The organism is Microvirga terrae (assembly GCF_013307435.2).
Lineage (GTDB): Bacteria > Pseudomonadota > Alphaproteobacteria > Rhizobiales > Beijerinckiaceae > Microvirga > Microvirga terrae.
This window is the reverse complement of the sequence record NZ_CP102845.1, coordinates 4,208,620-4,264,975: the sequence shown is the minus strand read 5'-3', so window position 1 is coordinate 4,264,975 and position 56,356 is coordinate 4,208,620. Positions and strand designations below refer to the sequence as shown.

At 67.2% G+C, this 56,356-nt stretch carries 51 protein-coding genes (2 of these 51 running past the window's edge); 21 read left to right on the top strand and 30 right to left on the bottom strand.

What is annotated here, in order from left to right; all coding sequences use genetic code 11:
• A protein-coding gene (locus HPT29_RS20065) for an ABC transporter ATP-binding protein/permease (protein ID WP_173945413.1) crosses the window boundary here: on the top strand, nt 1–214 show its end. Its footprint begins 1,883 nt before the window's first position; 214 of the gene's 2,097 nt are visible here — the last part of the coding sequence; its start codon lies beyond the left edge, outside the window; its stop codon occupies nt 212–214.
• A 177-nt stretch (nt 215–391) separates the two neighbouring features.
• Here the strand turns inward: HPT29_RS20065 and HPT29_RS20060 are convergent, their stop codons facing one another.
• The 7 genes from HPT29_RS20060 to HPT29_RS20030 form a co-directional block, all read right to left on the bottom strand.
• Nucleotides 392–874, bottom strand: a complete 483-nt coding sequence (locus HPT29_RS20060) for an META domain-containing protein (RefSeq protein WP_173945412.1) — start codon at nt 872–874, stop codon at nt 392–394.
• 102 nt (nt 875–976) lie between these two features.
• Entirely contained in the window at nt 977–1,951 is a 975-nt protein-coding gene (gene hisG / locus HPT29_RS20055) for an ATP phosphoribosyltransferase (protein WP_173945411.1), read from the bottom strand.
• Nucleotides 1,951–3,045 (bottom strand): ATP phosphoribosyltransferase regulatory subunit, encoded by a 1,095-nt coding sequence (locus tag HPT29_RS20050; RefSeq protein WP_173945410.1) that lies wholly within the window; start codon nt 3,043–3,045, stop codon nt 1,951–1,953. Before HPT29_RS20050 ends, hisG begins: the two co-directional genes overlap by 1 nt.
• A gap of 186 nt (nt 3,046–3,231) precedes the next feature.
• The gene (locus HPT29_RS20045) at nt 3,232–3,675 is read right to left on the bottom strand and encodes a hypothetical protein (RefSeq protein WP_173945409.1); all 444 of its coding nucleotides are present in this window, start codon (nt 3,673–3,675) and stop codon (nt 3,232–3,234) included.
• A gap of 70 nt (nt 3,676–3,745) precedes the next feature.
• A complete protein-coding gene (gene hisS / locus HPT29_RS20040) occupies nt 3,746–5,230 on the bottom strand; it encodes a histidine--tRNA ligase (protein ID WP_173945408.1) in 1,485 nt (494 codons plus the stop codon).
• 891 nt (nt 5,231–6,121) lie between these two features.
• Nucleotides 6,122–7,471, bottom strand: coding sequence for an omega-aminotransferase AptA (gene aptA / locus HPT29_RS20035; protein WP_210272236.1), 1,350 nt, complete (start codon nt 7,469–7,471; stop codon nt 6,122–6,124).
• A 103-nt stretch (nt 7,472–7,574) separates the two neighbouring features.
• Complete coding sequence (locus HPT29_RS20030) at nt 7,575–7,796, bottom strand: heavy-metal-associated domain-containing protein (protein ID WP_173948807.1); 222 nt, start codon at nt 7,794–7,796, stop codon at nt 7,575–7,577.
• Nucleotides 7,797–7,974: 178 nt separating this feature from the next.
• Here HPT29_RS20030 and HPT29_RS20025 point away from each other — a divergent pair, with 178 nt between their 5' ends.
• The 3 genes from HPT29_RS20025 (at nt 7,975) to HPT29_RS20015 (ending at nt 11,471) form a co-directional block, all read left to right on the top strand.
• Nucleotides 7,975–9,228: an EAL domain-containing protein gene (locus HPT29_RS20025; RefSeq protein ID WP_173948808.1), complete on the top strand. Its 1,254-nt coding sequence runs from the start codon at nt 7,975–7,977 to the stop codon at nt 9,226–9,228.
• A gap of 181 nt (nt 9,229–9,409) precedes the next feature.
• Entirely contained in the window at nt 9,410–10,285 is an 876-nt protein-coding gene (locus HPT29_RS20020; RefSeq protein WP_173948809.1) for a TIGR01459 family HAD-type hydrolase, read from the top strand.
• Between the two features lie 241 nt (nt 10,286–10,526).
• Nucleotides 10,527–11,471, top strand: a complete 945-nt coding sequence (locus HPT29_RS20015; protein ID WP_173948810.1) for a bifunctional riboflavin kinase/FAD synthetase — start codon at nt 10,527–10,529, stop codon at nt 11,469–11,471.
• A gap of 20 nt (nt 11,472–11,491) precedes the next feature.
• Here HPT29_RS20015 and HPT29_RS20010 read toward each other — a convergent pair whose 3' ends face one another.
• Genes HPT29_RS20010 through HPT29_RS20000 form a run of 3 tightly spaced genes read right to left on the bottom strand, consistent with a single transcriptional unit; the run spans nt 11,492 to nt 14,299 of the window.
• Nucleotides 11,492–12,661 (bottom strand): DUF3095 domain-containing protein, encoded by a 1,170-nt coding sequence (locus tag HPT29_RS20010; protein ID WP_173948811.1) that lies wholly within the window; start codon nt 12,659–12,661, stop codon nt 11,492–11,494.
• Nucleotides 12,662–12,669: 8 nt separating this feature from the next.
• A complete protein-coding gene (gene msrB, locus HPT29_RS20005; protein WP_173948812.1) occupies nt 12,670–13,173 on the bottom strand; it encodes a peptide-methionine (R)-S-oxide reductase MsrB in 504 nt (167 codons plus the stop codon).
• Nucleotides 13,174–13,204: 31 nt separating this feature from the next.
• On the bottom strand, nt 13,205–14,299 hold the full coding sequence (locus HPT29_RS20000; RefSeq protein WP_173948898.1) for a catalase family protein: 1,095 nt from the start codon (nt 14,297–14,299) through the stop codon (nt 13,205–13,207).
• A gap of 330 nt (nt 14,300–14,629) precedes the next feature.
• On the opposite strand from HPT29_RS20000, the gene ileS reads away from it, so the two are divergent.
• The 8 genes from ileS (at nt 14,630) to HPT29_RS19960 (ending at nt 26,495) form a co-directional block, all read left to right on the top strand.
• On the top strand, nt 14,630–17,578 hold the full coding sequence (gene ileS / locus HPT29_RS19995; protein WP_173948813.1) for an isoleucine--tRNA ligase: 2,949 nt from the start codon (nt 14,630–14,632) through the stop codon (nt 17,576–17,578).
• Between the two features lie 167 nt (nt 17,579–17,745).
• Nucleotides 17,746–18,210: a signal peptidase II gene (gene lspA / locus HPT29_RS19990; RefSeq protein ID WP_247654672.1), complete on the top strand. Its 465-nt coding sequence runs from the start codon at nt 17,746–17,748 to the stop codon at nt 18,208–18,210.
• Nucleotides 18,211–18,297: 87 nt separating this feature from the next.
• The gene (locus tag HPT29_RS19985) at nt 18,298–18,936 is read left to right on the top strand and encodes a hypothetical protein (RefSeq protein ID WP_173948814.1); all 639 of its coding nucleotides are present in this window, start codon (nt 18,298–18,300) and stop codon (nt 18,934–18,936) included.
• Nucleotides 18,937–19,148: 212 nt separating this feature from the next.
• Nucleotides 19,149–20,480 (top strand): M16 family metallopeptidase, encoded by a 1,332-nt coding sequence (locus HPT29_RS19980; protein WP_173948815.1) that lies wholly within the window; start codon nt 19,149–19,151, stop codon nt 20,478–20,480.
• Nucleotides 20,481–20,512: 32 nt separating this feature from the next.
• Complete coding sequence (locus tag HPT29_RS19975; RefSeq protein WP_173948816.1) at nt 20,513–21,790, top strand: M16 family metallopeptidase; 1,278 nt, start codon at nt 20,513–20,515, stop codon at nt 21,788–21,790.
• Nucleotides 21,791–21,957: 167 nt separating this feature from the next.
• Nucleotides 21,958–23,274: a phosphoglucose isomerase-related protein gene (locus HPT29_RS19970; protein ID WP_173948817.1), complete on the top strand. Its 1,317-nt coding sequence runs from the start codon at nt 21,958–21,960 to the stop codon at nt 23,272–23,274.
• Between the two features lie 299 nt (nt 23,275–23,573).
• A complete protein-coding gene (gene mutL, locus HPT29_RS19965; protein WP_173948818.1) occupies nt 23,574–25,424 on the top strand; it encodes a DNA mismatch repair endonuclease MutL in 1,851 nt (616 codons plus the stop codon).
• A 216-nt stretch (nt 25,425–25,640) separates the two neighbouring features.
• Nucleotides 25,641–26,495, top strand: a complete 855-nt coding sequence (locus tag HPT29_RS19960) for a transporter substrate-binding domain-containing protein (RefSeq protein ID WP_173948819.1) — start codon at nt 25,641–25,643, stop codon at nt 26,493–26,495.
• A 32-nt stretch (nt 26,496–26,527) separates the two neighbouring features.
• Here the strand turns inward: HPT29_RS19960 and HPT29_RS19955 are convergent, their stop codons facing one another.
• The 5 genes from HPT29_RS19955 to HPT29_RS19935 all read right to left on the bottom strand — a co-directional run bounded on the left by HPT29_RS19955 (nt 26,528) and on the right by HPT29_RS19935 (nt 32,102).
• Nucleotides 26,528–26,932: a PilZ domain-containing protein gene (locus HPT29_RS19955; protein ID WP_173948820.1), complete on the bottom strand. Its 405-nt coding sequence runs from the start codon at nt 26,930–26,932 to the stop codon at nt 26,528–26,530.
• 243 nt (nt 26,933–27,175) lie between these two features.
• A complete protein-coding gene (mgrA, locus tag HPT29_RS19950) occupies nt 27,176–28,219 on the bottom strand; it encodes an L-glyceraldehyde 3-phosphate reductase (protein ID WP_173948821.1) in 1,044 nt (347 codons plus the stop codon).
• 76 nt (nt 28,220–28,295) lie between these two features.
• Nucleotides 28,296–29,339 (bottom strand): zinc-dependent alcohol dehydrogenase family protein, encoded by a 1,044-nt coding sequence (locus HPT29_RS19945; protein WP_173948822.1) that lies wholly within the window; start codon nt 29,337–29,339, stop codon nt 28,296–28,298.
• 92 nt (nt 29,340–29,431) lie between these two features.
• Nucleotides 29,432–29,989, bottom strand: a complete 558-nt coding sequence (rsmD, locus tag HPT29_RS19940; RefSeq protein WP_173948823.1) for a 16S rRNA (guanine(966)-N(2))-methyltransferase RsmD — start codon at nt 29,987–29,989, stop codon at nt 29,432–29,434.
• Nucleotides 29,990–30,002: 13 nt separating this feature from the next.
• Complete coding sequence (locus HPT29_RS19935) at nt 30,003–32,102, bottom strand: pseudouridine synthase (protein ID WP_173948824.1); 2,100 nt, start codon at nt 32,100–32,102, stop codon at nt 30,003–30,005.
• 105 nt (nt 32,103–32,207) lie between these two features.
• Between HPT29_RS19935 and HPT29_RS19930 the strand changes: the two genes are divergently transcribed.
• On the top strand, nt 32,208–32,636 hold the full coding sequence (locus tag HPT29_RS19930) for a nucleoside deaminase (RefSeq protein WP_173948900.1): 429 nt from the start codon (nt 32,208–32,210) through the stop codon (nt 32,634–32,636).
• A 96-nt stretch (nt 32,637–32,732) separates the two neighbouring features.
• Here the strand turns inward: HPT29_RS19930 and HPT29_RS19925 are convergent, their stop codons facing one another.
• Entirely contained in the window at nt 32,733–33,641 is a 909-nt protein-coding gene (locus HPT29_RS19925; RefSeq protein ID WP_173948825.1) for an alpha/beta fold hydrolase, read from the bottom strand.
• A gap of 151 nt (nt 33,642–33,792) precedes the next feature.
• Nucleotides 33,793–35,070 (bottom strand): phosphoribosylamine--glycine ligase, encoded by a 1,278-nt coding sequence (gene purD, locus HPT29_RS19920; protein WP_173948826.1) that lies wholly within the window; start codon nt 35,068–35,070, stop codon nt 33,793–33,795.
• Nucleotides 35,071–35,258: 188 nt separating this feature from the next.
• On the opposite strand from purD, the gene xseA reads away from it, so the two are divergent.
• Nucleotides 35,259–36,833: an exodeoxyribonuclease VII large subunit gene (xseA, locus tag HPT29_RS19915; protein ID WP_173948827.1), complete on the top strand. Its 1,575-nt coding sequence runs from the start codon at nt 35,259–35,261 to the stop codon at nt 36,831–36,833.
• A 70-nt stretch (nt 36,834–36,903) separates the two neighbouring features.
• The gene (locus HPT29_RS19910) at nt 36,904–37,125 is read left to right on the top strand and encodes a DUF2093 domain-containing protein (protein WP_173948828.1); all 222 of its coding nucleotides are present in this window, start codon (nt 36,904–36,906) and stop codon (nt 37,123–37,125) included.
• A gap of 9 nt (nt 37,126–37,134) precedes the next feature.
• On the opposite strand, the gene lpxK is transcribed toward HPT29_RS19910, so the two are convergent.
• The 7 genes from lpxK to HPT29_RS19875 form a co-directional block, all read right to left on the bottom strand.
• Complete coding sequence (gene lpxK / locus HPT29_RS19905; RefSeq protein ID WP_173948829.1) at nt 37,135–38,148, bottom strand: tetraacyldisaccharide 4'-kinase; 1,014 nt, start codon at nt 38,146–38,148, stop codon at nt 37,135–37,137.
• Nucleotides 38,148–39,437, bottom strand: coding sequence for a 3-deoxy-D-manno-octulosonic acid transferase (locus tag HPT29_RS19900; protein ID WP_173948830.1), 1,290 nt, complete (start codon nt 39,435–39,437; stop codon nt 38,148–38,150). The genes lpxK and HPT29_RS19900 overlap by 1 nt, the downstream gene beginning before the upstream one ends.
• Nucleotides 39,434–40,168: a lysophospholipid acyltransferase family protein gene (locus HPT29_RS19895; RefSeq protein WP_173948831.1), complete on the bottom strand. Its 735-nt coding sequence runs from the start codon at nt 40,166–40,168 to the stop codon at nt 39,434–39,436. The genes HPT29_RS19900 and HPT29_RS19895 overlap by 4 nt, the downstream gene beginning before the upstream one ends.
• 14 nt (nt 40,169–40,182) lie before the next feature.
• Complete coding sequence (locus HPT29_RS19890; protein ID WP_173948832.1) at nt 40,183–40,416, bottom strand: DUF4170 domain-containing protein; 234 nt, start codon at nt 40,414–40,416, stop codon at nt 40,183–40,185.
• 60 nt (nt 40,417–40,476) lie between these two features.
• Nucleotides 40,477–41,280: an inositol monophosphatase family protein gene (locus tag HPT29_RS19885; RefSeq protein WP_173948833.1), complete on the bottom strand. Its 804-nt coding sequence runs from the start codon at nt 41,278–41,280 to the stop codon at nt 40,477–40,479.
• Between the two features lie 82 nt (nt 41,281–41,362).
• Nucleotides 41,363–42,292 (bottom strand): 4-hydroxybenzoate octaprenyltransferase, encoded by a 930-nt coding sequence (ubiA, locus tag HPT29_RS19880; protein WP_173948834.1) that lies wholly within the window; start codon nt 42,290–42,292, stop codon nt 41,363–41,365.
• Nucleotides 42,293–42,309: 17 nt separating this feature from the next.
• Nucleotides 42,310–42,786 (bottom strand): hypothetical protein, encoded by a 477-nt coding sequence (locus HPT29_RS19875; RefSeq protein ID WP_173948835.1) that lies wholly within the window; start codon nt 42,784–42,786, stop codon nt 42,310–42,312.
• Between the two features lie 204 nt (nt 42,787–42,990).
• Between HPT29_RS19875 and HPT29_RS19870 the strand changes: the two genes are divergently transcribed.
• The 4 genes from HPT29_RS19870 (at nt 42,991) to HPT29_RS19855 (ending at nt 49,244) form a co-directional block, all read left to right on the top strand.
• Nucleotides 42,991–43,737: a 16S rRNA (uracil(1498)-N(3))-methyltransferase gene (locus tag HPT29_RS19870; protein ID WP_173948836.1), complete on the top strand. Its 747-nt coding sequence runs from the start codon at nt 42,991–42,993 to the stop codon at nt 43,735–43,737.
• A 175-nt stretch (nt 43,738–43,912) separates the two neighbouring features.
• A complete protein-coding gene (locus HPT29_RS19865; protein ID WP_173948837.1) occupies nt 43,913–45,052 on the top strand; it encodes a carboxylate-amine ligase in 1,140 nt (379 codons plus the stop codon).
• A gap of 176 nt (nt 45,053–45,228) precedes the next feature.
• Nucleotides 45,229–46,599: a glutamate--cysteine ligase gene (locus tag HPT29_RS19860; RefSeq protein WP_173948838.1), complete on the top strand. Its 1,371-nt coding sequence runs from the start codon at nt 45,229–45,231 to the stop codon at nt 46,597–46,599.
• A gap of 215 nt (nt 46,600–46,814) precedes the next feature.
• The gene (locus tag HPT29_RS19855; protein ID WP_173948839.1) at nt 46,815–49,244 is read left to right on the top strand and encodes a hypothetical protein; all 2,430 of its coding nucleotides are present in this window, start codon (nt 46,815–46,817) and stop codon (nt 49,242–49,244) included.
• 249 nt (nt 49,245–49,493) lie between these two features.
• On the opposite strand, the gene HPT29_RS19850 is transcribed toward HPT29_RS19855, so the two are convergent.
• The 4 genes from HPT29_RS19850 to ilvD all read right to left on the bottom strand — a co-directional run bounded on the left by HPT29_RS19850 (nt 49,494) and on the right by ilvD (nt 53,741).
• Entirely contained in the window at nt 49,494–50,987 is a 1,494-nt protein-coding gene (locus HPT29_RS19850) for a sensor domain-containing diguanylate cyclase (protein ID WP_173948840.1), read from the bottom strand.
• Nucleotides 50,988–51,012: 25 nt separating this feature from the next.
• Complete coding sequence (gene sugE / locus HPT29_RS19845; RefSeq protein WP_173948841.1) at nt 51,013–51,330, bottom strand: quaternary ammonium compound efflux SMR transporter SugE; 318 nt, start codon at nt 51,328–51,330, stop codon at nt 51,013–51,015.
• A 138-nt stretch (nt 51,331–51,468) separates the two neighbouring features.
• Nucleotides 51,469–51,768 carry a hypothetical protein gene (locus HPT29_RS19840; protein WP_173948842.1) on the bottom strand — a complete coding sequence of 100 codons (300 nt, stop codon included), beginning with the start codon at nt 51,766–51,768 and terminating at the stop codon, nt 51,469–51,471.
• A 143-nt stretch (nt 51,769–51,911) separates the two neighbouring features.
• Nucleotides 51,912–53,741, bottom strand: a complete 1,830-nt coding sequence (gene ilvD / locus HPT29_RS19835) for a dihydroxy-acid dehydratase (RefSeq protein ID WP_173948843.1) — start codon at nt 53,739–53,741, stop codon at nt 51,912–51,914.
• 410 nt (nt 53,742–54,151) lie between these two features.
• On the opposite strand from ilvD, the gene HPT29_RS19830 reads away from it, so the two are divergent.
• Nucleotides 54,152–54,388, top strand: coding sequence for a hypothetical protein (locus HPT29_RS19830; RefSeq protein WP_173948844.1), 237 nt, complete (start codon nt 54,152–54,154; stop codon nt 54,386–54,388).
• On the opposite strand, the gene HPT29_RS19825 is transcribed toward HPT29_RS19830, so the two are convergent.
• Nucleotides 54,385–54,822, bottom strand: a complete 438-nt coding sequence (locus HPT29_RS19825) for a YqaA family protein (protein ID WP_173948845.1) — start codon at nt 54,820–54,822, stop codon at nt 54,385–54,387. The two genes, HPT29_RS19830 and HPT29_RS19825, sit on opposite strands and share 4 nt — an antisense overlap.
• Nucleotides 54,823–54,996: 174 nt before the next feature.
• Nucleotides 54,997–55,467, bottom strand: coding sequence for an aminoacyl-tRNA deacylase (locus HPT29_RS19820; RefSeq protein WP_173948846.1), 471 nt, complete (start codon nt 55,465–55,467; stop codon nt 54,997–54,999).
• Nucleotides 55,468–55,914: 447 nt separating this feature from the next.
• Here HPT29_RS19820 and HPT29_RS19815 point away from each other — a divergent pair, with 447 nt between their 5' ends.
• Nucleotides 55,915–56,356, top strand: the start of a protein-coding gene (locus HPT29_RS19815; RefSeq protein WP_173948847.1) for a BaiN/RdsA family NAD(P)/FAD-dependent oxidoreductase. 737 nt of this gene lie beyond the right edge of the window; the window shows 442 of its 1,179 coding nt (coding positions 1–442); the start codon lies at nt 55,915–55,917; its stop codon lies beyond the right edge, outside the window.

Genomic DNA, 56,356 nt, shown 5'->3' with positions numbered 1-56,356 from the left:
GCTGTTCCTCGACGAGGCGACCGCCGCGCTCGACGAGCCCACGGAGGGCGAGATCTACCGGATCATCAAGGACAAGCTGCCGAACACGACGGTGGTGTCCATCGGCCATCGCTCCACGCTGGCCGCCTATCACGATCGCCGGATCGACATGAAGAAGTCGGATGGCGGCCTCTCGACTCCGGTCGATCTGCGCCAGGCCGAACCTGCGGAATAGACCCTCTCCGTCATCACCGGCGCTGTGCCGGTGATCCCGAACGGAGAAGCGCCGCGCTTCACAGGATCGGGATGGCCGGGACAGGCCCGGCCATGGCGCCGTCGGTGGCATTCCCGGCGAGCAAAACGAAAAAGGCCGGCGCGACGCCGGCCTTTTTCATTCTCGCCCGGCAACAGGTTAGAGCGAGCGCTCCAGGACCAGCTGGCCGCCGTTCTGGGTCTGGATGATCAGGTTGCGGCCCTGGATGTCCCACTTGCCGGAGGAGCGGAGCGCTACCAGGAAGGCCTGCTCGATCGCCATGGTGGTTTTGTCGCAGCTCTTCTTCGTCAGGGCGAAGGGCCCGACGGCCAGTCCCTGCTCGCGCAGGGGATAGGCCGCCGTCGCATAGGTGTTGCAGCCGCTGAAGCCTGTGGCCCGAAGCTGGTCGTCGAGCTTGAAGCTCGGACGCTCTCCAGTGAACGGCTTGCCGTTCAGGCTGACGGCCACCCAGGAGGAGTTCAGGGGGAAGATCTTGCCGCCGTCTCCCGGCTGCGGGACCTTGGGATCCACTTGGCGCGTCGGGCCGACCGGCCGGCCAAGGGTCGTCCCTGCCGACTGGGCATGAGCTCCCGAGACGGCGGCGAGAGCCACCACGAATGTCGCAAGTCGAAGTGCGTTCATCGGAACCTCTTCACGCAAAAAACGCCCGGACCATAGGAGGCCTTGAGCCCCGAGGCAACGCCCAAGGTGATGTTGTCCTATCCATACGTGAGGAAACACGCCTCAGCCAATTCGCCGCAGGAGGCGCTCGGTAAGAGCGTTGGTCGGACGGAACAGATAGTCGAACGCCCGAACCGAGATGTCCTGCGCGCCGATGCCCTGGAGGGCCGCCACGATCTCGAACACCGTCGCGGCCCGGCAATGCAGCACGACCTCGCGGCCGAGAGCGTTGCCATAGGGGAGGGACGCTCCGTGGTTCTTGGTCAGCGCCACGAGCGCTGCGCTTCGGGCCGGGTCGAGCGCCGCCCGCACCTCGCGGCTCGTCCTGGCCTCTTCCTCGGCGGCGATGCGCGTCAGCACGGCCGTGGCCGCGGCTCGGGCCCGGTCCGTCCAGGGGGCGCGGGTCGCGGCCACCAGATTGGCCTCCGAGCGCAGCATCACGCCGTCGTCCAGGATTTTGAGGGCATTGGCGGCCAGCGTCGCGCCGGTCGTGGTGATGTCGACGATCAGCTCCGCGGAGCCCGCGCCCGGCGCGCCCTCGGTGGCGCCGAGGCTCTCGACGATCCGGTAGTCCGCCACGCCCTTCTCGGCGAAGAAGCGGCGGGTGAGGTTCACGTATTTGGTCGCCACCCGCATCTTGTCGCCGTGGCGCGCGCGTAGATCGGCCGCCACCTCGTCGAGGTCGGCCATGGTGCGCACGTCGATCCAGGCCTGCGGGACGGCGACGACCACGTTGGCATGGCCGAAGCCGAGCGGGGTGAGCAATTCGACCGCCTCGTCCGCGTCGGCGATCTGCTCGCGGATCAGATCCTCGCCGGTGATGCCGAGATGGGCGGTGCCGCTGGCGAGCTGGCTCACGATCTCGGACGCCGACAGGAACGCGACCTCGACGTCCGGAACGCCCGCGAGCGTGCCGCGGTAGTCGCGCGCCCCGCGGGATTGGGTGAAGACGAGGCCGGCGCGGGCGAAGAACGCGGCGGCGTTCTCCTGCAGTCGTCCCTTGGAGGGAACGGCCAGGATGAGAGGCGAGTCGGTCATCAGGGTGTTCCCACGATACGGTCGAGCCAGAACGAGCAGCCCACCGCCGGGATCGGGGCTTCGGCTCCCAGATGTTCGAGCAGGCGGTCGTAGCGGCCACCGCCCACCACGGGCTTGCCGTCGCCGCGGCGCGGATCCTGCACTTCGAAGATGAACCCCGTGTAGTAATCGAGATTGCGCGCGAAGGTCGCGGAAAAGGAGAAGGCGCTCACGTCGAGCCCGCGCGCGGCCATGAAGCCGGTGCGCTCCTCGAAGGTCGCGAGCGCGCCGTTGAGATCGAGGCCTGCCTCTCTGGCGAGGCTCCTGACCGCATGAGCCGCGTGGTCCGGATCGCCCGCAACGGCGAGATAGCGCTCCAGGATCTGCCGCGCCTCCTCGGCCAGGCCGGTCCGGTTCGCGGCGCGGGCCAGGAAGCGCTCGGCGATCTCGCCCGCGCTGCGCCCGCCGACCCGGGCGATCCCGGCGATCGACAGGATGTCCTCCACGAAGGACTTGGCCGCTTGGGGAGCCTGCCCCTCGATGGCCGCGAGCAGCCCCGCATGCTCCTGGGCCCCCGGTCCGTCGGGCTCGCCGAGGCTCGCCAGCCCCTGTCCCGACACGATGGCGCGGATCACTCGGCGCTTGGCGGCCGGCGCGACCCCCAGGGCATCGATCAGCGCATGCAGAAGCCCCATGTCGCCCAGCTTGACCACGGGGGCGGGGCCGCCGAACTGCTTGAGCCCGTCCAGGGCCAGGGCGAGGATTTCCGCATCGACGGCCGAGACATCCGTCCGGCCGATGGATTCGAGCCCCGCCTGCAGGAACTCGCCGCTTTCACCCGACCGCATCCGGAAGACCGGGCCGCCATAGGAATAGCCGGAGGGCTGGGCGCCATGGTGGAAGAGGTGCTGAAGGCAGACCGGGATCGTGTATTCGGGCCGCAGACATAGTTCCGCCCCCGAGGCGTCCTGCGTCACGAACATGCGGCGCCGGATATCCTCGCCGGACAAGTCGATGAACACGTCCGCCGGCTGCAGCACCGGCGGCTCGATCCGCGCATAGCCTTCGCGCTCGAAGAGCGCGATCAGCGCGACAATGGCATCCGTCTCCGTCACTCGCTTCGCCCAATCCTTGTGTCGGCAAGCTCTCTAGCAATGCCGCGCCGGGAAGGCGATTGTTTTCGACGGGAAGGGTGAATGCTCAGGTGAAGATCCCAATGCGAAGTAGGCTTCTCTCCAACCAACAGGAATGGCCGGCACAGGGCCGGCCATGACGGGATGAGGTCCGCGGCGGCCCAGGGCTTACTGCTTCCCGGCGGTGTCGGTCTTCGCCTTGGTGGTCCGGCTCTTGCTGGTGCCGCTGGAGCGCTGGACGTATTTGACCTTCTTGGGCTCCTGCTCGTCCCCTTCGTCGCCGACGAGGCTGGCGGGCAGGAAGTGGCGGGCGGCCTCCGTGACCACGCCCGCGACGGCCCCTGCCGCCGTCTGGGTCAGGTCGACGCCCTGCGAGCCGGCATCGGCCACGGCGGCGCCGGCCTTCTTGGCCGTGCGGGTCTTGGTCAGGGCGGCGGCAGCGGCGCCGGCGGCGGCGATCAGAGCGTCGGCCAGAATCTCGCGGCCGAGATTCGTATTGATCAGATCCATGAGGCCGGACTTCTTGGCCGTCTTTGCCAGTTTCGCACCGGCGCTCTTGTCTGAACCCTTCTTCGCTTTCGCGGTGTTCTTCTTGTCCTTGTTCTTCGGCATCTTCATCTCCTGATGGTCAAGCTTGGGAGACAACCCCTATGAAACCACAGGGGTTCCCGAAAGGCCAAGCTTATCCGAAGTGGCGGTCGAGAACCTCGCGCACCGCCCTGACGAGATCCGCCTCGGGCACGGAGAACTGGGCCGGACGGGCCGCCTTCCACTCCTCGTTCGACGCGATGGCCTGGGCCGCCTTGGCGCCTTCGATGAGATCCTTGATCTCGACCTCGCCGCGCTCGCGCTCGTTGGAGCCCTGGATCACCACGCAGGGGCTCTGGCGCCGGTCGGCATATTTCATCTGCGCCTTCATGCCCGAGGAGCCGAGATAAAGCTCGGCCCGGATACCTGCCTGGCGCAGGGTCGAGACCATGCGCTGGTAGGCGGCGACCTGGTCCCGGTCCATGACGAGCACCACGACCGGTCCCGGCTTCTCGGCCCCGGACACGATGGGGCTCCCGACCATCTGCAGGGCCGAGAGGAGGCGGGAGACCCCGATGGAGAAGCCGGTCGCCGGCACCGGCTCGGAGCGGAAGCGGCCCACGAGGCCGTCATAGCGCCCGCCGCCGCCGACCGATCCGAAGCGCACGGGGCGCCCGTCCTCGTCCTGGACCTGGAAGGTCAGCTCGGCCTCGTAGACCGGGCCCGTATAGTATTCCAGGCCGCGTACCACCGAGGGGTCGATCGTCACCCGGTCCTCGTAGCCGGACGAGGCGACCAGGGCGGCGATCTCCGCCAGCTCGTTCGCGCCTTCCAAGCCGCGGTCCGAGGTGCCGACGACCCTGCGCAGGTTCTCGACCGTGGTCGCGTTGTCGGCACCCTTGGCGTCCGTGAACGCGAGCACGCGGGCGATGGCGTCTGGGTCGAGTCCCGCGCCTTTCGTGAAGTCGCCGCTCTCGTCCCGGCGGCCGGCGCCGAGGAGCTGACCCACGCCTTCCGGGCCGAGACGGTCGAGCTTGTCGATGGCGCGCAGCACCGTCAGGCGCTGGCCCGCCTTGTCCTCGCCGCCGAGGCCGATGGCCTCGAGCACGCCGTCGAGAACCTTGCGGTTGTTGATCTTGATGATGAAGTCGCCCCGGTTGAGCCCGAGCTTCTCCATCGTGTCGGCGGCCATCATGCAGATCTCGGCATCCGCCGCGACGGAAGCGGCGCCGACCGTGTCGGCGTCGAACTGCATGAACTGGCGGAAGCGCCCGGGGCCCGGCTTCTCGTTGCGGAACACCCAGCCGACCCGGTAGCTGCGATAGGGCTTGGGCAGCGCGTCGAAGTTCTCGGCCACGTAGCGGGCGAGCGGTGCCGTCAGGTCGTAGCGCAGGGACAGCCATTGCTCGTCGTCGTCCTGGAACGAGAACACGCCCTCGTTGGGTCGGTCCTGATCCGGCAGGAACTTGCCGAGGGCATCGGTGTACTCGACGAAGGGCGTCTCGACGCCCTCGAAGCCGTAGAGTTCGTAGGAATCGCGGATCGCCGCGAGCATGCGCTCGGTGGCGGAAAGATCGGCAGGGGTGCGATCGGCAAAGCCGCGCGGGGCGCGAGCCTTGATCTTGTCGGCCTTGGACATGGTTTCTTACAGCAGCCGTTGGGTTGGGGAAAACGTGCTGCGGTCACTACTCCCTGCAGCGAGCACGAGCAAGGGCTCTTGCCGGACGGACGGGTCCGGCGGTCATGGCGGCTGTGAGCCCGTGAACCGGCCGCCGCGAACGCCTCCTCCTCGTCATCACCGGGCTTGTCCCGGTGATCCCGCTTGTTTGAGGTGCGGCGCTCTTCCGGATCGGGATGGCCGGCACAGGGCGGGCCATGACGGTGCGGCGGCCGGACGGCTGTGGCGATGCTGATGTCAAAGAGCAGCACCTGCGGGCCCGCAGCTTGCGCTGCGAGCCTGCAGGATGATCGAGGGTGGCGCGAGTGGCGGCCCGGCTCGATGTCTGAGGTGATCAGCGAGAGCCACGCTGCTCGTCGCGCACGGTTCTTTTCAGGCGGACCAGCTGGACGGAGCCCAAGGTCGGCCTCCTGCGCGCCCAGGGGTGCGAAGCCTGTCGCAGGACCGTGCCGGCTCCCACACTTGCGACGCCTCGCGAGCGCGCCCCTCGAAGGAACCGATCTGCGCCATGATATAGCTTAGCTTGATGCATGTGTCAAGAACAAAGTGAGAACATCATCGCACCCACACCTGTCCACCACTCCCACGTCATCACCGGCCTTGGGCCGGTGATCTCGATCCGTAAGGCACGGCGCCTCACATGATCGGGATGGCCGGGACAAGCCCGGCCATGACCTGGAGGGTGTCAGGACGGGCTGAGGGTGACGGGCGAGGTGCAGGCCCGATGGTACTCGACCGACCCCCGATCCCACACCCATAGTCCTCATCCTGAGGAGGGCCGATGAGGGCCCGGCGGCAGAGAAGAAAAACCGCTCAAGGCCAGCACGGGGCCGGCCATGAGGAAGGCTGAAATCAGGCGACCGCCTTGATCACTTTGGTCAGCTTGTCGACGATCTCGCCGATCTGCTCCTCGGTGATGATGAGGGGCGGGGACAGGGCGATGGTGTCGCCGGTGATGCGCATCATCAGGCCGTATTCCTGGAAGCCGCGGTCCATGGCCTCGAAGGCGCGCTTGCCGACGGCATCGGGCCGGGACGCGAGGTCGATGGCCCCCACGAGCCCGATCGTGCGGATGTCGAGCACGTTCGGCAGCTCCTTCAGCGAATGGATCGCATCGGCCCAGACCGGCTCCAGGGCCTTGGCGCGCTCGAACAGCTTCTCGTCGCGGTAGATGTCCTGGGTGGCGAGGGCCGCCGCGCAGGCGAGCGGGTGGCCCGAATAGGTGTAGCCGTGGAACAGCTCGATCATATGGTCGGGGCCGTTCATGAAGGTCTTGTAGAGACCCTCGCGCACCAGCACGCCGCCCATGGGCACCGTGCCCGAATTCACCCCCTTGGCGAAGGTGATCATGTCCGGAATGACGCCGTAGCGCTCGGCCGCGAAGGCCGTGCCGAGGCGGCCGAAGCCCGAGATCACCTCGTCGAAGATGAGCAGGATGCCGTGCTTGTCGCAGATTTCGCGCAGGCGCTTGAGATAGCCCTTCGGCGGCGGCAGCACGCCCGTGGAGCCGGCCATCGGCTCGACGATTACGGCCGCGATGGTCGAGGCGTCGTGGAGCGCCACGATGCGCTCCAGCTCGTCGGCCAGATGCGCGCCCCATTCCGGCTCACCGCGGGAGAAGGCCTGCTCGGCCCGGTTGTAGGTGTGGGGCAGATGGTCGACGCCCGCCAGCAGGGTGCCGAAGAACTGGCGGTTCTTGACGATGCCGCCGACCGAGATGCCGCCGAAGCCGACGCCATGATAGCCGCGCTCGCGGCCGATGAGGCGCGTCTTGCTGCCCTGGCCCTTCGCGTTCCAGTAGGCCAGCGCCACCTTGAGCGCCGTGTCCACCGCCTCGGAGCCCGAGTTGCAGAAGAAGACGTGGTTGAGATCGCCCGGCGCGAGCTGGGCGAGGCGCGAGGCCAGGGTGAAGCCGCCCGCATGGCCGAACTGGAAGGCGGGCGAATAGTCGAGTTCCTGCGCCTGGGCCTGGATGGCCGCCGTGATCTCGTCGCGGTTGTGGCCGGCATTGCAGCACCAGAGGCCGGCGGCGCCGTCGATCACCTCCCGGCCGTCGGGGGTGTAGTAGTACATGCCCTTGGCGCGGGCGATCATCCGGGGGCGCTGCTTGAAGGAGCGGTTGGCCGTGAACGGAAGCCACCAGGCATCCAGGTCGTTGGGTGCGATGAGGTCGTTGGCGGCTCTGGATGTCTGTGCGGTCATCATGGTCCCCGAGAATGTCTGGCTGATCGGGAACCTAGCAGCCGTTTCCGGGCGCGGCAAAAAGAACTTTGGGCGGAGCCATGAGCCCGGCGCAGCTCTCGGCTCAGCCGGTCATGGCGCGGGCTTCATAGCCGGCGGCGTCGAGGGCTCGCGCCACCTCGACGCTCTGCGCCGTGGTGGTGACATGCACGCGCCCATGCTCGAGGTCCACGTCGACCCTGGCGCCGGGATCGAGGCGCTGGATGGCCCGGGTGACCGAATTGACGCATCCCTGGCAGGTCATTCCATCCACCTGCATCAGCAGGTCCTTGCGCGGTTCTTCCATCGGATCGGTCCTTTCGTCGGCTCTGACGGGATGGCCGACATCATGGGCGGGCAACGCCGGACTGCGTAAAAATGTCCATTGCGGGAAAGCGAAACTTGCCCCGCGAATCGCGCTGATTCATTGTCTGTTAACACACTGATTCGCGCATATTCGCCGAGCCAGGGGAGCGGGGGCACCCATGGTGACGAACAAGAAAAACACTTCAGTCCTTCGGGACAGGAAGGCGGCGCTGCTCGCCTTCGCGCCGGCCATCCTGACGGCAGCCGCCTCGGCCACCATGCCGATGGAGGCGGGGCTCGTCCTGCCGGTTTTCGGCTTTCTGGTCATGACCGTCTTCTTCGGTCTCGTGGTCCTGTGGTGGCAGGCGGAAACGGAGCGGCAGACGCTGGCCATGCGGTTCGCGGCCGCTCCGCCGGACGGACAGGTTCCGCCGGCGCCTCTGGTCCTGCGTTCGCCCATGCTGGCGGGCGGCCCGGCGGCCGTTCTGCGCGAACTGGCCCGGTCGGCCGACGCGGTGGTCGACCCGCCTCCGCCGGCCCGCGCGCAGGTGGTCCGCTTCCCCGAACCGTCCCTGCTGCCGTCGATGCGCAGCCCCTCGACCGAAGAGGTCAGCCGGATGAGGCTGGTGGCCCAGGCCTTCGAGGCCGACCGGATCGAGCTGCACCTGCAGCCGGTCGTGTCTCTGCCGCAGCTCAAGATCCGCTTCTACGAGGCGCTGGCGCGGCTGCGCCTGGCCGATGGGACGCTCCTCGGACCGGCGGACTTCCTGCCCATCCTCGAAGCCTCCGGCCGCGCGTCGGATTTCGACCGCCGGGTCCTGATGCGCTCCATGGCGGTCGCGCGCCATCTCGTCGCCCGCGGCAGCGAGGCCATCGTGAGCGTGAACCTGACGGCCCATGCCGTCGCCGAGCCGGGCTTCCTGTGGTCGCTGGCGGGGCTCGTCGACGCCAGCCCGGATCTGCTCGGCAAGATCGTCCTGGAAATGCCTCAGCACAGCTGGCGCCATCTCGACGCGGATCACAGGGCCGCGCTGTCCGCTCTGCGCGAGCGGGGCGTGCCGTTCTCCCTCGACCGCGCCGCCGACCTGAGGTTCGATCCCGTGACCCTGGGCGACCTCGGCATCCGCTTCATGAAGTTGCCGGCGGACCTCATGATCAAGGCGGCCGAGCAGACGGACGGCCGCTATGCCGGGCCGGAGCTCGACGTGCGCGACTTCGCCCCGTCCCTGCGCCGCCAGGGCATCCGGCTGATCGCCGAGCGGGTGGACCAGGACGACATGGTCCCGGTCCTCTGCGATCTCGGCGTGCCGCTGGGACAGGGCTTCGCCTTCGCGGCTCCGCGCCCGGTCAAGCCGGAGATCGCCGGCGAGCAGGCGGCTCCGCAGCCCTTCGGCCTGGAGCCCGCGCCGACCCTTCTGCGGCGCACCGGTTGACTTGAGCGGCGCAAGGGCCTACCCGCCCGGTTTCAGAGCACAAGCATCGCACCTGAAAGCGCATCCCACTTTCAGGTGCGATGCTGATCATCAAAGTGCACATCGTTCGGCGCGGACCCAGAGGGCCGCGTCAGCGAGAAAACCGGGTCCACTTTTCCGCACGATGTGCCAGGGAGACCTCATGACCGCTCCGTCCCGTCCCGTTCACGTCGAGGGCCTGCAGCCTCTCGCCGAAAACTACGATCTCGTCCTGTGCGACGTCTGGGGCGTGCTGCACAACGGGATCAAGGCCTACGAGGCGGCCAGCGATGCGCTCACCCGGTTTCGCGCCAAGGGCGGACGGGTCGTCCTCGTGTCCAACGCGCCCCGGCCGGGGGCTTCGGTCGGAACGCAGCTCGACGGCTTCGGCGTGCCCCGCACGGCCTATGACGCCATCGTCACCTCGGGCGACCTGACGCGGCTCGCCATCCAGGAGCGCATCGACAGGATCGTCCACCATATCGGGCCGCCCCGCGACATGCCGATCTACGGCGGGCTCGATGTCCGCTTCGGCTCCATCGACGAGGCCGACTACGTGGTCTGCTCGGGCTTCGACAACGACGAGGAGGAGACGGTCGAGGATTACCGGCCGCAGCTCGACGCCATGCTCGGCCGACGCCTGCTCATGGTCTGCGCCAATCCCGATCTCGTGGTCGAGCGCGGCAACATGATCCTACCCTGCGCCGGAACGATCGCTCTCGCGTACGAAGAGATGGGCGGCGACGTCTTCTATGCGGGCAAGCCGCATGGTCCCGTCTACGACCGGGCTCTCGCCGTCGGGGCGGAACTCGCCGGCCGTTCCATCCCGAAGGAGAGGGTGCTCGCCGTCGGCGATGCCATCCGCACGGACATCGCGGGCGCGGCGGGTTACGGCATCGACTCGCTGATGGTTGCCCGCGGGATTCACGCCGAGGAGCTGGGCCTTCACGCAGGCGGCCTGGTCTCCGACCACGTGCAGGACTGGGTCGACCGTCAGCCTGTCCGGCCGACGGCCTTCACGGAAGTCCTGTCCTGGTAGCGCGCGACGGGACATGAACCTGTCGTCACCAGGCTTGTCCCGGTGATCGCGATTGGCCGGAACGCGGCGCCTTTCCGATCGTCATGGCCGGGACAGGCCCGGCCATGACGAGGGAGGGCATCGTCGTCCGCGAACCACGCCCGATCGAATCCAAAGCGCCTCCCTTGACCCGCAGGCTGGTTTTCGACAGGGTCGCGCCCGCACCGATATCCGCCCGATGAGTTCCGAGGTCTCTCTCCCGATGCCCACCCCGTTCGCGATCTGCCGCGATGGCGAGCCCGTGCCCGAGAGCCTCGTGGGAGCCGTGGGGGCCATCGGCAATTTCGACGGTGTGCACCGAGGCCACCAGCATCTCCTGAGAATGGCCCAGGGTTCCGGGCGGCCGTCGGCCGCCGTCACTTTCGAGCCGCATCCGCGCACCTTCTTCCAGCCCGACAGGCCGCTGTTCCGCCTGACGCCCGAGCCGGTGAAGCTCCAGATCTTCGAGCAACTGGGCCTCGACGGGGTCTTCCAAAGGCGCTTCAGCGGCAGCCTCGCGGCCCTGACGGCGCCGGGTTTCGTCGATCTTCTGGCCCGAGAGCTTCAGCTCTCGGGCGTGGTGATCGGCCATGATTTCCATTTCGGCCGCGGGCGCGAGGGCAATCCGGCCCGCATGGCGGAGCTCTGCCGGGAGCGCGGGCTCGACTGCCTGGTCGCCCCCGCAATTGTCGAGGGGACCGAGCCGGTCTCCTCCAGCGCCATCCGGGCGGCCCTGGAGGCGGGCGACATCGCCACGGCCAACCGGCTTCTCGGCTATCGCTGGTTCGTGCAGGCGCAGGTGCGCCATGGCGACAAGCGCGGCCGGGAGCTCGGCTACCCCACGGCCAATATGCGGCTTTCCGACGATTGCCGCCTCCGCCACGGGATCTACGCGGTCAGGGCCAGCGTGGCGGGCCGGCCGGTCGACGGCGTCGCCAGCTTCGGCCGCAGGCCCACATTCGACAACGGCGCCCCGTTGCTCGAGGTGCATCTGTTCGACTTTTCGGGCGATCTCTACGGCCAGATACTCGACGTGGAGTTCATCGGCTGGATCCGCGGCGAGGAGCGTTTCGACGGCATCGACGCGCTGATCGCCCAGATGGACCGGGATTCGGTCGAGGCGAAGCGGATGCTGGCCGCGGATACGACGGTCTCGATGATCGGCTGAACGTCCGACGCGATCCCGCTTCACACCGCCGGCTTGAGAGCCTGCGCGGCCATGGCGTAGCCCCCCATGGCGCCGTCGACGAAATGGATGTGGTCGCTGCGGGTCGCCGAGGGCACGAAGCAGGTCATGAGGGCGGCCTCCTGCCGGTGCAGGCCGTAATGGGCGATCCCCGCCCGCCGCGCCTCCGTCAGCAGGGCTTCGATCCGGTCGGCGAGCGCCGGGGTGCAGTCGAGGGTCATGCGCAGGCCGTCGTCGAACTTGCGGAAATCCGTGTTCTCGACGAGCTGGCGCCGGTAGCGGGCCGGATCGAACCGGCCGACCTTGAGCCCGAACCGGAGGACCACGAACGAGATCAGGCGGCGCACCGCCAGTTTCCCCAATGTAAGGAGGCCCGCCCCGTCCCTCGAGACGGTTTTCGCCTCGATGCCGAAGCCCCTGAAGGGCGTGGTCAGGGCCGGCCCGTTCGCGGGAAGGGGCCGGCCGGCCTCCTGGCCCTCGGCCAGGGACAGGACCTGCCCGACGAGGGCGTTGAAGGCGTCCGGGCCCGCCGCGGTCTCGGGCAACAGGATCAGGGACAGGATGACGCCGCGCTGGGGCGTGATCTCGTCGAAGCGGCAGGTCAGTCCGGTGAGATCGGGCAGGGTGCCGGGCGGTGCCGGAGGAACCGCGAAGGCGCCGTCCTTCATCCGCCGCTCGGCATAGGCGAGGCCGCCGCCGGAGAACATCGCGTAGGAGACATCCGGGGAGGCCGCGAAGCGGGCGATGCGCACGTCGTGGCCCTTGGCCCGGATCTCCGCGACCGGGACCATGGCGATGCGCAGCTCGAAGCCGAAGACGTCCCGCACCCAGGCGGCCGCGGCGGCGAGCGCCTCGCGGGCGGGACCGGATTGCGAGGCCGGCAGGGCGAAGCTTGCTCCGTCGCCGCCGAACACGAAGGGGAATTCGCTCGTGCCGAGCGTGTTGGACACGGCCGCGATGACGGAGGCCGCCGCCGTGTTGACCTCCTTGTAGCGCCCGGCCGCGATGGCGGCGGTCGAGCGCACGATGTCGCTGAGGCCCAGCACCCAGTCGTCCGGCACGGGCATGTAGAGCCCGGGATCGGTCAGCTGGGAAAAATGGTCGAAGACCGGCAGGCGGGCGTAGAAATCCGCCTCCGCCTGCCGGCCCGGATCCTGAAGAGAAACGCCCATGGTGGGCGTCAGCCCGCCGTTTCGCCCTCCGGGGCTCCTCGGCCCAGCTCGTCCGGAAGCGGGTCGCCGTCGGCGACGAAGCGCATCGACACCGAGTTCATGCAGTAGCGCTCGCCGGTCGGCGGCGGGCCGTCGTTGAACACGTGGCCGAGATGACCCTCGCAGCGGGCGCAGCGGATCTCGGTGCGGACCATGCCGTAGCTGGTGTCGCGCACGAAGGCGATGTGCTCGCGGTCGATCGGGTCGAAGAAGCTCGGCCAGCCGGTGCCCGACTCGAACTTGGTGCCCGCATTGAACAGCGGCAGCCCGCAGAGGCGGCAGCAATAGGTGCCTTTTTCCTTGGCCTCGTTGAAGATGCCGCAGAACGGTCGCTCGGTGCCGTGCTCCAGCAGGACCCGGCGCTCCTCGTCGTCGAGGTTCGCCGCCAGGGCGTGCAGCTGCTCGCGGCTGGGCGGGGTGAGGTCGAAGCCGGCCTTCGAGCGCCGCTTCTCGTCCACGGGGGAGTGAGCCATCGTTCTTCCTCTCAATCAGCTTGGAGAAACCTTACACCGGAATCGCGTCCAGCGTCTTCGGCTCCTCGTTCGAATGCCCGTTGCGGGCCGCCCTGAACGCGGCGGAGGCCGCGTAGGCCGTTCGGCGCAGGCGCATGACGACGCCGAGGGGCTGGTGCGCGGCAAGGCCGTGCCACGGACTGAAGGACAGGCCTTCGTCGATGGCGGCCGCTTTGCCGTCGCTCCAGGCCTCCTGCGGCTCAACCGTGATGCGACCGACCGGAATATAGGGACTCCTGTCCTCCGGCCACAAGACGGAGGCATCCTCGACCGGCATGGTGTCGAGATCGGCGCAGAGCTGGACCCGGATTTCCCATTCCCCGCCATGCCGGTGGAAAAAATCCACGACGGCTTCGCGCAGGCCGTCGGACCTACGGTTCAGGTCGAGCGGAGCGCCCTTGAGCTCTTTCAGCTCCGCGCTTATCGGCGCGACCGAGACCTTGGCGATGTAGGCGCCGTAGCGGATCGGCGCCTGCGAATAGAAGGTCTCGCCCAGGATATGGGTCTCCGGGTGCCCGCCGAGGGCCTGGAGCTTGGCGCTCTCGCCGCCGAAGGCCTCGATCAGGCTTTCCAGGCCGCGCGAGATGGCCGAGACTGCCTTCTTGGTCCGGTCGAGCCGGTCGGTAGTCTTCTCGAGGAGCTTGAGGTTTTGGGCGAACATGGACGGGCTCGACTGGAAGGCGGGGCCGTTCACCAGCACGAAATCCTGGGTCGTGGCGCCCTCCGAGCCCGGCAGGCGCTCGCCTTCGACGCCCGACACCTTGATCGAGAGGCCGCGCGGGGTGGAGATGCTGTCGTCAAGGATGTCGCCCGGCGTGGTGGAGAGCCGGAGAACGGCCGGGTAGGTGCCGGGCTTGGCGAAGAGGCCCTGGGCCAGGACCCCGGGCAGACCGGGCAGAACCCGAAGTTCCCCTTTCAGGGCGCCGTGGCCTTTGGCGTGCACGCTGCGCATTGCGCGGCCGTAATCCGCAAAAGTCTTTTCCCGGATCTTCCGCATCGAATCCAGAATGCTCGCCCCGATCTCGGCCTCCTTCGGATGCGGCGTCTCGACGGATGGTTCGTAGCGGACCGGGGAGGAGGGGGGCATCGGGGACATGCTGGGGCTCCGTCTTCGAGCATAGGAGGGGCCATTCGGCCCGAACGAGGGCAAGGCGGAACCGTGGCAATGGTTCCGCGCCGGCTCCCGGCCGTTCGGCAAACCCATGTGTCTGCGCTTTATTATCCGGCCCGGCGCTGCTAAAAGGCTCGTCATGTCCACGGCTTCTCAGGCTCCGCTGGCCGCCCGCATAGGCGCTGCGCGAATTATCGGCCCGGCTTTCGCATGACCCGCGAAGGTCCGGGATCCTAGCCGTTCGCCTCCGACAGAAGCCCGATGCGCCCGCCTGATTCACGGGCCACACAAGACCGATTGACCACGATGACCGACAAGCCCGAAAGCGCCGCCCGCGATTATTCCGAAACCCTGTTCCTGCCCCAGACCGAGTTCCCCATGCGGGCCGGCCTGCCGCAGCGGGAGCCGCTCCTCCTCCAGCGCTGGAACGAGAACAGGCTCTACCAGCGCCTGCGTGAGGTCCAGAAGGGCCGTCCGCGCTTCGTGCTGCACGACGGCCCGCCCTATGCCAACGGCAACATCCATATCGGGCATGCGCTGAACAAGATCCTAAAGGACATGGTGGTCCGCTCCCAGGGCATGCTGGGCTTCGATTCCAACTACGTGCCCGGCTGGGACTGCCACGGCCTGCCGATCGAATGGAAGATCGAGGAGGAATACCGCGCCAAGGGCAAGAACAAGGACGACGTGGACATCGTCGAGTTCCGCCGCGAGTGCCGGGCCTTCGCCGAGAAGTGGATCGACGTGCAGCGCGAGGAGTTCAAGCGCCTCGGCGTCGAGGGCGACTGGACGAACCCCTACCAGACCATGTCCTATGACGCGGAAGCGCAGATCGCCCGCGAGATCATGAAGTTCGCGGTGAGCGACCAGCTCTACCGCGGCTCGAAGCCCGTCATGTGGTCATCCGTGGAGAAGACGGCGCTCGCCGAGGCCGAGGTCGAGTACCACGAGAAGACTTCCACGACGATCTGGGTGAAGTTCAGGATCACCAACACGCTGGACGGCGATCTCGACGGCGCGTCCGTGGTCATCTGGACCACGACTCCCTGGACGATCCCGGCCAACCGCGCCATCGCGTATGGCGACACCATCGCCTACGGGCTCTACGACGTCACGGAGGCGGCGGACGACAACTGGGCCAAGGTGGGCGACCGTCTCGTGATCGCCGACAAGCTCGCGGCCGATGTCTTCGCCACCGCACGCGTCGCCGAATACCGACGCGTGAAGGACGTGCTGCCGGTGATGATCGAGCGCTGCGCGCATCCGTTCCGCGGGCTCGAGGGCGCGCACGGCTATTGGGATTTCGGCGTTCCGGTCCTGCCGGCCGACTACGTGACCGACGACGCGGGCACGGGCTTCGTGCATACGGCTCCCGGCCACGGCGCGGACGACTACAATACCTATGTGAAGCACCGCGACGTCTTCGCCGCCTGCGGCACCAAGGAGGTGCCGCACACGGTCTCGCCGGATTCGTCGTATTTCCCCGACGTGCCGTTCTTCGCCGGCGAGCGCATCTACGATGACAAGGGCAAGGATGCGGGCGCCAACGAGGCTGTGATCCGCAAGCTGGTCGAGGTCGGGGCGCTCATCGCGCGCGGGCGCCTCAAGCACCAGTATCCCCATTCCTGGCGCTCGAAGGGGCCGCTGATCTTCCGCAACACGCCGCAATGGTTCATCTCGATGGACAAGCCGCTCGACGGCAAGGGCGACACCCTGCGCCAGCGCGCGCTGCACGGCATCAAGACCGTCGAGTGGGTGCCCGAAACCGGCGAGAACCGCATCACCGGGATGATCGAGAACAGGCCCGACTGGGTGGTCTCGCGCCAGCGCGCCTGGGGCGTGCCGATCGCGGTCTTCGTCCGCAAGGGCACCAACGAGATCCTCAAGGACGAGCGCGTCAACGACGCCATCGCGCAGGCCTTCGAGCAGGACGGCGCGGATGCCTGGTATGCGGATGACGGCTCGCGCTTCCTGAAGGCGGGCGGCTACGACCTGAATGACTTCGACAAGATCAACGACATCCTCGACGTCTGGTTCGACTCCGGCTGCACCCACGCCTTCGCGCTCGAGAAGCGCGAGGACCTGAAGGTTCAGCGCAAGGTCGACGGCGGGCCCGATCAGGTCATGTATCTCGAAGGCTCGGACCAGCACCGCGGCTGGTTCCACTCCTCGCTGCTCGAGAGCTGCGGCACCCGCGGCCGCGCGCCCTACGACATCGTCGTCACCCATGGCTTCACGCTCGACGAGCAGGGCCGCAAGATGTCGAAGTCGCTCGGCAACACGGTCGCGCCGCAGAGCATCATTAAGGAATACGGCGCCGACATCCTGCGCCTCTGGACGGCCTCGGTCGATTATTGGGACGATCAGCGCATCGGCCCGGAGATCATCAAGACGACGGCCGAGACCTACCGCAAGCTGCGCAACACGATCCGCTGGATGCTGGGCTCGCTGGCGCATTTCCGCGAGGCCGACAAGGTCGCGTTCAACGAGATGCCCGATCTCGAGCGCTTCGTGCTTCACCGCCTGGTCGAACTCGGCGACGAGGTGCGCGAGGCCTACGGCAACTACGACTACAAGCGCGTGGTCGCGCTGCTGACCTCGTTCATGACGACGGACCTGTCGGCCTTCTACTTCGACATCCGCAAGGACTCGCTCTACTGCGATCCGATCTCCGGCAAGGTGCGCAAGAGCGCCCTCACGGTGATCGACCAGACCTTCCGCTGCGTGGCGACCTGGATCGCCCCGATCCTCGCGTTCACGGCGGAGGAATCCTGGCTCGCGCGCTATCCGCAGGCGGAGTCGGTGCATCTCGAAACCTTCCCGCAGGTGCCGGCCGAGTGGCGTGACGAGGCGCTCGCGGAGCGCTGGGCGAAGGTCCGCCGCGTGCGCCGCGTCGTCACCGGCGCGCTGGAGATCGAGCGCGCCCAGAAGCGCATCGGCGCGAGCCTGGAGGCGGCGCCCATCGTGCACATCGCCGACGAGAGCCTGTTCCGGGCCGTCGAGGGCCTCGACCTCGCCGAGATCTGCATCACGTCCGGCATCCAGGTGGTGCAGGGCGAAGGCCCGGCCGAGGCCTTCCGCCTCGAGGACGTCAGGGGCGTGGCGGTCGTGCCGGGGCTGGCCCAGGGCCGCAAATGCGCCCGCTCCTGGAAGGTCACGCCCGACGTCGGGACCGATCCCGATTATCCGGATGTGACGCCCCGCGACGCGGCGGCCCTGCGCGAGTGGGACCAGCTGAAGGCGGCGGCGGAATGAGCAAGCCCGACGACACCGGCGTGCCGCTGACGGATGCGGGAATGACGCCTCAGGCCGCTTCGCCGCGTCCGCGCGTAGCGAACCGGTCAGGAGGCTCGAAAGGCGGGAGCTCGAAGGGAAGGGGCAGGGGCCGCTCGGTCCAGAAGGGCCTGTCGGCCGCGGCGGTCCTGGGCTTCACTGCGGCCTTGCTCACCCTCGTGCTCGATCAGGCCACCAAGCTCTACACCCTTTTCGTCTACGATCTGCCGGTGCGGGAGCCGGTCGAACTCGCTCCTTTCGTCAATCTGATCGTCGTGTGGAACCGGGGCATTTCCTACGGCCTGTTCCAGCAAAGCTCGGAGGTCGGCCGCTGGGGGCTGATCGTCATCTCGATCCTGGCCGCCATCGGCCTGTCCTTCTGGATCCGGCGCACGACGGCCAAGCTTCTGGCCGTATCCCTCGGCCTGATCGTCGGCGGCGCCATCGGGAACGTCATCGACAGGCTGGCCTACGGGGCCGTGTTCGATTTCATCCAGATCCATGTCGGAACCTGGTCCTGGTACGTGTTCAACGTGGCCGATGCCGCCATCGTTGCGGGGGTGGTTGGTTTGCTTTATGACTCCTTCGTCCTGGAGGGGCGACGAGCGAAATAACGATATGTTGTGGCGCCGTTTGCCATATGTTCGCCAGAATGAGCGATCAGGCCTTCCGGCCACAATGAGAAACGAATGGTGGGTGCCATGAAGGGAATGAAAATCATAGGCCGCGCGGGGGCCTTGGCGCTTCTGATCGCCGCCACCGGCGCTTCGGCCCAGGAAGGCGAGGCCGTGAAGAGCATCCTCGGCGCCATCGGCATCATTCCCAAGGAAAAGGCACCCATCGCCTACAACGAGCGCGCGCCGCTCGTGCTTCCGCCCAAGATGGATCTGCCGGCTCCGGTCGCGAGCAGCGGTGCCGAGGCGCGCAACGCCAACTGGCCAAAGGATCCGGACGTGGCGGCCCGCCGCAAGGCCGCGGCCGAAGCCCGCATGCCTTATACCAATTCCGAACTCTACAAGAACACGGAAGGCAAGCGCCTCTCCATCGAGGAGATGCGTGCCGGACGCAATCCGAACGCCGCGGCCGCCGGCCCGCAATACCCGGTCGGTCGGCAGGCCGATATCGCCCGCATGAGCCCCGACGAGCTGCGCGCCTTCTCCAAGGAGGACAAGCCGCAGCTTGAAGGCAACGGCCTCGACCGCCGCTATCTCAGCGATCCTCCGGGCGATCTGCTCAGGGCCCAGGGCGGCCGCCGCATCAAGGCCACGGCCGATCCGATCGTGTCCGGCGATCCCGACAGCCCGTCGGCCTATCTCCGCCAGCAGCAGAGCAGGCAGTAAGCATTGTCTCCTCCCTCTTCCTTCAGGCGAACGGATCGACCGTTCGCCTGAAACCGTTATGGGGCCATCAAAAGCCAAGCCTGATCGGACATTTCCGGACAAATCGCGCCGCACAGGAAAGATCAGCGGCTTCGCTTGCATAGCCCCTTAATTTGACTATCCCGTAGGAACTGCCCTGCGAAACGCATTGATGTCGCCAAGGTTGAAACGTCATGGACACTGCCTCAAAGCCCCTTCTTCGCGCTGACGCCGCCTCATTCGGGCGGACGGAAGGCAGTGGCCCGAACCTGTCATCCTTCACGCTCGATAATGGTCTCGACGTCGTGGTCATCCCGGACCGCCGGGTCCCTGTCGCGACGCACATGATCTGGTACCGCAACGGTTCGGCCGATGATCCGCTCGGACAATCGGGCATCGCGCATTTCCTCGAGCACCTGATGTTCAAGGGCACGGAGAAGCACCCGGCCGGCGAGTTCTCGAAGGTTGTCTCGGGCCTCGGCGGTCAGGAGAATGCGTTCACGTCCTTCGACTACACGGCCTATTTCCAGCGCGTCGCCCGCGAGAACCTCAAGACCATGATGGAGTTCGAGGCCGACCGTATGACGAACCTCCTCCTGGAGGAATCCGTCATCGCGCCTGAGCGCGACGTGGTGCTGGAAGAACGCCGCATGCGCGTCGAGACCGATCCGTCGGCGCAGCTCTCCGAAGCGATGGCGGCTTCCCTGTTCGTGCATCACCCCTACGGCATTCCGATCATCGGCTGGATGCACGAGATCGAGACGCTCAATCGCGACCACGCGCTCGACTACTATCGCCGCTTCTACACGCCCGAGAACGGCATTCTGGTCGTGGCGGGCGACGTGAGCGAGGACGAGGTGCGCCGGCTGGCCGACGCCACCTACGGCCGCATCGCCCCGCAGGGCAAGCGTCCGGTGCGGATGCGTCCGCGCGAGCCCGAGCCCGTGGCGGCGCGCCACATCACCGTGGCCGATCCGAAGGTCGAGCAGCCGACCATGCAGCGGCTCTACCTCGTGCCGTCCTGCCGCACGGCCTCGCAGCGCGACTGCTACGCGCTCGAGCTTCTCGCCGAGGTGATCGGCGGCGGGCCGACCTCCTATCTCTACCGCAAGCTCGTGATGGAGCGCGGCATCGCCGTGAACGCGGGCGCCTGGTACATGTCCTCCGCCATGGAGGATACGCGCTTCTGCGTCTATGCGGTGCCGGCCGAAGGCGTGTCGCTGCAGGCGCTGGAAGAAGCCGTCGATCAGGTGCTCAAGACCATTCCGGCCGAGGCGCTCGACGCGGATTCCGTCGAACGCGCGAAGACGCGCCTCGTGGCCGAGACGATCTATTCCACCGACAGCCAATCGTCGCTCGCGCGCATCTACGGCTCGGCGCTCGCCATCGGCGAGACCATCGAGGAGGTGCGCCGCTGGCCGGTCGAGATCGAGACCGTCCTGAAGGACGATCTCGCCTCCGCGGCCGAGCGCTATCTCATCCCCCGCCGTTCCGTGACGGGCTATCTGCAGAAATCGGCCTCTTAAAAAAGCCCGCCTGCACAAGAACCGAGGTACCCATGACAGCTTCTGTCGAAACCATGTCCTCGTCTCCGACCACGGTAAAGGCGCTGACCTCCGCCCGTGGCGTCGAGGCATGGCACGTCGAGTCCGACGTGGTTCCGCTGATCGCCGTTTCCTTCATTTTCGAGGGAGGCTCGGCGCACGATCCCGCGGACAAGCCCGGCGTGGCGCAGATGCTCGCACGCCTGCTCGACGAAGGGGCAGGCGAGTACGATTCCGATGCCTTCCAGGAGCGCCTGGCCGCCCATGCGATCGAGCTGTCGTTCAATGCGGGCAATGATGCCCTCGGCGGCTCCCTGAAGACGCTGGTCAAGCATGCGGACGAAGCCTTCGAGCTGCTGCGCCTTGCGCTCGCCGAGCCGCGCTTCGATCAGGATTCCATCGAGCGCGTGCGCGCCCAGACCATCGCGGGGCTGAAGTACCAGCAGAACGATCCGGGCGTCATGGCGACGCGCCGCTTCTTCGAGGACGGCTTCGCCGGCCATCCCTACGGGCGTCCGACCTCGGGCACGCCCGAGAGCATCGCGGCGATCACCCGCGACGACCTGATCGCCATGCACAAGGCGATCATCGCCCGCGGGCGCGTCAAGATCGCCGTGGTCGGAGCCATCGGAGGCGACGATCTCTCCAGCCTGCTCGACAAGGTGTTCGGCGCCCTGCCGGACGCCAAGCCCCTCGGTCTCATCGAGCCCGCCTCGCTGCAGAAGCTGGGTTCGCGCATCGTGGTCGATCTCGACGTGCCCCAATCCGTCATCCGCTTCGGCATGAACGGCATCGCCTGGCGCGATCCGGGATTCATCCCGGCCTACGTGCTCAACCACATCCTGGGCGGCGGCGCGTTCACCTCGCGCCTGTTCCAGGAGGTCCGCGAGAAGCGCGGCCTCGCCTACAGCGTCGGCACCTCCCTCGTGAGCTACCGTTCGGCCAGCATGACATGGGGCTACACCGCCACCAAAAACGAGCGCGTCGTCGAGGCCCTCGACGTCATCACCGACGAGATGGCGAAGCTGACGAGCGAAGGCCCTTCCGACGAGGAGCTGCAGAAGGCCAAGGATTATCTCACCGGTTCCTACGCCCTCGGCTTCGACACCTCGACGAAGATCGCCCATACCCTGGCGCAGATCGCCTTCGAGGGCCTCGGCATCGACTACATCGCCCGCCGCAACGGCCTTGTCGCGGCCGTGAGGCAGGCGGACATCCGCAAGGCCGCCGCGCAGATCTTCGGCGACGGCAAAATGCTCACCGTGATCGCCGGCCGGCCCACCGGCGTTTGATCGCCACGCCGTCACCGGGCTTGTCCCGGTGATCTCGATCCGAGGGGCGCGGCGCTCCAGACCCGCCTTCGGAGGCAGACGCTTCAGGCCTGTTGCGACGGCCCTAGCCTCGGGCTCCTCTCTGCCCTAATCTTTCGCTCCTGCTTTGAACGAGTCGGAGTACGCCCATGGCCCTGCAGCAATCGATCGATCTTGCCCTTGACGTGAATATCGGGGAAGGCGGTCTGCCGCAGGCGGCGCTCGACGATGCGCTCGGGCTCGTGGGCGAGGCCATGAAGCGCCTCGCAGAGGACGATGCGTCGGGCCGGCTGCCGCTTCTCCACATGCCGCGCACCACCGACGATCTGGCGGACATCCGTGAGGCGGCCGCGTTCCTGCGCGACGATGCGACCGACGTGGTCATCCTGGGCGTCGGCGGATCGAGCCTCGGCGGACAGACCCTGGCGCAGCTGAAGGATTACGCGGTGCCGGGCACGGGCCGCTTCACCGAGAGCCCCCGCATCCACTTCCTCGACAACCTCGATCCGATCACCTTCGACCGCATCCTGCACAAGCTGCCGCTCTCCTCGAGCAAGTTCGTGGCGATCTCGAAATCCGGCGGCACGGGCGAGACGCTGATGCAGACCATCGCGGTCCTCACGGCCCTGGAGAAGGCCGGCCTGCGCTCCCATCCCAACGATCTCTTCCTCGGCCTGTCCGAGCCCCGCAAGGACGGCGGCAAGAACGCCCTTCGCGATCTCCTCGAGCCGGAGGGCGTGCGCTTCCTGGAGCATCACACCGGAATCGGCGGACGCTACTCGGTGCTGACCAATGTGGGGCTCCTGCCGGCCGCCGTGCTCGGCCTCGACGTCGAAGCCATCCGCCAGGGCGCGGCCGACGCCTACGCGCCCTTCCGCAGCGGGGCCGCGGCCAAGGACGCGCCGGCCGCCCTCGGCGCCGCGCTCAACGTGGCGGCGGCCAAGGCCGGCAAGGGCATCGCGGTCACAATGGCCTATGCGGACAGGCTCGAGCGCTTCACGCGCTGGTGGGTGCAGCTCTGGGCCGAGAGCGTCGGCAAGGACGGCAAGGGCACGCAGCCGGTCGCCGCCATCGGTCCGGTGGACCAGCACAGCCAGCAGCAGCTCTATCTCGCGGGCCCGAACGACAAGCTCTTCACGGTGCTGACCACCGGCGTCGCCGGGAAGGGGCCCGTGATGGATGCGTCCCTGGCCAAGCGTGCGGGTCAAGCTGCGTTCGCCGGCAAGACCATCGGGGATCTGGTGGCCGCTCAGGGCCGTGCCATGGCCGACACCTTCGCCAAGAACAGCCGTCCGACTCGCCAGATCCATGTCGAGACCCTGAACGAGCGCACCCTGGGCGAGCTTCTCATGCATTTCATGCTGGAGACGATCCTGGCCGGCTACGCCATGGGGGTCGACCCGTTCGATCAGCCAGCAGTCGAAGAGGCCAAGATCCTGGCCAAGGAGTATCTAGCGCAGGGCTAGAGAGCGTAGGAGCACGAGTCCCGTCCTGCCATCCTCCCCGTCGTGGCCGGCCTTGTGCCGGCCATCCCGATCCGGGAAGACGCGGCGCTTCAGACAAGCGGGATCACTGGGACAAGCCCGGTGATGACGAGAGGGCGTTCAGTCCCGCAACGAGATCCGGAAGCCACGGATCCGGAGGCCGCGCAGCGGAGCCCGCGACGGGGGCCGAAGAGAGCAGGGGAATAACGTCGCGCGTTCTGGTTTCCGCCGCCTTCAGCCCCTATCTTCCCCTTGTCGAATCCGGAGCCCGGACGTCCCGCATGCCTGTTCGCCGCCTCGATCCCATCCTCGTCGACCGCATCGCTGCGGGCGAGGTCGTCGAGCGCCCGGCCGCGGCCGTGAAGGAACTCGTGGAGAACGCGGTCGATGCTGGCGCGACCTCGATCGAGATCGCCGTCGAGGCCGGCGGGCGGCGCCTGATCCGCATCGTCGACGATGGTCGGGGCATGACTCCGGAGGATCTCGAGCTCGCGGTCGAGCGCCATGCCACCTCGAAGCTTCCGGACGGCGACCTGTTCTCCATCAACACCCTGGGTTTCCGGGGCGAGGCGCTGCCGTCCATCGGGGCTGTCGCGCGCCTGTCCATCGTGACGCGAACAGCGGAGGCGGAGACCGGCTCCTCCATCCTGGTGGAGGCGGGCGTGAAGGGGCCCGTGCGCCCGGCTCCCGCCTCGAAGGGAACCCGGGTCGAGGTGACGGATCTGTTCTCCGCCACGCCGGCGCGTCTCAAATTCCTGAAGAGCGACCGCTCGGAAGCGCAGGCGGTGGCCGAGATCGTCAAGCGCCTCGCTGTCGCGCATCCGACGATCCGCTTCACCCTGTCGGGCGAACACCTGACCGCCTTCACCTGCCCGCCGGAGGAGCCCGGCGAACACGGATTCCTGCGCCGCCTCTCCCGGGTGCTCGGAGCCGAGTTCCATGAAAACGCCATGTCCATCGGGGTCGAGCGCGAGGGCGTGCGGCTCACCGGGTTCGCGAGCCTGCCGACCTATCACCGTGGCACCGGAACGGCGATCCACTTCGTGGTCAACGGCCGGCCGGTGCGCGACAAGCTGCTGCTCGGCGCGGTGCGCGGTGCCTACGCAGACGTGATGGCCTCCGACCGCCATCCGGTGCTCGCCATCATGATCGATCTCGATCCGCGCGCGGTGGACGTCAACGTGCATCCGGCCAAGACCGAGGTGCGCTTCCGCGATCCGGCCTTCGTGCGCGGCTTCGTGGTCGGCGCGCTGAAGGAAGCGATCACCCGCTATTCGTTTCGCGCGTCGTCCACGGGCGGCGCGCGCGCGCTGGAGAGCCTGCGCCCGCAAGGCGCGCTGCCCATGCGCCCATCCTACCCGCACCGCACGCATGCGATCCGGCCCACCAGCGCCTTCGCCAATTGGCAGGCGCCGCTCGATGCGCCGGAGCGACCCTCTGCGCCCGCGTCCGGCTTCGCGGACAGGCAGGCGAGCCTGTCCGATCTGTCGGTTCCTTCCGCCGACAGCCGCGCGGCGACCCATGAAGTCGAGCCCGAGGCCGGGGAGGCGCCTCTGGGCGCCGCCCGCGCGCAGCTGCATGGCACCTATATCGTCGCACAGACCCAGGACGGCATCGTCATCGTCGATCAGCATGCGGCTCACGAGCGCCTGGTCTACGAGCGCCTCAAGCGTGAGCGCGCCTCGGCGGGCATCGCCCGTCAGTTGCTGCTGATTCCCGAAGTGGTCGACCTCGATCCCGTGGATGCGGACCGGGTGCTGGCGGAGGCCTCGTCTCTGGAAGGGCTCGGCCTCGTGGTCGAACCCTTCGGCCATGGTGCTCTGCTCGTGCGCGAGGTGCCGTCCGCGCTTGCGGGCGGTCGCATCAAGGCGCTGGTGCAGGACGTGGCCGACGCGCTGGCGGAATGGGGGCAGGGGGCTGCGAGCCCGCTGGAGGAGCGTCTCGACGCGGTGCTCTCGCGCATGTCCTGCCACGGTTCGATCCGGGCGGGGCGGCGCATGCGGCCCGAGGAGATGAACGCCCTGCTGCGCGAGATGGAAGCGACGCCGCTGTCCGGCCAGTGCAACCACGGCCGGCCGACCTATGTCGAACTCAAGCTGACGGATATCGAGCGCCTGTTCGGACGGCGCTAGCGCAGCGCGCGGAAAAGCGCCCCCTTTTGGATCCGATGATCGAGGGAACACGGACCCGGTGCGTGGGCGTTTTCAGCATAGGCGTGACGATGTGCCGACCGTGCGGTGCCCCGGCGCCTTGTCGGCCCCGGCCCTTGCATCGGGCTGACGTCCATCGCAGGAGCGCGAGCGGCACCATTTTTCTTCAGGCCGGCCCTTTGAATCAGGAGAATGGCAATGAAGGTCTCAAGAATCGTTGGTCTCTCTCTCCTCGGCGCGGCACTGGCGGTCGGTGGCGCCGTCGCGCAAGGCAAGAAGTGGGAAACCGTCAAGATTGCGACGGAAGGTGCCTACGAGCCGTGGAACTTCACCGGTCCCGGCGGCAAGCTCGAAGGCTTCGAGATCGACCTCGCCAACGAGCTGTGCGCCCGCATGAAGGTGAAATGCGAGATCGTCGCCCAGGATTGGGACGGCATCATCCCGGCACTCACGGCCAAAAAGTACGACGCCATCATGGCCGGCATGAGCATCACCGACGAGCGCAAGAAGACCATCGATTTCTCGAACCCCTATGCGGCCGGTCCCAACGGCTTCCTCGTTTCGAAGGATTCCCCGCTCGCCAAGATGCCCGGGACGGGCCAAGCCTTCAACCTGTCGACCCAGCAGGCGGCGGCGGAGAAGGCGATCGCCGACCTGAAGCCGCTCCTGAAGGGCAAGACCATCGGCGTTCAGACCTCGACCATCCACTCGAACTTCGCCGACAAGTACTTGAAAGACGTGGCCGAGATCCGTGAGTACAAGACCACGGAGCAGCACGACCTCGATCTCGCGGCCGGCCGCATCGACGCGGTGCTGGCGGACGCGACCGCCCTGGGCGGAACGCTGCGCAAGCCCGAGTTCAAGGACTTCGCCATCGTCGGGCCATCGATCACCGGCGGGCTGCTCGGCCCCGGCGTCGGCGCGGGGATGCGCAAGGAGGACGCCGATCTGAAGGCCATGTTCAACGAGGCGATCGCGGCCGCGAAGGCGGACGGCACGATCAAGAAGCTGTCCGAGAAGTGGTTCAAGATCGACATCACGCCGACGACCTGAACGGCGTTCCGATCCGACGCGACGGTGTTCGATCAGACCGTGGTGCGATAGAGCTTGAGATCCTTGCGCGCCGGCTTGGACGCGAGATGCGCCGGCATGGCGGCCTGGTCGAGGCAATCGGCGAAGCTCAGCCCGTCGGCGGCTTCGCCGGCCGGTGTCATGTCGGCCTCCTCGGCGCTGAACGCGATGCCGGCGAAATCGCCATGCCGCCAGCAGACCCGGGCGCGGCGCACCTGCAGGTCATGAGCCGCGATATACAGCTCGAAGGTTTCCGGCAGGTCCGTGTGCCGCTTGACCGCGATCCTGGCTCCGCCGGTCGAGATGTCCTTCACCGTGCAGGAGATCATCGCCTCGGGACCCAGCATGATCTTCGCCGGGTGATGCGTGGGGAAGCGCCTGGCTTGCCGACGATTATCGAGAGCGGTGACGGGAACCATGGAGGTGACCTTCGGTCAAATGGCCAACGAAGCTTGGCTTTAACCATTTGTTAACCGACTTCTCAAGTCCCTCCGAAGGAGTAGTCCCCCGGAAGCTGGGGCTTTGCCCCGTATTCTGTGGAGAAAGGGTGCCGTGTCGGCGCGCGCCGGGCTCGGTCGGCCACACGCGATCATGCCCAAGTCGAGGGTGGAGGGCCAGACCCGAGGGGACTTTCCCCCTCGGGCCCGGGCCTCGGCTGTGGATTACCGGGACGGGCCCTTCCGCTCGGCCGAGGCCGCCCAGATGTTCAGGTTGCCCTCGCCGGCATATTGGTCGATCTCGGCGAGCTCGTCGGCGGTAAACGATGGATTCTTGAGCGCGCCGACGCAGTCGACGACCTGTTCGGGGCGACTCGCCCCGATGAGCGCCGAGGTGACGCGTCCGCCACGCAGGACCCAGGCCAGGGCCATCTGCGCCAGGGTCTGGCCGCGCCGTTCGGCGATGCCGTTGAGGCCCCGGATGCGGGCGATGTTGTCATCATTGATGAAGCTCGTGCGCAGGGACTTGCCCTGGGCGGCGCGGCTCTCCTCGGGAATGCCGTTGAGGTATTTCGTCGTCAGCATGCCCTGGGCCAGGGGCGAGAACACGATCGACCCCATGCCGAGGTCCTCGAGCGTGTCGAGCAGCCCGTCCTCCTCGACCCAGCGGTTGAGCATGGAATAGCTCGGCTGATGGATGATGCAGGGGGTTCCGAGTTCGCGCAGGATGGCGAGCGCCTCGCGGGTGCGCTGGCTGTTGTAGGACGAGAGGCCGACATAGAGCGCCTTGCCCTGCCGCACGGCCGAGTCGAGCGCCAGCATGGTCTCTTCCAGGGGCGTGTCCGGGTCGAAGCGGTGGGAGTAGAAGATGTCGACATAGTCGAGCCCCATGCGCTTGAGGCTCTGGTCGAGGCTCGAGAGCAGATATTTGCGGCTGCCCCACTCGCCGTAGGGGCCGGGCCACATGCGGTAGCCGGCCTTGGTGGAGATCACGAGCTCGTCGCGCAGCCCATGGAAGTCGTTGCGCAGGATCTCGCCGAACAGGGTCTCGGCCGAGCCCGGGGGAGGGCCGTAATTGTTGGCGAGGTCGAAATGCGTGATGCCGAGATCGAAGGCCGTCCGGCAGATCTCCCGCGCGGTCGCGGTCGACTTGTCTTCGCCGAAATTATGCCAGAGCCCGAGCGAGATCGCCGGCAGCAGAAGCCCGCTGCGGCCGCACCGGTTGTAGAGCATCTCGTCGTAGCGGTTCTCGGCGGGCAGGTAGGCCATTGAATTCTCCGGGCATGTTCTGTGTCGGGCGTGAACAGGTTGATACCTGTGTCGTGCTGGGGGCAAATCCAGTTGCTCACGAAAATCGCGTGATGACGCTGATGCCGAGCCCCTCGAACCGGTCCATGGCCATGAGCGCGGCAGGCGCCTCGTCGAGCCCGATATGCCGGCCGACGAGTTGCTGCGGCGTCAGCTTGCCGGTCCGGATCATGGCCATCATGTCCTGGTAGCGGAAGGCCTGCATGCCGTGGCTGCCGTAAATCTCCAGCTCGTGCGCGATGACCTGCGCCATCGGCACCTGAGCGCGGGCGTGCTCGCCCACCATCAGGCCGACCTGCACGTGACGCCCACGGCGGCGCAGGTTCGCGATGGAGTTGAAGCAGGTCGCCGGGTGACCGAGCGCATCGATGGACACATGCGCGCCGCCCTTCGTGATCTCCTTCACGGCCCCGACCACGTCCTTGCCGTCGCGCGCATTCACCGTCGCCACGGCTCCCATCGTCCTGGCGAAGGCGAGCTTCTCGTCCGTGAGATCGATGGCGATCACGTTCGCCCCCATGGCGGACGCGATCATGATGGCCGACAGGCCTACGCCGCCGCAGCCGTGCACGGCCACCCATTCGCCGGGCTTCACCCGGCCCTGGTCGACGATGGCGCGGAACGACGTGACAAAGCGGCAGCCGAGGCTCGCCGCGGTGGCGAAATCGAGCTCGTCGGGAAGGGCGACGAGATTGGTGTCGGCGTAATCGACCGCGACGTATTCCGCAAACGAGCCCCAGGCCGTGAAGCCCGGCTGGAACTGCTGCTCGCAGACCTGGTGATTGCCGGAATGGCATTCATGGCAATGGCCGCAGCCGCCGACGAACGGCACCGTGACGCGGTCGCCCTTCTTCCAGCGCGTGACTTGGCGACCGGCGGCCAGCACCGTGCCGGCGAGCTCATGCCCCGGCACATGCGGCAGCACCACGTCGGGATCGTGCCCCATCCAGCCGTGCCAGTCGCTCCGGCACAGGCCCGTTGCCTCCACCTTGATCACAACGCCTTCCGCCGAGGGCGTCGGATCCGGTACGGTCTGCACGCGCGGCGGCTGGCCGAACTGCTCGAAGAGAACCGCTTTCATGATGGAGCTTCCTTCACGACCGAGAGGAAAAGGCGGTATAGCGGGCGGCCCGTGAGGGAGCAAATGCAGGATTGCGTGCGGCCTGCTGAAGGTTAAGCGCGGTACCGCCCGAACACCACCTTGGTCTCCCCGTAGTCCCGTCGCTCGATCTCCTCGAAATCGTCGGGCAGCGTCACCTCCACACCTTGCGCCTCCTCGACGATCACGAGCGCATCGGGCACGAGCCAGCCACCCTCGGCGCAGGCGCGCAGGGCCTTCGGCGCGAGGTCCCGGCCGTAGGGCGGATCGCAGAAGACGACCGAGAAGGGCGCGTTTGGAGCGGCCTCGCCCATGCGGGTGGCGTCGCGGCGGAAGAGGCGGGTCGCGCCGCCGGCCCCGAGAGCCTCCACGTTCTCGCGGATGATGCCGCGCGACTGCGCCCCGTCGTCGACGAAGAGCGCGAAGGCGGCGCCGCGTGAGAGCGCCTCAAGGCCCAGGGCGCCAGTGCCGGCGAAGAGATCGAGCACGCGCGCTCCCGCGATGGGATCGTCGTAGCCGTGCTGGAGGATGTTGAAGAGCGTCTCGCGCAGGCGGTCCGAGGTCGGCCGGATGGCGTCCGAGCTCGGTCCCTTGAGCGAGCGGCCGCGCCAGCGCCCGCCCACGATTCTCATCGTCTAGCCCTCATCAGCGGCGGCCGCGCGGACCGCCCTTGGAACCGCCGCCTTTGAAGCCGCCTTTGGAGGCTCCACCCTTGGACGCCCCGCCCTTGGAGGCACCCCGGGGACCACCCTTGAAGCCGCCGCCCCGAGGACCGCCGCGCGAGGGTGCATCACCCCGTGGCGGACCGCGACGGGGGCGATCGTCGTCGCCGCGGGCGCGGAACGGCCGGTCGCCCTGAGGCTTGCGCGGACGGTCGTCGTCGCCCTCGCGGGCGCGGAAGGGGCGCTCGCTCTGACGGGCGCGGGGACGATCCTCGCCGCCCTCGACCCGAGCCCGGAAGGGTCTGTCGCCGGCGGGGCGACGCGGACGCTCGTCGTCGCGCCGTGCCGGACGTTCACTGCCTTCGCGGCTGCGGCGAGCCGGCGCTGCGTCGCGGTCGTCGCGACGGCGGGGACGATCCTCGCCGGCAGCGGAGCCGCGGCGCCCGCGCGGCGCAGGCGCTTCCTCGTCCTCGGCCTGCCGCACGAGGCGCTCCACCACGACCTTGCGGCCTTCGCGCGACGCAATCGCCCCGACGCGCTCACGCTCGCGCTCGCCACTCGCCGCGCGCGCCTCCTTCGGATCGGTGCCCCGGCGCGGGACCCTCCGGCGCGGAGCGTCCTCGTCCGTCTCGCCGGCCCGCCACACGCTCGTCTTCACATCGAGGCGGGAGGGGCGCTTCCTGGGCTCCTCCTCGTCGCGCTCGAAACGGTCGGCGCCACGGCCGCGCGACGGGCGCTCATCGTCGTCACGGCGACGGCGCGGGCGTTCGTCGTCCCGGTCGCGGCTGAAGCGCGAGGGACGCTCGCTGCGCTCCTCCCGATCCTGCTTCTTCGGAGAGCCGAAAGGCGCGATGGGCTCGCGCACCGGGCTCTCGAAATCGACGCCGGCCTCGGCCGCGAGCGCCTCGCCGAGCTGATCCTTCAGCACCTTGGTGCGCACCTCCTCGACGAGGCCGACCTCGAGGTCGCCGAGCTGGAACGGACCGAAGGACATGCGGATCAGGCGGTTCACCTGCACGCCCATGTGTTCGAGAATGCGCTTGATCTCGCGGTTCTTGCCCTCGCGCAGGCCCATCGTGATCCACGCGTTGTCGCCCTGAATCCGGTCGAGGCGGGCCTCGATCGGACCGTAGTCGATGCCGTCGATGCTGATGCCGTCGCGCAACTTGTCCAAGTCTGCCTGATTGATCTCGCCGTGGGCGCGCACCTTGTAGCGGCGCAGCCAGCCGGTGTCCGGATGGGCGATCACGCGGGCGAGGCCGCCGTCGTTGGTCAGGAGCAGGAGGCCTTCGGTGTTGATGTCGAGCCGGCCCACCGCCACCACACGGGGCAGGTCCTCGGGCAGGTTATCGAACACGGTCGGCCGGCCTTCCGGATCCCGGGCCGTGGTCACGAGGCCGCGCGGCTTGTGGAAGAGCCACAGGCGCGTGCGCTCCTTGGCGGGCAGGGGCTCCCCATCCACGGTGATCCTGTCCGCCGCCGTCACGTTGACGGCAGGGGATTCGAGCACCGTGCCGTTGAGGGTGACGCGGCCCTCGGCGATCAGCACCTCCGCGTCGCGGCGGGATGCGATGCCGGCACGGGCGATCACCTTGGCGATCCGGTCCTCGGTAGGCTCCTGAGGCTCGGCCTGCACCTCGGGGCTGGTCTCGCGGGTGCGGCGCGGACGGTCCTCACCGGCGCGGTCGAAGCGGCGCGGGCGCTCATCGCCGGAGCGGCCCCGGAATGGCTTGTCCCCTGCGCTGCGGGCACGGAACGGCTTGTCGCCGCCCTCGCCGCGGGGTCGGAAGGGTTTCTTGTCTCCGCCCTCGAAGCGGCGGGGACGCTCATCGTTGTCGCGGCTGCGGAAAGGCCGGTCAGCTCCTTCTCCGCGCGGGCGGAACGGCTTGTCGCCGTCGCGGCTGCGGAAAGGCCGGTCGCCTCCGTCACGCGGCTTGCGCGGGCGGTCGTCGTCGCCGCGGGCGCGGAAGGGGCGCTCGCCGCCCTCGCGGGATTTGCGGAAGGGCTTGTCACCGGAGGTGCGGCCACGGTCGGAGCGTCCCGAGGAGCGGCCCCTGCGATTATCGTCGTTGCTGTCGGTCATGGGAGCCTGATAGCAGAGGAGTGTCAGAGAAGCGAGGACTAAGGAGCGAACCGATTGACGGATAACGCCGATCTGGAGCCGCTTGATCCGGTAAAACCGGATCCCATGAGCGTGGCCTTCGACGAGGCCCGGGCCGCCGCCGCGCGCGGGGAGGTGCCGGTAGGAGCCGCCATCGTCAGGGATGGCCGCATCGTCGCGTCGGCAGGGAACCGTCCGCGGGAGCTGCGCGACCCGTCCGCCCATGCCGAGATGCTCGCCATCCGTCAGGCTTGCGAGGCTCTGGACGACGAGCGGCTCACGGGCTGCGATCTCTACGTCACCCTGGAGCCCTGCACCATGTGTGCGGCCGCCGTCTCCTTCGCCCGCATCCGGAGGGTTTATTATGCGGCCTTCGATCCCAAGGGGGGCGCGGTCGACAACGGCGTCCGCTTCTTCGACCAGTCCACCTGCCATCACGCCCCGGAGGTCTATGGCGGCATTCGCGAGAGCGAGGCGGCGACGCTGTTGAAGAGCTTTTTCGAAGGAAAGCGTTAGAGCGCTCGCCAAGCCCGCGACGACGAAGACGCCCTGGGCGGACAGCGCCGCCCTGGCGCATCAGGCGGACGGGTGGGGCGATCCTCGGCCCGGAGCCTAGGCCGCCAGAAATGCCTGCAGGGCTTCCAGCGTCGCGCCCGGATTCTCCTCCGCCACGAAGTGGCCCGACGTCACGCCGATGCCGGTCGCTTTGGGCGCGAAGCTCTTGTGCCAGATGTCGAGCGGCTGCTTCCTGTCGCCGACCGGGCCGCTGACGAGATAATAGTCGCTCCAGATCACGTAGGTCGGGCATTGGATCGTCTTGCCCGCGGCGAGATCGGCCTCGTCGGCCTCGATGTCGCGGGTGGCTCCGGCGCGGTAGTCTTCGCAGAAGGCGTGGATGCGGTTGGGTTCGTTGCAGCTCTGCCAATAGGCGTGCAATGCGCGGGGATCGAAGGCGCCGAGATCGCCGGCGCCCGACCATTGCCGCATCAGCCCCTCGAAATAGGGAATCGGATCGCGCTCGATCTCTTCTTCCGGCTTCGGGTAGGCTTGCGAAAGATAGCCCCAGTGCGCCTCCGGCACCTTGCCTGTCCGCATCTGCTCCCACACATGGTAGGTCGGCAGGATGTCGAGGAGGGCGAGGCGCTCCACCCGACCCGGATGGTCGAGAGCCAGCCGATAGGCCACGCGGGCGCCGCGATCGTGCCCGGCCACGGCGAAATGCACGTGTCCCAGCGCTTCCATTACCTGGACGACGTCCCGGCCCATGGCACGCTTCGAATAAGTCTCGTGCTTCGCGTCGCCCTTCGGGGCCGACGACCAGCCATAGCCGCGCAGATCCATGCAGACGACCGTGTAGGTCTCGGCGAGCGCCGGCGCGAGGTGGTGCCACATGGCATGGGTTTGGGGAAAACCGTGCAGCAGCACCAACGGCTTTCCCGTCCCCTTCGAGCGCGCGAAGATTCGGCCGATCTCGGTGTCAATCCAGTGGCTGTCGAAACCGGGAAAGAGATCGTCGCTCATGGATGGCTGCTCGCTGGTTGCAATCACGAATGCTCCAGGAAGCTAGAGCATTTGCCCGCGAATGGGATGAAAAAGCTTAGCAATAAAAGGGATTACAACTATGAGTGGATAACATTCCGCATCGTCATCCCTCGATGGAATCAATTCATGCTCACTCCCCCTCGCGCTCCACCGCGCGCCAGCCGATATCCTTCCGGCAGAAGCCGTTCGGCCACTCGATCCTGGCGACAGCCTCGTAGGCCTTCCTCTGCGCGTCGGAAATCGTGCGTCCGAGCGCAGTGACGTTGAGCACGCGTCCGCCATTGGCAACGATCCTGTCGCCGTCCTGTTTCGTCCCCGCGTGGAAGACGATGACATCGTCGAGCGCTTCGGCCTTGTCGATGCCCCGGATCTCCGATCCCTTCTCGACCGAACCCGGATAGCCCTTCGCGGCCATCACGACAGTGAGCGCCGCCTCATCCGCCCATTGCAGGGAGATGCTGTTGAGAACGCCATCGCAGGCGGCAAGCAGCGCCGTCACGAGATCGGATTTGAGGCGCGGCAGCAGAACCTGCGTTTCAGGATCGCCGAGGCGGGCGTTGTATTCGATGAGCTGCGGGCCGTCTCCGGTGAGCATCAGCCCTGCATAGAGGATGCCCGTATAGGGCGTGCCGCGCGCCTTCATGCCGGCCAGGGTCGGCTCGATGATCTCACGCATGGCGCGGGCCTGGAGCTCCGGCGTCATCACGGCCGCCGGCGAATAGGCCCCCATGCCGCCGGTGTTGGGGCCCCTGTCCCCGTCGAAGACGCGCTTGTGGTCCTGCGCCGTGCCGAACGGGATCGCGTGCGTGCCGTCGCAGAGCGCGAAGAAGCTCGCCTCCTCGCCCTCGAGGAAGGCCTCGATCACGACCTCGGCGCCGGCTGCGCCGAGGCCGCCGCCGATCATCATGTCGATAGCCTCTTCGGCCTCTTCGAACGAGGTCGCGACCACCACGCCCTTGCCGGCGGCAAGCCCGTCCGCCTTGACGACGATCGGCACGCCGTAACTGCGGGTATAGGCCTTCGCCGCCTCCGCGTCGGTGAAGCGGCGGTAGGCGGCCGTCGGGATGCCGAACTCCGCGCACAGATCCTTGGTGAAGGCCTTGGAGCCTTCGAGCTGGGCAGCCGCCTTGCTCGGTCCGAAAGCCTTGATGCCGGCGGCCGCGAGGTCGTCTACGAGGCCCGCCACCAGGGGAGCCTCGGGACCGACGACCACAAAATCGATCTTCATGACCCGGCAGAACTCGATCACCGCTCCATGGTCGGTTACGTCGAGCACCACATTGGTTCCGTGCTGCGCCGTGCCGGGATTGCCCGGAGCGACGAGGAGCTTGCCGCACAGAGGGCTCGCCGAGAGGCTCCTGGCCAGAGCATGCTCGCGTCCGCCGGATCCGATGAGAAGGATGTTCATGGCCTCGAGCCCTCCCTGATGACGTTTGGGCTCTTAGCGCCTGTGGGCTGCTGCGCCTAGTCTCGAAGTGCGGATCCGGGGCCCGATCGACGGGCGCGGCGAAATGCACAGGGGATAGCTCGCCATTGTGAAGGCCTGTTGCGCCGCCGCCCTTGGCAGGCCCAGGGCGGAAAGATTAGGTTCACGGCATGTTCGCAGCCAAAGCTCCCTCCAATGCTCCCGAATGGTCGGTCTCCGATCTGGCGGGCGCCCTCAAGCGCACCCTCGAGGATGCGTTCGGCCATGTCCGCCTGCGGGGCGAGGTCTCGGGCTATCGCGGCCCCCATTCCTCGGGTCATGCCTATTTCTGCCTGAAGGACCAGAACGCCCGCATCGACGCGGTGATCTGGAAGGGGGCCTTCGCCAAGCTCAGGATCCGCCCCGAGGAGGGGATGGAGGTCATCGCGACGGGGCGTATCACCACCTTCCCGGGCTCGTCCAAGTACCAGATCGTCGTCGAGTCCCTGGAGCCGGCCGGCATCGGCGCCCTCATGGCGCTGCTGGAGGAGCGGCGCCGCAAGCTCAATGCGGAAGGGCTGTTCGCCCAGGAGCGCAAGCGCCGGCTCCCCTTCCTGCCGCGGGTCGTCGGGGTCGTCACCTCGCCGACCGGGGCGGTGATCCGCGACATTCTTCACCGTCTGGAGGACCGGTTCCCGCGCCGTGTCCTGGTCTGGCCCGTGCGTGTGCAGGGCGAGACCTGCGCGGCCGAGGTCGCGGCCGCCATCCGGGGCTTCAACGCCCTCGAGCCGGGCGGACCTGTTCCGCGGCCGGACGTGCTGATCGTGGCCCGCGGCGGCGGCTCCATCGAGGACCTTTGGGGATTCAACGAAGAGATCGTGGTGCGGGCGGCGGCCGAGAGCGGCATCCCGCTCGTCTCGGCGGTCGGGCATGAAACCGACTGGACCCTGATCGACCATGCGGCCGACATGCGGGCGCCGACGCCCACGGGCGCCGCCGAGATGGTGGTGCCGGTGCGGGTCGAGCTCATGGCTGCCGTGAACGACCTGTCTCGGCGCCATGTGGAAGCCGCCCTCCGCCTCGTGGAGCGCCGCCGTTCGGACCTGCGCGCCACGGCCCGCGCGCTTCCCAGCCCCGAAGCCCTGGTCTCGCCCAAGCGCCAGCGGCTCGATCTTGCCGCCGCCAAGCTCTATCCGGCGCTCGCCCGCAATGCTCGCGGCCACGAGGAGCGGCTGCTCAAGGTGGCGCGACAGCTTGCCCACGTCTCGCCGGTGGCCAATGTCGCCCGCATGCGCGCCCGGCTCGATGCCGTGGGGCCGCGCCCTCACAACGCGGTCTGCCGCTCCATCCTCCTGCGCGAGGAGAGCCTGAAGCAGGTCGGCCGCCGCCTGGTCGTCTCCCGAGAGACGCTGCTGCGCGCCGAGCGGACGCGCCTCGCCCAGGCTCATGAACTCGCGCAACGGGTCGCCGAGCGCCTCGGCCCGGCGCTGCAGGGGCAGATCGCCCGCAAGGGCGACAGGCTGGAGGCCGTGTCCAAGCTCTTCGACAGCCTGAACTACAAGTCGGTGCTCAAGCGCGGCTTCGCTCTCGTCCGCGATGCGGACGGTCAGCCCCTCAACTCGGCGGATGCGGTGCTGGACGGCCAGGCGCTCGTGCTCGAGTTCGCCGACGGTCGGGCGGACGCGACCGGCGGCCGGATCGGCACACGGCCGAAGATGGCCAAGCCCAAGCTCGTGGTCGCAGAGGAGCAGGGCGCCTTGTTCTGAACGGGGATTGGAAATCCTCTCCGGGCCTGCTTATGTGAAGGACAGCGCAACGCATTCCTCGATGTCATCGATGTTGAACAAGATCGAACGCAGCGGCGGCGAAGCCGTCGTGCAATATCTCGACAGCAACCTCCGGGTCGTGAAGCCCGGGGCCTATGTGCGCTGCGCGGTGACGGGAGTCGCGATTCCCCTCGACGAGCTGAAGTACTGGAGCGTCGAGCGGCAGGAGGCCTATGCCTCTCCAGAAGCGGTGATGATGCGCATTACCGGCGGGAAGGGCCCTCAGACGTAGCGCCGCCGTTCAGGCGCCATGCAGGCGCCTTTCATTGATGCGGCGCAGGAGCAGGTTTCGCAGCCCGGTCTCGTCGTCGATTCGAAGGCGGACCGGCACGATCATCAGGTCCGGCCAGGGCTTGGCATCCTTCACGGCTCCGACCCGCGCACGATCCTTCTCCGTCGTCACGGCCTGAAGCCCGCGTTCCGCTGCCTCGCGGCGCAGAGCCGTGAGCTCGGACGCCGTGTAGCGATGATGGTCGGGAAAGGAACGAGCCGCCTCGACGAGTGCGCCGCAGCCCCGCAGGGTCTCGAAGAATTTCTCGGGGCGCCCGATACCGGCAAAGGCGAGCACTTTCCGGCCCTTGAGAGACCTTGTGGTCTCCATCGGCGGTTCGAGCCTCGCCATAAACACGCGCTTGTCGCGCCGCTCCGCCTCCTCGGCGATCCGGCGCCCCGGCTCTCCCTCGCCGATGACGAGAACCGCATCTGTCTTGGGCCATTGCGCGTCCATGACGGCGCGCAGGGGGCCTGCCGGCAGGGGCAGTCCGTTGCCGATTCCGGTTGCCCCGTCGACGACCGCAATGGCGCAATCCTTGATCAGCGAGGGGTTCTGAAGTCCGTCATCCATGATGACGACCGTCGATCCGATCTCATGAGCCAACCGCGCTCCCGCGGGGCGGTTTCGGGACACGATGGTCTGCGCTGTGCCCGAGAGCAGGATGGGTTCGTCGCCCACGTCCCGGGCCGTATGCTCCGTCCGGACCTGCACCGGGCCGGGCAGGGAGCCGCCATAGCCGCGGGACAGGAAGGCCGGGCTCTCGCCGGCGGCATCGAGGATCCTTGCCACGGCCAGGGCTGTCGGCGTCTTGCCGGCGCCGCCGACGGTGAAGTTGCCGATGCAGATGACGGGAAGATCGGCCCGCTCGCCCGGCCGTTGCATCCGCCGTGCGGCGACGGCGGTGTAGAGAAGGCCTGCCGGACGCAGCAGCTCGGCCTGGAACGATGGGGAAGGCGCCCACCAGAAGCGCGGCGCCCGCATCAGCGGCGCGCCCCCAGTTTCGCCTGCACGATGAAGGGCTCGACCGATTGCATGGTCCGGTCCACAGCGCCGCCCAGGGCCTGCACGGCGTCTCCGGCCTTGCGGGCCATGTCGCGCGTCAGAGCCGCGTTGTTCAGCAATTCGTTGGCGGCCCGGGCCAGGGTGGCGCTGTCCTTCACCATCACGGCGCCGCGCGACCGATCGAGGGCGTCGTAGATCTCGGCCGCGGTATGGACATGAGGGCCGTGCAGGATGGCAGCGCCGAGCTTGGCCGGCTCGATGGGATTGTGGCCCCCGATCGGCACCAGGGTTCCGCCCATGAGAACGATGGGCGAGAGGCGGTAGAACAGGCCCATCTCGCCGATCGTGTCGACCACGTAGACGTCCGTGGCGCGGTCCGGGTGAATGCCCTCGGACCGTCGGCTCGCCCGCAAGCCTGCCTGTCCGGCCAGACCGGCGACCTCCGGGCCGCGATGGGGATGACGCGGCGCGATGATGGTGAGCAGGTGAGGGTGTCGGGCCGCCAGCGCGCGATGCACCGCGATGATCGCGCTTTCCTCGCCCGGGTGGGTGCTGGCCGCAAGCCAGACCGGGCGCCCGGCGATCAGCCCCGAGAGATGCGCCACCACGCGCGGATCGGCCGGCGGGGGAGCCGCGTCGAACTTGATGTTGCCGGTCACGATCACCCGGGGGGCGCCGAGCCTCGCCAGCCGTTCGGCATCCTCGGACGTCTGGGCGAGGCAGAGGGCGAAGCGCTCGAGAAGGCCCCGGATGATCCCCGGCATCTTCTGCCAGCGCCGGTACGATCGATCGGACATCCGGCCATTGACCATGACGAGCGGGATATCTCGCTCCGACAGCGACATGATCGTGTTCGGCCAGATCTCGGATTCGGCAATCAGGGCCAGATCGGGCTGCCAGTGGTCCAGAAACCGTCTTATATAACGTGGCACGTCGAGCGGAACAAACTGGTGCAGGGCCCCGGGTGGAAGGCGCCGAGCGATCAGGGACGCGGAGGTCTTGGTCCCCGACGTGACGAGGACCGCAAGGCCACGCTGTGTCATCCGCTCCACGACCGGCAACAGAGACAGGGTCTCTCCGATGCTGGCGCCGTGAACCCAGATCAGGTGGCCCTTGGGCCGCTGCCGGCTCGGATAGCCCTGGCGCTCGCCGAGCCGCGTCCGGTCCTCGCGGCCCTTGTGCTGGCGCCAATAGAGGAGACCCAGCACAGCCGGCTCCAGGACGGACACGGCCGTGCGGTACGCCTTGAAGATGATCGGGAAGCTCATGCCCGGGAGCCTCCCATGAGCACGGAACTGGGCTTCGCGCCCGGATCCTTCGACCCCACAAGATCATAGGCGCGCGCATGCACCCGGTCGAGTTCCCTCTCGACGGCTCTTCTGAGGGATTCCAGCGTCTCTCCGTCCGCATCGCGCGGCACCGGGACCGGATCCCCGAGCACCATGGCGCCGCGGCCGAAGGGCAGGCCGATGCTCGCCTTGTCCCAGCTGTCGAAATCGATGCGGCGGCTGGTGACGACGGCAACCGGCACGATGGGGCGTCCCGACAGTTGGGCGAGAGTCACGATTCCCTGACCGCAGACCCGCGAGATCTTCGGGATGTCGGCCGTCATCACGACCATCTCCCCGTCGCCCAGTGCCCTGAGCATGGCCCGCATGGCCTGAGCCCCGCCCTTCTTGCGGATGTCGCGGCCGCGGGCACCGGAACCCCGGATGGCCCGCACCCCCAGATGGCGCAACGCGATGGCGTTGAACTCGCCGTCACCCGAGCGGGAGACGAGGCTTGCGGCCTTGTCCTGCGGCCTCCTGGCGAAGTGGATCATGAAATGCTGACCGTGCCACATGGCGGCGATCACGGGCATTTCGATCCGGTCATAGGCATCCGCCGGCTCCATGACGAACCGGTTCGTGCGCTGCACGAGTTTGAGATAGCCCGCGACGAGAAGACCCAGGACTTCCTGGACCGCTCGAGACCGGATGATGCGCTTGACGAGGCCCATGGTGACAGGAGGGATCAGCCGTTCTGCGGATCCAGCAGGCGGTGGAGGTGGACGATGAAGTAGCGCATCTGCGCATTGTCCACAGTCGCCTGCGCCTTGGCCTTCCAGGCCATGTGGGCGCTGGCGTAGTTCGGGAAGATTCCGACGATGTCGAGCTTGGAAAGATCCTTGAAATCGACGGATTCGAGACTGTTGAGCTCGCCGCCGAAAACCAGGTGCAGGAGTTGCTTGCCAGGCGTGTCGGTCATGGTGATAGGGCTCTTCTGAAGAGGGTTGGACGGATCGGTGGTAATACGAGCCGACGGTGTTCAGGCTCTCATGGCCCCAATAGCACGAGGATGCAACTGTGACGCAACGGCAATCATCTCACCATGCACGGGATGGGGACTGTTGTAGGTCGCGGTCGAACCGTCGAGCTCGGTCAGGCGTCCGCCCGCCTCCTGCAGGATGAGGTCCGCAGCGGCGATGTCCCAATCCTGGGCATGGGCTGAAACGAGTCCGACATCGATGGAGCCATCGGCGACCCGGGCCAGCCTGAGCGCCAGGGACGGCACTTTGGGCAGACGCTCCACCGGACCCATGTGGCGTTCGAGCCGGTCCACGAGGGGCTTGGGGCCCGCGACCCGGGGCGGCGGGACTCTGCCGGCCGCCGGCAATTGCAGCCTCTCGCCGTTGCACCAGGCTCCTTCGCCGAGCCTTGCTTCATAGAGACGCTCGTGGGCCGGAGCGTAAAGGACGCCGAGCACGGGCTTCCCGTCCCGCACCAGGGCGATGGAGACGGCCCAGTCCGGGTGGCCGGACGCAAAGGCCCTCGTGCCGTCGATGGGATCGACGATCCAGACATGGCTCTTCTCGAGGCGCGCCGGGTCGTCGGCGGTCTCCTCGGAGAGCCAGCCGGCCGCGGGAAACAGCCCGGAAAGATGGCCTTTCAGGAAGGTGTCGAGGGCGATGTCCGCCTCCGTCACCGGGGAGCTTTGCCCCTTGTACCAGAGCTTGGCCGCCGTCTGGGCGCCGGAGCGGAAATAGGGCAGGGCCAAGTCCCCCGCCCGGCGGGCAGCCTCGCGCACGGCAGGTGCGAGGGACGGGATGGAGAGGGGTGAGGAAGACGGCATCGAGCCTGAGATGGGAACCATGGGCAGGAGATACCATATCCCGCCTTCCCAAACCTTTCTTTTCGGAAGGAGCCGCGCCCGCCTAGACGAGGCAGTCGAGGGTGAGGGCGGCAAACAGGATCAGACCGGCGTCCCGGTTCGAGCGGAAGAGGCGCAGCGCGCCGGCCCCGTCCGAGGGGTCGATGCGCGCCACTTGCCAGCCCAGGTGAAGGGCGAAGAGACCCAGGCCCGCGAAGGACGTGAGGCCCGCTCCGGCCAAGCCCAGGGCAGCGGTGACGAAGACCAGGGTCAGTGCATAGCAGATGGCGACGCCGAGCCTGACGTTCTCGCCGAAATACCGGGCTGAGGATTTGATCCCGGCGATCTCGTCGTCCTCGATGTCCTGCAGGGCATAGATCGTGTCATACCCCACCACCCAGGCGATGCTGCCGAGATAGAGAAGGATGGCGGCCGGGCTCAAGGAGCCGAAGGTGGCGGCCCAGCCCATCAGGGCCCCCCAGGCGAAGGCGAAACCCAGGACGATCTGCGGCATCCAGAAGAAGCGCTTCATGAACGGGTAGAGGGCGACCACGCCCAGGGACGCGAAGCCGGTCGCGACCGCGAAGGCGTTGAACTGGAGCAGGACCAGCAGGCCGACGATCCCCTGGAGCGCGAGAAAGGCCAGGGCTCCCTTCAGGGTGACCTGGCCCGAGGGAAGGGGGCGCTGGCGGGTGCGCTCGACCCGGGTATCGAGATCCCGGTCGACGATGTCGTTATAGGTGCAGCCGGCCCCGCGCATGGCCACGGCGCCGATCAGAAAGAGCAGGCAGTGGACCGGGTTCGGCCAGGGCTGCCCGGCCGCGATAGCGGCGAGTGCGGCCGACCACCAGCAGGGCAGGAGAAGCAGCCACCAGCCGATGGGCCGCTCGATACGGGCGAGGCGCAGATAGGGCCTGAGGCCCGCCGGCGCCCACCGCTCGGCCCAATGGCCCTTGACGGCATCGGGCAGGGACGGCGCTGCAGGGGGCTCCATCGCTCAGACGGCCGGGCTTAGAGGGCGCCCTTCGGGACGGTCAGGGTGCCGGTCAGGCCGCCCCCCATCTTTCCCGCGATGCCGCCCTGCTGGCCTTGCTGCTGCTGCTGCTTGGCGCGCTTTTCCATCTCGGCCATCTTCGCGGCCGCCCCGCAGGCCTGACCCTTGAACTGCTGGGAGCGCTTGTGGTCCTCGGAGAAGCTCTGGATCAGCTGATCGGGAACCTGGCACCAATCCTTGTTGTCGGTCATCCATTTCTGGCCGGCGGCGCCGTTCGTCACGAGCTTGGTGAAGACCGTGCAGGCGGCGCGGGGGTCGATCTGTTTGTTCTTGCCGCCATTGGTGAGCTTGTTGACCTGCTGGATCAGGTTCTGCCGCTCCTGCAGAATCTTCTGGCCTTCCTGGCAGGCGCTCGACTGCGCGAAGGCAGGAGCCGTCACGAAAATGCCAGCGACGGCAAGCGCAGCCAGGATATGCGAACGGATATGCGTCATGCCCAAAATTCCCTCACTCGGCCCGCGACGTCTCGCAGGCCAGGGTTCTGTTAACAGGTTCAGGGCCTTGAGGCCAAGAGGCGAAAGGTCGCCTTGGGCATAAGCTGTGCCGTTTGGCACGTGAATATTCCGTGACCGATCGGACCCGGCCTCTCCCTCGGGGCTCGGGAACTTGATACAGGAGAGGCGGTTCGGAAGGTTCCCATGGCCGATTACGACTTCAAAGCCCCCCGCCTCTTCGTCGACACCCCTCTCCAGGCCGGGGCCAGGATCCCCCTCGACCGGGGGCAGGCCAATTACCTCCTGAACGTCCTGCGCCTGAAGGCCGGCGAGTCCGTGCTGATCTTCAACGGCCGGGACGGGGAGTGGCGGGCCGAGGTGGCCGTCGAGGGGCGCAAGGCCGCCGACCTCGTCTGTGCGGAACGGACCCGGGAGCAGGGGGCCGCACCCGACATCATCTACGCCTTCGCGCCGCTCAAGCATGCCCGCCTCGACTACATGGTCCAGAAAGCCGTGGAGATGGGAGCAGGCGTTCTCCAGCCGGTCCTGACGCGGCGGACGCAGTCCTCCCGGGTCAACCTGGAGCGCATGCGCAGCAACGCCGTCGAGGCGGCCGAGCAATGCGGGATCCTGTCGATTCCGGAGGTCCGCGAAGAGGAGAATTTGGAGCGTTTTCTCAAAGGCTTGGACAAGGACCGCCTGGTCGTCTTCTGCGACGAGAACGCGCCCGTTTCCAACCCCGTGGCGGCCCTGGCCAAGCTTGGGAACAATCAAGCTGGTCTGGCCGTTATCGTGGGCCCCGAAGGAGGGTTCACCGATCAGGAGAGAGCGCTTGTCGCCGCCCACGAAAGATGTGTTTGCGTATCGTTGGGTCCGCGAATCCTGCGAGCTGACACAGCCGCTGTGGCCGCGCTGGCGATCGTTCAGTCCGTGCTTGGCGATTGGAACTGACCTCGTCGTCCGACAACGCATAAAGCCGATCCGCCTCTAGCTTCAGAAGCTTAGCAGTTTCGCGCCGATTCGCCCCAATCTGGCCCCATTGAGCCGGAGTTTCGGCGCGGTCGCCGCAGGCCGATCCGCATGTGCGAAAGGTCATTTCTGAACAAGAACAGAGGACACCAAGGAAATGAGCTGGGACTTCAAGTTCGGCATCGAGGAAGAGTACTTCGTCAACGATGCGCCGAAACGGGATATCGCCAGGGGGAAAATCAAGGAATTCTTTGCCGCCTGCCGGGACCAGATCTCGGGCGACATCCAGCCCGAGATGCTCGAGCCGCAGATCGAGATCGCGAGCAAGCCCGCTCTGGAGTTCGCCGATGCCCGGGCACAGCTGGCTGCGCTGCGCTCGTCGGTCGGGTCCGTCGCGCGTGATTTCGGCCTGTCGATCATGGCCTCGGGCACCCATCCGCTCGCCGTCTGGTCGCGGGTGCGTCCCACGGCGCAGCCGCGCTACGGGAAGGTCATGCACGACCTGCAGATGCTGGGCAGCCGCAACGTCCTGTGCGGCATGCATGTCCATGTGGAGGTGCCGGATCTTGACATGCGCGTCGACATCATGAACCGGATCCAGCCTTATCTGCCGCTCCTGCTCGCGCTGTCGACCTCCTCGCCATTCTGGCAGGCGCAGCGCACGGGCCTGCTCGGCTACCGGCTGGCCGCCTATCGCGAGCTGCCGCGCACGGGCCTTCCCGATCTGTTCGAGAGCGCGCAGGATTACCAGCGCTACATCGACACCCTCGTGGCGGCCCGCGCCATCGAGAATTCGAGCTATGTCTGGTGGGTGATCCGGCCGTCGCTGAAGCATCCGACCCTTGAGCTGCGCGTGGCCGACAGCTGCACCCGCCTCGACGACACCATCGCGATCGCGGCCCTCTACCGCTGCCTCGTCCGCCGCCTGAGCCTGGATACCTCGCTGAACGCCGGGCAGACTGGCGCCTCGCGGGCCATCAACGACGAGAACGGCTGGCGGGCCCAGCGCTACGGCATCCACGGCAGCTTCGTGGACGAGAAGACCCGCAGGGCCAAGCCCGTGCGGGAGCTCCTCGACGAGACCCTCGACCTCGTGGCCGAGGACGCCAAGGTGCTCGGCTGCCAGCGGGAGCTCGACCTCGCCCGCTGGATCGTGGCCCGCGGCACCAGCGCCGACCAGCAGCTGACGCTCTTCACGGAAGCGGTCGGCCGCGGCCTGTCGAACCGGGATGCGCTTGCCGGCGTGGTCGACTGGCTCAGTGCGGAAACCACGGGGGAAACGGCAATCCGGCATTAGCGTGCCGTGCGGATCCCGAGGTGGCATCCGCGCTTCACGTCCGATGCCGCGACGAGGGTGGCGACGCCCCCGTCGCTTTCTGCCGTCCCCCCTCATTGCGCCTTGGCCTTAAGCCCCTTATTGAGTCCCGACCCTGAGTCGGCGCGCCTTGAACGCGCTTTTTGATGAGGTGATGCATGGCGCGGGACGTATCCGATACGACCCCCATTGGTGCGCGGTCGGAGCTCGTGGAATGGATCGCCTCCGGCGAGAAGCCGCGCGAGGCCTGGCGGCTTGGCACCGAACACGAGAAGATTCCATTCTACACGGCCGATGCCTCGCCCGTTCCCTATGAGGGGAGCCGGGGAATCCGCGCGCTCCTGGACGGGTTGCAGGCGCGCACCGGCTGGGAGCCGATCCTGGAGAACGATCGCCCGATCGGCTTGGCCGACGAGACCGACGGCGGCGCGATCTCGCTCGAGCCGGGCGGGCAGTTCGAGCTGTCGGGAGCTCCGCTCGAGACCCTGCACGACACGGCCCGCGAGACGGCGCAACACCTCGCCGACGCGAAGGCGGTTGGCGAGGGCCTCGGCCTCGGCTTCCTGACCCTTGGGATGAGCCCGCTCTGGACCCGGGCCCAGACCCCCGTGATGCCGAAGGCGCGCTACCGCATCATGACGGACTACATGCCGAAGGTCGGCTCGCTCGGCCTCGACATGATGTACCGCACGTCCACCGTGCAGGTGAACATGGACTACGCGTCCGAGGCCGACATGGTGAAGAAGCTGCGCGTCTCGCTGGCGCTGCAGCCGGTCGCCGCGGCGATCTTCGCCAACTCGCCCTTCACGGACGGCAAGCCCAACGGCTACCTGTCCATGCGCTCCGCCATCTGGCTCGACACCGACCGCGACCGGACCGGCATGATGGCCTTCGCGTTCGAGGACGGCTTCGGCTACGAGCGCTATGTGGACTGGGTGCTCGACGTGCCGATGTATTTCGTCAAGCGCGACGAGACCTATCACGACGTGGCGGGCTCGTCCTTCCGTGACCTCTTCGCGGGCCGGCATCCTCGACTGCCCGGCGAGCGCGCGACGCGCTCCGACTGGGCCAATCACGTGTCCACCGTGTTTCCGGAGGTGCGCCTCAAACGCTACCTCGAGATGCGCGGCGCCGACGTGGGCAACCTCGAGCACATCGTGGCCCTGTCGGCGTTCTGGACCGGTCTCCTCTACGACGAGACCGCCCTCGACGGGGCCTGGGAGCTGGTGAAGGGCTGGACCGCCCAGGAGCGCGAGCGGCTGCGCGCCGCCGTGCCGACGCAGGCCCTCAAGGCCCGCATCGCCGGCCGCTCCGTGCAGGACGTCGCCCGCGACGCCCTCGCGCTCGCACGCACCGGCCTCCAGCGCCGCGGCTACCGGGATGATTCCGGCCGTGACGAGACCCGCCATCTCGCCTATGCGGACGAGATCGTCGCCTCCGGCCGCACCCAGGCCGAGCGCCTGCTGGAGCTTTACCATGGGGAATGGAACGGCTCGGTCCTGCCGGCCTTCAAGGAATGCGTGTTCTAGAAACGCGGGAGCGGCAGGAACCCTGCCGCTCCTACCCTTCTGGACGCTGAAGATGACCCGTTTCCACGCGTACTATATCGATTTTCGATAGGGGACTTTTCTTATCGATTTATATAACTTAATAACGTTCATTGAAGCATCCGGTCGAACGGTCCCTGCCCAGGAACTATGCCAAGTCTCCTCGTCAGGACCGAACCCGGAAGAGGAGATGAACGATGGCCGGTCCGCAGATACTCAACCTTGGTTTTACGTCTATTCTTCGCGAGCCCGGGGAAACGGTTTTCATCGATCGAGGAACCGACGCGGTCGTTGTGGAAGGAGACCATCCCATCCGGTTCCTCGATGTTTACTTCGGCTCCCACGAGGTAACCGATGTTCTCGGTGTTCGCACTGCAGCGGGGGAGGTCGAGTTCCCGGACGGTCTCGAGACGGGCGAGAAGATCGTCGTTGCAGGCGTCGAAATCGGATTTGTCTCTTATGCCGATCAGGACCTCCTCCAATTCGAGTTCAATGACGATGCAACAGCCGAGCGGGTTCAAACTCTCGTCCGCTCGCTGACATACACCGACGAATCGACCGAAACCGGTTTCTCGAATACCCGGTACCTGACGGTTGCCCTGACCGACAGCAACAACCTTTATGCTCAGTTCGAGCTCACTGTCGGCGACAGCATCCAGGGAACGGCCGGGGACGACGTTTTCATGGCCGGCGAGGATGCGATCGGCTCAGGCGACGAACTGGATGGGGGAGCGGGCAACGATACCCTCAGCCTGACTGGCGGATATTACCGCCTTGATTCCATGAACAAGTTCACGAGTGTTGAAACCCTCGAAGGCTCGTCGACTGATGACTTGATCATCATCGGAAGTGAGCAGCTGGAGGATCTTCGGCGGATCGATGGAAAGGGCAGTGGAGCCGGAGGCGACAGGCTCTTCATCGACGGCATGGATGTCGATCTGACCGGCAAGACGATTTCGGGCTTCGACATCCATCTGCGATCCGACCATGCCGAGATCACGGTCGATACCTTCGATCTGGCGCAGCACGTCTACGGTTATGCCACGGCCGCTGACACGCTGATCTTGAAATCCGGAACGCTCACCGATCCCGAACGGCTGATCCTGCATCGGCATGGAATCGATACGATTACGGCAGGCGGCCGAACGACGACGCATCATGCCCCTGAGCTGACGGCCTTCGGCGAAGCCGCAATCCACGCGGAACGGGGAAAGCTGACCTTTCTCGACACGGGCCGAAACGCCGGTCTCAGCGCCGATGACGGCCTCATCAGAACGCTCAGTGTTTTTCTTCCCGGAGCTGACCAGAACGACCGATTGGGGATCGATGCGTCGAACGGAATTTCGCTCGTCGGCTCCCCTTCATCCGGACAGAAGCTCTTTGTCGATGGAACCCATATCGGCGAGTTCTACGACAACGACATCTCCATCAGCGTCTATTTCAACGGGAATGCGACGCCCGAGCGAGTGCAAAAGGTCATCCAGTCTCTGACCTACCGCAACGATGGCGAGGGTGGGGCAGGCACACGCTCGCTCTTCGTCATCCTTGATGATCCCGGCCGCCGCGAAAAGATCGTGCAACTTGACATCGATCGTGCGGCAACCGTGCCACCCGAGCCGAACCAGCGGCCGACGGATATCGTGCTTCAGGGCTCGTCCGTTCTCGAACTGGCGGCGAACGGCAGCAAGGTGGGCGACCTCTCGGCCACGGACGCCCCCGGCAGCACCTTCACGTTCCAGATCCTCAAGGCGGACGGGACCTGGGGAACGACGGATGGGCGCTTCACGATCGAAGGCAGCCAGCTCAAGGTGGCGAACGGCCTCCTGCTCGACTACGAGCAGGCCCGGTCCCACACGATCAAGATCAAGGTCACCGACGGCGGAGGTCTCAGCTTCGAGAAGGATGTCGTCGTCGCGGTCGGCGACGTGAACCCTGAGAACGCCGTCGGGTCGGCCGGGAGCGACTCGCTCGTCGGCGGTTTCGGGGACGATGTCCTGAACGGCATGGCCGGCGCTGACGTCCTGACGGGAGGCGCCGGGAACGACACCTACCATGTCGACAACGCAGGTGATCGCGTGATCGAGATGTCCAACGGCGGTGCGGCCGACGAGGTCGTCGCCAGCATCGGCTATACCCTGGCCGATCACGTGGAGAATCTCACGGCCAGCGGCCGGGACGCCATCAGCCTGACCGGCAACGCTCTCTCCAACCGGATCAAGGGCAACGCCGCCGGCAACGCCATCAGCGGCGGCAAGGGCGACGACACGCTCTTCGGCGGGGCAGGCAACGACACGCTCGCCGGCGGCGACGGGAAGGACGTGTTCGTGTTCGACACCGCCCCGGCGAAGTCGGGCAACAAGGACAAGATCATCGGCTGGAACGCCAAGCACGACACGATCCAGCTCGAGAATGCCGTCTTCAAGGCCCTGAAGAAGACCGGCGGGCTCAGCAAGGCTTACTTCGTCAAGGCCGCCAAGGCGCTCGACGGCAATGATCACGTCGGCTACGACGCCAAGACGGGCAACCTGTGGTACGACCCCAACGGCAGCAAGGCCGGGGGCCATGTCGTCTTCGCCCATATCGGGGCGCACAAGGCCATCGCGGCCAACGACTTCCTGGTCATCTGACGCTCAATCCCGTCATGGCCGGGCCCGGACTTGATCCGGGGAGCAGTCCCGGCCGTCCCGATACGGAAGAGCGCCGCGTTTCAGACGATCGGGATCACCGGCACGAGGCCGGTGATGACGGGAAGAGGAGTAGCAAGGTCAGCCGCGAGCCCGACATCCAGTATCGCACCCTGCTCGTCATGGCCGGCATGGGGTCGATGATGAGGTCAGGGGGATGCGCAACCGCTCGACGAGGATTCGTGCTCGTTCTCAGGCGGCCTTGGCGGTCGCGACGCGGTTGCGGCCAGCCTGCTTGGCCTTGTAGAGCGCGTCGTCCGCGAGGGCGATCAGGTCCGCCGGACCGATCCGGGTCCGGTCCAGGCTCGGAATGCGGGTCGCGCTGCCGATGCTGACCGTGAGAATCCGGGACGGGAAGCTGGCCTCGTGGCGCACGCGAAGCGCCTCGACCTTCGCCCGGATGTCCTCGGCCACGAGGGCCGCGCCGTCCTCGTCCAGATCCGGCAGGAGGACCACGAGCTCCTCGCCGCCGTAGCGGGCCGCCAGATCGCCGGGCCTGCGGGCCGCGCTGGCCACCGCCCGGGCGAGGGTGCGCAGGCATTCGTCGCCGGCCTGGTGCCCGTAGATGTCGTTGTAGGCCTTGAACTGGTCCACGTCGATGAGCAGCAGGGAAACCGGCGACTTCTCCCGCGACGCGCGGAGCCATTCGGTCTCGAGCTGCTTGTCGAACATGCGCCGGTTGGCCAGTCCCGTCAGGCCGTCGGTGACCGCCAGCACAGAGAGCTCGGCCTCCGTCTCCTCGCGCCGGCGCAGCTCCGCCGCCAGGGCCCAGCCGAGCGTGGCCAGCGTGCCCACGAGCAGGCTGATGACCACGCCGCGGAAAATGAATTCCCGGTTCCAGCTCGCCAGAGCCTCGTCCCGGCCCACGGACGCGAGGACCCCGATGGGGAAGACGTGGTTGCGGTGGTAGCCGCCCATGCGGGCCACGTTGTCGAACGGGGAGACGTAGTCGTAGGAGCCCGAGCCCCGCTTTTCCTTGAAGAGCGGATCGCTCGAGATGCTCGATCCGATGGCGCGCTCGATGTAGGGGGAGCGCGACAGGACCGTCCCGTCCCGGTGAATGAGCGTGATGCTGCCCTGCGTGCCGACATCGAAGCGGCCGAAGAAATTGGCGAAATAACGCGGCGGAATGCTGGCCTGGACGACGCCCCCGAAGCTGCCGTCCGGCTTGTCGATGCGGCGGGACAGGGTCAGAACCCAGTCTCCGCCGAGGGGATCGCGGATCAGGGGCCCCAGGAACCAGTCGCTGCTGGTGGATTCCTTGTGGTGCCGGAAAAAAGCCTGGTCCTCCACGTTCACCTTGCCCCGGTGCCCGGGCAGGGAGCTCGTCAGGAGGAAACCGTCGTTCTCATAGACCGACAGCGCCTTGATGCGCTGCAGGGATTGCACCCGCTCGACCAGGAAGGTGTCCAGCCTCTTGACCGCGTTGGGAAGGACGCCGCCCATCTCGACCCGGTCGACCACGTCCACCAGAAGCGCGTCCGCCACCTCGAAGGTATCCTCGGCATGCTGGACGAGCGATTTGGCGAGATTCACCGTCTCGGCGCTGATCCGGGCGGTTTCCTGCTCGCGCTCGCTCCAGTCGCGCCAGCCCTCGAGGCCGACGATCACGAGGCAGACCACGGCCACGAAGGCCTTGAGCCCTCGTGCCGCCGATTTCGGCCTGATGTGAGCGAATGCAGTCATGAGGCCCGCACCATAACCGCCGAGGCTAGCCTGAGGCTAACTTGAGGCCGAGGATTCCGGCCACGATCAGCCCGATGCAGACGAGGCGCATGGCGGTGGCGGGCTCGTTGAAGAGGATGATGCCGAGAATGGCTGTTCCGACCGTGCCGATCCCGGTCCAGACCGCATAGCCGGTCCCGACGGGGAGGGTTTTCAGCGCGATTCCGAGCAGCAGCACGCTGATGATCATGCTCACGACCGTGAGAGCGGACGGGACCGGGCGGGTGAAGCCATCCGTGTATTTCAGGCCGATCGCCCAGCCGATTTCGAACAAGCCGGCAAGAGCGAGCCAAGTCCATGCCATGACAGGACCTCCGTCATTGGCAGGGCCGTCCCCACCGGAGTCATGAAGGTGCGAGGTCGTCCTCACCTCTCCGAATATAGAGGGTCGGGAAAACCTTCTCAATACGATCCAGGCGCGGCCAAAGTGCTGTCTGCCGGCTTAGTTACCGGTCTCTTCCGACGGCTGGCCGGAACGGCCGAGGGACGCCAGGGGATTGAAGGGAGCGTAGATCTGGTGCTTCCACGAGTCGCCGCAATTGATGCAGATCGACCGGATCATGTGGTCGCTCTGTTCGAGCCGCCTGAGCAGCCTCTCCTGCCGGGCCGTCGCTTCGTTGGCCTCGGCCTCGTAGCCCGAGGGCCGGACGGTCAGCTGCAGGGCGTTGCCGTCCGGCGCCTCCTGGGCGAAGCCGGAGCCGGCCAGGAGAAGGAGGCTGACGGTCAGGGCGAGGCGGGTCATTCAGGATCCTGCGGCTGATTTGGGTCTCTCCCCACAGGACTCCAGGAGACAGTGTTTCGTCAAGGGCCGGGTGCCCGCCCGGGACCTTTGGCGGCGCCGGATTCATCCGGCGCCGCTTTCGTCAGGAACGCGGCAGGTTCGCGTCAGATCTGCCGGACCGCGCCCTTGGCCGCGCTGGTGGCAAGCATCGCGTAGGCCTTGAGGGCCGCCGAGACCTTGCGTTTGCGGGGAGCGGCAGGGTGCCAGCCCTTCGCCTGCTGGGCGGCGCGGCGGCGATCCAGCTCGGCCTCGTCGACGGCGAGACTGATGCGGCGGTTCGGGATGTCGATCTCGATCCGGTCGCCGTCCTGGACGAGCCCGATGGTGCCGCCCTCGGCGGCTTCCGGCGAAACGTGGCCGATGGACAGGCCCGAGGTGCCGCCGGAGAAGCGACCGTCGGTGATGAGCGCGCAGGCTTTACCCAGTCCCTTCGACTTCAGGTAGCTCGTGGGGTAGAGCATCTCCTGCATGCCGGGGCCGCCGCGCGGCCCCTCGTAGCGGATCACCACCACGTCGCCGGCCTGCACCTTGCCGTTCAGGATGCCGCTCACCGCGTCGTCCTGGCTTTCGAACACGACGGCGGGGCCGGAGAACACCAGGATGCTCTCGTCGACGCCGGCCGTTTTCACGATGCAACCGTCGAGGGCGAGATTGCCCGACAGGACCGCGAGGCCGCCGTCCTGCGAGAAGGCGTGGTCCTTGTCGCGGATCGTCCCGGCGGCCCGGTCCGTGTCGACGCTGTCGTAGCGGCTCTCCTGGCTGAACGCGACCTGGGTCGGCACGCCGCCGGGCGCGGCGCTGAAGAACTCGTGCACGGCGTGGCTGTTGGTGCGGCGCACGTCCCACCGGTCGAGGGCCGTTTTCAGGGATTCGGAATGAACCGTCGGCACCGAGGTGTCGAGGAGGCCGGCGCGGTCGAGCTCGCCCAGGATGCCCATGATGCCGCCGGCCCGGTGTACGTCCTCCATGTGGACGTTGGCGACGGCGGGCGCGACCTTGCAGAGCACCGGCACGCGGCGCGACAGGCGGTCGATATCCGCCATGGTGAAGTCTACCTCCGCCTCGTGGGCGGCGGCCAGCAGGTGCAGCACCGTGTTGCTCGACCCGCCCATGGCGATGTCGAGGGTCATGGCGTTCTCGAAGGCCGCGAAGGAGGCGATCGCGCGCGGCAGCACGCTGGCGTCGTCCTGTTCGTAATGGCGGCGGGCGAGGTCGACGATCAGGTGGCCGGCCTCGACGAAGAGGCGGCGGCGGTCGGCGTGGGTGGCGAGCGTCGAGCCGTTGCCGGGAAGCGACAGGCCTAGCGCCTCCGTGAGGCAGTTCATGGAATTGGCCGTGAACATGCCCGAGCACGAGCCGCAGGTGGGGCAGGCGGAGCGCTCGATGACCTTGATGTCCTCGTCCGCCACCTTATCGTCGGCGGCCGCCACCATGGCGTCCACGAGGTCGAGCTTCTTGGTCACGCCATTGAGCACGACCTTGCCGGCCTCCATCGGGCCGCCGGAAACGAACACCACCGGGATGTTGAGCCGCAGGGCGGCCATCAGCATGCCGGGCGTGATCTTGTCGCAGTTGGAGATGCACACCATGGCGTCGGCGCAATGGGCGTTGACCATGTATTCCACGGAATCGGCGATCAGCTCCCGCGAGGGCAGGGAGTAGAGCATGCCGTCATGGCCCATGGCGATGCCGTCGTCCACCGCGATGGTGTTGAACTCCTTGGCGACGCCGCCGGCCTTCTCGATCTCACGCGCCACGAGCTGGCCCAGGTCCTTGAGGTGGACGTGGCCCGGCACGAACTGGGTGAAGGAGTTCACCACCGCAATAATCGGCTTGCCGAAGTCGGAATCCTTCATTCCGGTCGCCCGCCAGAGGCCGCGGGCCCCTGCCATGTTGCGGCCGTGGGTGGTGGTGCGAGAACGATAGGCTGGCATGGTTTCCCCTCGAGCATTGGACCCAAAAGTCGTTGCACTTTTGGGATCGATCCGATGCTCCATCCCTTAAGCGGCGCATCATGGCCCACGACCATCCGGGTCCGCACGACGCGCTGAACTTTGCGGCCTTGTTCGACTGAAATTGCGTGACTTGCAAGGAAAATTGCCATTCCTTGTGGTCGCGCCTGCTTTGCCGCAATGGAATTGCTGAGGCTTGGCGGTTCGTCCGTGATGGCCAGGCCTGTCCCGGCCATCCCGATCGGAAGAGCGCAGCGCCTCCGGGAGCGGGATCACCCGTGCAGGGCCGGTGATGACGTCGAGGGGCCTTCTGCCGATCACCAGGCTGCAACGCCTTGAGCCCGAAGAACGTTGTCCTGCTCAAATCCACACGAACGAGGCAGGACCGCGCCATGCTGAGCAAAGCCGAACTGGATGCCCCGGCCCATCTGCAATACGAACCGATCGGCACGGCCGGCCAAGGCCATCCGAGCGACGTGCGGGAATTCGCCACCCTTCGCGAGGCCGTTCACTGGGCCATGAACAACGAGCCGCCGGCCGGCATGGAGGCGGTCATCCGCGCCGCCTCCGGGGCCGTACTGGGGCCGCGGCACCTGGAGGAGATCTGGTCGAGCCTGCAGGGGCCTTAAATCCAGCCCAGGCTCAGGGCGCCGACGGCGAGATAGCGCCCCGTCTTGGCGAGGGCCACGAGCGGGATGAAGACCCGCAGGGGCTCGCGCATCACGCCCGCCACAATGGTGAGCGGGTCGCCGACGACAGGCAGCCAGCTCAGGAGCAGCGTCCAGCGCCCGTAGCGGTGATACCACCCCTCGGCCTTCGCCATCTGCCGGCGCTTCACCGGAAACCAGGCCCGATCCTCGAAGCGGGCGAAGAACCGTCCCAGGAACCAGTTCACGACGGACCCCAGGATGTTGCCCACGCTCGCCACGGCAATCAGGAGCCACCAGGGATAGTGCTCGGCCACCAGCATGGCGAAGAGCACGGCCTCCGACTGGAACGGGAAGATGGTGGCCGAGAGAAAGGCCGCAGCGAACAGGCCGCCGTATTCGGCAAGATGGGACATGGGGCGGAGCGGTGGGACCGGATGAAGGGAACACAGGATTTCAGGCCCCGCGCCGGGGCCTGAACGACAGGCGATCTATCACGGTTCCATCGTGCCGCCGAGCCGAGCCGAGCCGAGCCGAGCCGAGCCGCATGACGCGGACCGGCGATCAGGCTTCAGACCTCCCGGCCGAGGCTACATCCGGTCGCTGAACGTGCCGTGCTGGGCCCGCGGGTTGAGGCGCGCGAAGTCGTCGCCCTTCACGTGGACCAGGGTGGCGTGATCACCGCCTTCGAAATAGATGTCGGGCTGGCGTTCCACGCTGTCCTCGACGATGACGTCGAGGCCGTAGCACGTGCCGACGGGCGGAATGGCTCCGCGATCGCAGTCGCGGAACACCTCGACGATCTCGTCCTCCGAGGCCAGGCGCAACTCCTGGCCAAGCTCCGTCTTGAGATCGGACAGGCGCAGGTGGTGCGAGGCCGGCAGAACGGCCAGCATGTAGCTCTGACCATTGCTGAGCATGATGCCCTTGGCGAGCCGGTCCCCCGGCACATGCCCCGCATGGGCCGTGCCGAGCGACGTCATCGCCGGTTCGTGCGCGATCAGATCGTAGCTGATGCCTTGATCGGACATGTAGCGTTGAAGGGTGGGTGCGATCGTCATGACAACCTCCTGTGAGACGAGGACGCTCGCATGCCGGGAGGACGGCTCAACTGACACACCGTCGCTTCGGGCAGCGCGGTTGCTTTGAAACATCCCGATGGTACACCCCGGACCCATCGGCTTCAATCGATTGGGCGCTGCGGCCGCAAACATTGCCCGGCGAAGGGGCGCTCACCTGACCGACAATATCGCGTTATCACCGGCGTTGTGCCGGTGATCCCGATCATGGAAGCGCCCCGCTTCATACGACCGGGGTGACCGGGACAAGCCCGGCCATGACGTGAGAGGCCGTGGGGAGGTCGTGGGGAGGCTATGCGCTGATACTGGCACCCCTACTTGCGCCCCGTCGCGAGGTTTACTACCAACGGCACCATCTCGTTTCCACGCCAGCCCTCCATGACAATTTCAAGCGGTGGCGCCGAGACATCTCTTTCAGGAAGACTTCTCTTGGATCAGTTCGACGTTGTGGTGATCGGCGCCGGGGCCGCCGGGATGATGTGCGCGGCGGAGGCCGGCAAGCGCGGCCGTTCCGTGCTCGTTCTCGACCATGCGGCCAAGCCCGGCGAAAAGATCCGCATTTCCGGCGGCGGCCGCTGCAACTTCACCAATCTCAACGCCGCCCCGGCCAACTTCATCTCGCGCAATCCGAGCTTCGCCATCTCGGCCCTGCGCCGCTATACGCAACGCGACTTCATCGCTCTCGTGGAGCGCTACGGCATCGCCTATCATGAGAAGACCCTGGGCCAGCTCTTCTGCGACGGCTCGTCGAAGCAGATCGTCGATCTGCTCCTGAACGAGATGCGTCGGGCGAACACGGAGCTGCGGCTCTCGACCTCCGTCGACACCGTCGAGAAGACGCCGGATGGGTTTGCGCTCACGCTTTCGCAAG

Bases quoted from the DNA above. Each gene is read 5' to 3' on its own strand.
- HPT29_RS20060 (WP_173945412.1), bottom strand. From the start codon at position 874: ATGAACGCACTTCGACTTGCGACATTCGTGGTGGCTCTCGCCGCCGTC.
- hisG (WP_173945411.1), bottom strand. From the start codon at position 1,951: ATGACCGACTCGCCTCTCATCCTGGCCGTTCCCTCCAAGGGACGACTG.
- HPT29_RS20045 (WP_173945409.1), bottom strand. From the start codon at position 3,675: ATGCCGAAGAACAAGGACAAGAAGAACACCGCGAAAGCGAAGAAGGGT.
- hisS (WP_173945408.1), bottom strand. From the start codon at position 5,230: ATGTCCAAGGCCGACAAGATCAAGGCTCGCGCCCCGCGCGGCTTTGCC.
- aptA (WP_210272236.1), bottom strand. From the start codon at position 7,471: ATGACCGCACAGACATCCAGAGCCGCCAACGACCTCATCGCACCCAAC.
- HPT29_RS20030 (WP_173948807.1), bottom strand. From the start codon at position 7,796: ATGGAAGAACCGCGCAAGGACCTGCTGATGCAGGTGGATGGAATGACC.
- HPT29_RS20025 (WP_173948808.1), top strand. From the start codon at position 7,975: ATGGTGACGAACAAGAAAAACACTTCAGTCCTTCGGGACAGGAAGGCG.
- HPT29_RS20020 (WP_173948809.1), top strand. From the start codon at position 9,410: ATGACCGCTCCGTCCCGTCCCGTTCACGTCGAGGGCCTGCAGCCTCTC.
- HPT29_RS20015 (WP_173948810.1), top strand. From the start codon at position 10,527: ATGCCCACCCCGTTCGCGATCTGCCGCGATGGCGAGCCCGTGCCCGAG.
- HPT29_RS20010 (WP_173948811.1), bottom strand. From the start codon at position 12,661: ATGGGCGTTTCTCTTCAGGATCCGGGCCGGCAGGCGGAGGCGGATTTC.
- msrB (WP_173948812.1), bottom strand. From the start codon at position 13,173: ATGGCTCACTCCCCCGTGGACGAGAAGCGGCGCTCGAAGGCCGGCTTC.
- HPT29_RS20000 (WP_173948898.1), bottom strand. From the start codon at position 14,299: ATGCCCCCCTCCTCCCCGGTCCGCTACGAACCATCCGTCGAGACGCCG.
- ileS (WP_173948813.1), top strand. From the start codon at position 14,630: ATGACCGACAAGCCCGAAAGCGCCGCCCGCGATTATTCCGAAACCCTG.
- HPT29_RS19985 (WP_173948814.1), top strand. From the start codon at position 18,298: ATGAAGGGAATGAAAATCATAGGCCGCGCGGGGGCCTTGGCGCTTCTG.
- HPT29_RS19980 (WP_173948815.1), top strand. From the start codon at position 19,149: ATGGACACTGCCTCAAAGCCCCTTCTTCGCGCTGACGCCGCCTCATTC.
- HPT29_RS19975 (WP_173948816.1), top strand. From the start codon at position 20,513: ATGACAGCTTCTGTCGAAACCATGTCCTCGTCTCCGACCACGGTAAAG.
- HPT29_RS19970 (WP_173948817.1), top strand. From the start codon at position 21,958: ATGGCCCTGCAGCAATCGATCGATCTTGCCCTTGACGTGAATATCGGG.
- mutL (WP_173948818.1), top strand. From the start codon at position 23,574: ATGCCTGTTCGCCGCCTCGATCCCATCCTCGTCGACCGCATCGCTGCG.
- HPT29_RS19960 (WP_173948819.1), top strand. From the start codon at position 25,641: ATGAAGGTCTCAAGAATCGTTGGTCTCTCTCTCCTCGGCGCGGCACTG.
- HPT29_RS19955 (WP_173948820.1), bottom strand. From the start codon at position 26,932: ATGGTTCCCGTCACCGCTCTCGATAATCGTCGGCAAGCCAGGCGCTTC.
- mgrA (WP_173948821.1), bottom strand. From the start codon at position 28,219: ATGGCCTACCTGCCCGCCGAGAACCGCTACGACGAGATGCTCTACAAC.
- HPT29_RS19945 (WP_173948822.1), bottom strand. From the start codon at position 29,339: ATGAAAGCGGTTCTCTTCGAGCAGTTCGGCCAGCCGCCGCGCGTGCAG.
- rsmD (WP_173948823.1), bottom strand. From the start codon at position 29,989: ATGAGAATCGTGGGCGGGCGCTGGCGCGGCCGCTCGCTCAAGGGACCG.
- HPT29_RS19935 (WP_173948824.1), bottom strand. From the start codon at position 32,102: ATGACCGACAGCAACGACGATAATCGCAGGGGCCGCTCCTCGGGACGC.
- HPT29_RS19930 (WP_173948900.1), top strand. From the start codon at position 32,208: ATGAGCGTGGCCTTCGACGAGGCCCGGGCCGCCGCCGCGCGCGGGGAG.
- HPT29_RS19925 (WP_173948825.1), bottom strand. From the start codon at position 33,641: ATGAGCGACGATCTCTTTCCCGGTTTCGACAGCCACTGGATTGACACC.
- purD (WP_173948826.1), bottom strand. From the start codon at position 35,070: ATGAACATCCTTCTCATCGGATCCGGCGGACGCGAGCATGCTCTGGCC.
- xseA (WP_173948827.1), top strand. From the start codon at position 35,259: ATGTTCGCAGCCAAAGCTCCCTCCAATGCTCCCGAATGGTCGGTCTCC.
- HPT29_RS19910 (WP_173948828.1), top strand. From the start codon at position 36,904: ATGTTGAACAAGATCGAACGCAGCGGCGGCGAAGCCGTCGTGCAATAT.
- lpxK (WP_173948829.1), bottom strand. From the start codon at position 38,148: ATGCGGGCGCCGCGCTTCTGGTGGGCGCCTTCCCCATCGTTCCAGGCC.
- HPT29_RS19900 (WP_173948830.1), bottom strand. From the start codon at position 39,437: ATGAGCTTCCCGATCATCTTCAAGGCGTACCGCACGGCCGTGTCCGTC.
- HPT29_RS19895 (WP_173948831.1), bottom strand. From the start codon at position 40,168: ATGGGCCTCGTCAAGCGCATCATCCGGTCTCGAGCGGTCCAGGAAGTC.
- HPT29_RS19890 (WP_173948832.1), bottom strand. From the start codon at position 40,416: ATGACCGACACGCCTGGCAAGCAACTCCTGCACCTGGTTTTCGGCGGC.
- HPT29_RS19885 (WP_173948833.1), bottom strand. From the start codon at position 41,280: ATGCCGTCTTCCTCACCCCTCTCCATCCCGTCCCTCGCACCTGCCGTG.
- ubiA (WP_173948834.1), bottom strand. From the start codon at position 42,292: ATGGAGCCCCCTGCAGCGCCGTCCCTGCCCGATGCCGTCAAGGGCCAT.
- HPT29_RS19875 (WP_173948835.1), bottom strand. From the start codon at position 42,786: ATGACGCATATCCGTTCGCATATCCTGGCTGCGCTTGCCGTCGCTGGC.
- HPT29_RS19870 (WP_173948836.1), top strand. From the start codon at position 42,991: ATGGCCGATTACGACTTCAAAGCCCCCCGCCTCTTCGTCGACACCCCT.
- HPT29_RS19865 (WP_173948837.1), top strand. From the start codon at position 43,913: ATGAGCTGGGACTTCAAGTTCGGCATCGAGGAAGAGTACTTCGTCAAC.
- HPT29_RS19860 (WP_173948838.1), top strand. From the start codon at position 45,229: ATGGCGCGGGACGTATCCGATACGACCCCCATTGGTGCGCGGTCGGAG.
- HPT29_RS19855 (WP_173948839.1), top strand. From the start codon at position 46,815: ATGGCCGGTCCGCAGATACTCAACCTTGGTTTTACGTCTATTCTTCGC.
- HPT29_RS19850 (WP_173948840.1), bottom strand. From the start codon at position 50,987: ATGACTGCATTCGCTCACATCAGGCCGAAATCGGCGGCACGAGGGCTC.
- sugE (WP_173948841.1), bottom strand. From the start codon at position 51,330: ATGGCATGGACTTGGCTCGCTCTTGCCGGCTTGTTCGAAATCGGCTGG.
- HPT29_RS19840 (WP_173948842.1), bottom strand. From the start codon at position 51,768: ATGACCCGCCTCGCCCTGACCGTCAGCCTCCTTCTCCTGGCCGGCTCC.
- ilvD (WP_173948843.1), bottom strand. From the start codon at position 53,741: ATGCCAGCCTATCGTTCTCGCACCACCACCCACGGCCGCAACATGGCA.
- HPT29_RS19830 (WP_173948844.1), top strand. From the start codon at position 54,152: ATGCTGAGCAAAGCCGAACTGGATGCCCCGGCCCATCTGCAATACGAA.
- HPT29_RS19825 (WP_173948845.1), bottom strand. From the start codon at position 54,822: ATGTCCCATCTTGCCGAATACGGCGGCCTGTTCGCTGCGGCCTTTCTC.
- HPT29_RS19820 (WP_173948846.1), bottom strand. From the start codon at position 55,467: ATGACGATCGCACCCACCCTTCAACGCTACATGTCCGATCAAGGCATC.